This window comes from Mesorhizobium sp. M1143 (genome assembly GCF_040318435.1).
In the GTDB taxonomy this organism is placed as follows: Bacteria; Pseudomonadota; Alphaproteobacteria; order Rhizobiales; family Rhizobiaceae; genus Mesorhizobium.
In genome coordinates, this window is record NZ_JAMYMJ010000020.1 from 1 (window position 1) to 57136 (window position 57136).

At 62.1% G+C, this 57136-nt stretch carries 51 protein-coding genes and 1 pseudogene (1 of these 52 cut by a window edge); 34 read left to right on the top strand and 18 right to left on the bottom strand.

Annotated elements, in window-relative coordinates; all coding sequences use genetic code 11:
* Window positions 1-102, top strand: a 102-nt coding sequence (locus NKH35_RS15635; RefSeq protein WP_352915333.1) for a DUF1330 domain-containing protein, incomplete at its 5' end; no start/stop codon positions are given.
* Window positions 103-156: 54 nt separating this feature from the next.
* Here the strand turns inward: NKH35_RS15635 and NKH35_RS15640 are convergent.
* The 3 genes from NKH35_RS15640 to NKH35_RS15650 form a co-directional block, all read right to left on the bottom strand.
* Window positions 157-294, bottom strand: coding sequence for an SOS response-associated peptidase family protein (locus NKH35_RS15640; protein ID WP_023696775.1), 138 nt, complete (start codon window positions 292-294; stop codon window positions 157-159).
* Window positions 295-923: 629 nt separating this feature from the next.
* Window positions 924-1301: a hypothetical protein gene (locus NKH35_RS15645; protein ID WP_352915249.1), complete on the bottom strand. Its 378-nt coding sequence runs from the start codon at window positions 1299-1301 to the stop codon at window positions 924-926.
* Window positions 1302-1338: 37 nt separating this feature from the next.
* Window positions 1339-2457: a PDDEXK family nuclease gene (locus NKH35_RS15650; protein ID WP_352915252.1), complete on the bottom strand. Its 1119-nt coding sequence runs from the start codon at window positions 2455-2457 to the stop codon at window positions 1339-1341.
* 142 nt (window positions 2458-2599) lie between these two features.
* Here NKH35_RS15650 and NKH35_RS15655 point away from each other — a divergent pair, with 142 nt between their 5' ends.
* The 4 genes and pseudogenes from NKH35_RS15655 to NKH35_RS15670 all read left to right on the top strand — a co-directional run bounded on the left by NKH35_RS15655 (window position 2600) and on the right by NKH35_RS15670 (window position 6136).
* Window positions 2600-3010, top strand: coding sequence for a helix-turn-helix domain-containing protein (locus NKH35_RS15655; protein ID WP_352915254.1), 411 nt, complete (start codon window positions 2600-2602; stop codon window positions 3008-3010).
* A 93-nt stretch (window positions 3011-3103) separates the two neighbouring features.
* Window positions 3104-4282: a lysozyme inhibitor LprI family protein gene (locus tag NKH35_RS15660; protein WP_352915256.1), complete on the top strand. Its 1179-nt coding sequence runs from the start codon at window positions 3104-3106 to the stop codon at window positions 4280-4282.
* Window positions 4283-4649: 367 nt separating this feature from the next.
* Window positions 4650-5690, top strand: coding sequence for a LacI family DNA-binding transcriptional regulator (locus NKH35_RS15665; protein ID WP_352915259.1), 1041 nt, complete (start codon window positions 4650-4652; stop codon window positions 5688-5690).
* 38 nt (window positions 5691-5728) lie between these two features.
* Window positions 5729-6136 (top strand): annotated as a pseudogene (locus NKH35_RS15670) (GlcG/HbpS family heme-binding protein).
* A gap of 40 nt (window positions 6137-6176) precedes the next feature.
* On the opposite strand, the gene NKH35_RS15675 reads toward NKH35_RS15670, so the two are convergent.
* Both NKH35_RS15675 and NKH35_RS15680 read right to left on the bottom strand, forming a co-directional pair.
* A complete protein-coding gene (locus tag NKH35_RS15675; RefSeq protein WP_023716361.1) occupies window positions 6177-7208 on the bottom strand; it encodes an L-idonate 5-dehydrogenase in 1032 nt (343 codons plus the stop codon).
* A gap of 14 nt (window positions 7209-7222) precedes the next feature.
* Window positions 7223-8143, bottom strand: coding sequence for a 2-hydroxyacid dehydrogenase (locus NKH35_RS15680; RefSeq protein ID WP_031198705.1), 921 nt, complete (start codon window positions 8141-8143; stop codon window positions 7223-7225).
* Window positions 8144-8312: 169 nt separating this feature from the next.
* On the opposite strand from NKH35_RS15680, the gene NKH35_RS15685 reads away from it, so the two are divergent.
* From NKH35_RS15685 to NKH35_RS15760, 16 genes are all read left to right on the top strand, one after another.
* Window positions 8313-9050 (top strand): SDR family oxidoreductase, encoded by a 738-nt coding sequence (locus NKH35_RS15685; protein ID WP_031198706.1) that lies wholly within the window; start codon window positions 8313-8315, stop codon window positions 9048-9050.
* Window positions 9019-9597: a gluconokinase gene (locus NKH35_RS15690; protein ID WP_023716364.1), complete on the top strand. Its 579-nt coding sequence runs from the start codon at window positions 9019-9021 to the stop codon at window positions 9595-9597. The genes NKH35_RS15685 and NKH35_RS15690 overlap by 32 nt, the downstream gene beginning before the upstream one ends.
* The gene (locus NKH35_RS15695; RefSeq protein WP_023716365.1) at window positions 9594-10478 is read left to right on the top strand and encodes an NAD(P)-dependent oxidoreductase; all 885 of its coding nucleotides are present in this window, start codon (window positions 9594-9596) and stop codon (window positions 10476-10478) included. Before NKH35_RS15690 ends, NKH35_RS15695 begins: the two co-directional genes overlap by 4 nt.
* A 40-nt stretch (window positions 10479-10518) precedes the next feature.
* Window positions 10519-12060: a sugar ABC transporter ATP-binding protein gene (locus NKH35_RS15700; protein ID WP_050592974.1), complete on the top strand. Its 1542-nt coding sequence runs from the start codon at window positions 10519-10521 to the stop codon at window positions 12058-12060.
* Between the two features lie 20 nt (window positions 12061-12080).
* Window positions 12081-13136: an ABC transporter permease gene (locus NKH35_RS15705; protein ID WP_023716367.1), complete on the top strand. Its 1056-nt coding sequence runs from the start codon at window positions 12081-12083 to the stop codon at window positions 13134-13136.
* 28 nt (window positions 13137-13164) lie between these two features.
* Window positions 13165-14100 carry an SMP-30/gluconolactonase/LRE family protein gene (locus tag NKH35_RS15710; RefSeq protein WP_352915263.1) on the top strand — a complete coding sequence of 312 codons (936 nt, stop codon included), beginning with the start codon at window positions 13165-13167 and terminating at the stop codon, window positions 14098-14100.
* A 104-nt stretch (window positions 14101-14204) separates the two neighbouring features.
* The gene (locus NKH35_RS15715; RefSeq protein ID WP_373432856.1) at window positions 14205-15281 is read left to right on the top strand and encodes an ABC transporter substrate-binding protein; all 1077 of its coding nucleotides are present in this window, start codon (window positions 14205-14207) and stop codon (window positions 15279-15281) included.
* 62 nt (window positions 15282-15343) lie between these two features.
* Window positions 15344-15676, top strand: a complete 333-nt coding sequence (locus NKH35_RS15720) for a hypothetical protein (protein ID WP_023716370.1) — start codon at window positions 15344-15346, stop codon at window positions 15674-15676.
* Between the two features lie 1122 nt (window positions 15677-16798).
* Window positions 16799-18238 carry an NAD(P)-binding domain-containing protein gene (locus NKH35_RS15725; RefSeq protein WP_023733284.1) on the top strand — a complete coding sequence of 480 codons (1440 nt, stop codon included), beginning with the start codon at window positions 16799-16801 and terminating at the stop codon, window positions 18236-18238.
* A gap of 24 nt (window positions 18239-18262) precedes the next feature.
* Entirely contained in the window at window positions 18263-19438 is a 1176-nt protein-coding gene (locus NKH35_RS15730; protein WP_023733283.1) for an acyl-CoA dehydrogenase family protein, read from the top strand.
* A gap of 13 nt (window positions 19439-19451) precedes the next feature.
* Entirely contained in the window at window positions 19452-20807 is a 1356-nt protein-coding gene (locus NKH35_RS15735) for an LLM class flavin-dependent oxidoreductase (protein ID WP_352915267.1), read from the top strand.
* Between the two features lie 10 nt (window positions 20808-20817).
* Window positions 20818-21159 carry a DUF3088 domain-containing protein gene (locus NKH35_RS15740; protein WP_023733281.1) on the top strand — a complete coding sequence of 114 codons (342 nt, stop codon included), beginning with the start codon at window positions 20818-20820 and terminating at the stop codon, window positions 21157-21159.
* A gap of 4 nt (window positions 21160-21163) precedes the next feature.
* Window positions 21164-22345 (top strand): acyl-CoA dehydrogenase family protein, encoded by a 1182-nt coding sequence (locus NKH35_RS15745; protein WP_023733280.1) that lies wholly within the window; start codon window positions 21164-21166, stop codon window positions 22343-22345.
* The gene (locus NKH35_RS15750; protein ID WP_023733279.1) at window positions 22342-23697 is read left to right on the top strand and encodes an LLM class flavin-dependent oxidoreductase; all 1356 of its coding nucleotides are present in this window, start codon (window positions 22342-22344) and stop codon (window positions 23695-23697) included. The genes NKH35_RS15745 and NKH35_RS15750 overlap by 4 nt, the downstream gene beginning before the upstream one ends.
* 74 nt (window positions 23698-23771) lie before the next feature.
* A complete protein-coding gene (locus NKH35_RS15755) occupies window positions 23772-24866 on the top strand; it encodes an LLM class flavin-dependent oxidoreductase (RefSeq protein WP_023727407.1) in 1095 nt (364 codons plus the stop codon).
* Window positions 24867-24917: 51 nt separating this feature from the next.
* On the top strand, window positions 24918-25778 hold the full coding sequence (locus NKH35_RS15760; RefSeq protein WP_023733278.1) for an NADPH-dependent oxidoreductase: 861 nt from the start codon (window positions 24918-24920) through the stop codon (window positions 25776-25778).
* A gap of 6 nt (window positions 25779-25784) precedes the next feature.
* On the opposite strand, the gene gcvA is transcribed toward NKH35_RS15760, so the two are convergent.
* Complete coding sequence (gcvA, locus tag NKH35_RS15765; RefSeq protein ID WP_352757612.1) at window positions 25785-26795, bottom strand: transcriptional regulator GcvA; 1011 nt, start codon at window positions 26793-26795, stop codon at window positions 25785-25787.
* A 336-nt stretch (window positions 26796-27131) separates the two neighbouring features.
* Between gcvA and NKH35_RS15770 the strand changes: the two genes are divergently transcribed.
* Window positions 27132-28727: an ABC transporter substrate-binding protein gene (locus tag NKH35_RS15770; protein ID WP_023733277.1), complete on the top strand. Its 1596-nt coding sequence runs from the start codon at window positions 27132-27134 to the stop codon at window positions 28725-28727.
* A 94-nt stretch (window positions 28728-28821) separates the two neighbouring features.
* Window positions 28822-30417, top strand: coding sequence for an ABC transporter substrate-binding protein (locus NKH35_RS15775; protein ID WP_352915272.1), 1596 nt, complete (start codon window positions 28822-28824; stop codon window positions 30415-30417).
* A gap of 80 nt (window positions 30418-30497) precedes the next feature.
* Here NKH35_RS15775 and NKH35_RS15780 read toward each other — a convergent pair whose 3' ends face one another.
* A complete protein-coding gene (locus tag NKH35_RS15780) occupies window positions 30498-31952 on the bottom strand; it encodes an FAD/NAD(P)-binding protein (RefSeq protein ID WP_352915275.1) in 1455 nt (484 codons plus the stop codon).
* Window positions 31953-32149: 197 nt separating this feature from the next.
* Between NKH35_RS15780 and NKH35_RS15785 the strand changes: the two genes are divergently transcribed.
* Window positions 32150-33508, top strand: a complete 1359-nt coding sequence (locus NKH35_RS15785; protein ID WP_352915278.1) for an LLM class flavin-dependent oxidoreductase — start codon at window positions 32150-32152, stop codon at window positions 33506-33508.
* Window positions 33505-34596: a rhodanese-like domain-containing protein gene (locus tag NKH35_RS15790; RefSeq protein ID WP_352915281.1), complete on the top strand. Its 1092-nt coding sequence runs from the start codon at window positions 33505-33507 to the stop codon at window positions 34594-34596. The genes NKH35_RS15785 and NKH35_RS15790 overlap by 4 nt, the downstream gene beginning before the upstream one ends.
* 33 nt (window positions 34597-34629) lie before the next feature.
* On the opposite strand, the gene NKH35_RS15795 is transcribed toward NKH35_RS15790, so the two are convergent.
* The 5 genes from NKH35_RS15795 to NKH35_RS15815 form a co-directional block, all read right to left on the bottom strand.
* Window positions 34630-35892: an FAD-dependent oxidoreductase gene (locus tag NKH35_RS15795; RefSeq protein WP_352915284.1), complete on the bottom strand. Its 1263-nt coding sequence runs from the start codon at window positions 35890-35892 to the stop codon at window positions 34630-34632.
* Between the two features lie 8 nt (window positions 35893-35900).
* Window positions 35901-37118: an acyl-CoA dehydrogenase family protein gene (locus NKH35_RS15800; protein WP_023670868.1), complete on the bottom strand. Its 1218-nt coding sequence runs from the start codon at window positions 37116-37118 to the stop codon at window positions 35901-35903.
* 15 nt (window positions 37119-37133) lie between these two features.
* Window positions 37134-38171 carry an ABC transporter substrate-binding protein gene (locus tag NKH35_RS15805; RefSeq protein ID WP_023701127.1) on the bottom strand — a complete coding sequence of 346 codons (1038 nt, stop codon included), beginning with the start codon at window positions 38169-38171 and terminating at the stop codon, window positions 37134-37136.
* Between the two features lie 9 nt (window positions 38172-38180).
* Complete coding sequence (locus NKH35_RS15810) at window positions 38181-39365, bottom strand: LLM class flavin-dependent oxidoreductase (RefSeq protein WP_023670870.1); 1185 nt, start codon at window positions 39363-39365, stop codon at window positions 38181-38183.
* 63 nt (window positions 39366-39428) lie between these two features.
* Window positions 39429-41039, bottom strand: a complete 1611-nt coding sequence (locus NKH35_RS15815) for an ABC transporter substrate-binding protein (protein ID WP_352915286.1) — start codon at window positions 41037-41039, stop codon at window positions 39429-39431.
* A 313-nt stretch (window positions 41040-41352) separates the two neighbouring features.
* Here NKH35_RS15815 and NKH35_RS15820 point away from each other — a divergent pair, with 313 nt between their 5' ends.
* The 8 genes from NKH35_RS15820 (at window position 41353) to NKH35_RS15855 (ending at window position 48460) form a co-directional block, all read left to right on the top strand.
* Complete coding sequence (locus NKH35_RS15820; RefSeq protein ID WP_023733268.1) at window positions 41353-42339, top strand: ABC transporter permease; 987 nt, start codon at window positions 41353-41355, stop codon at window positions 42337-42339.
* Window positions 42340-43338, top strand: a complete 999-nt coding sequence (locus NKH35_RS15825; RefSeq protein WP_352915289.1) for an ABC transporter permease — start codon at window positions 42340-42342, stop codon at window positions 43336-43338.
* A gap of 2 nt (window positions 43339-43340) precedes the next feature.
* On the top strand, window positions 43341-44336 hold the full coding sequence (locus NKH35_RS15830) for an ABC transporter ATP-binding protein (RefSeq protein WP_352915292.1): 996 nt from the start codon (window positions 43341-43343) through the stop codon (window positions 44334-44336).
* Window positions 44314-45261, top strand: a complete 948-nt coding sequence (locus NKH35_RS15835; RefSeq protein ID WP_352915295.1) for an ABC transporter ATP-binding protein — start codon at window positions 44314-44316, stop codon at window positions 45259-45261. Before NKH35_RS15830 ends, NKH35_RS15835 begins: the two co-directional genes overlap by 23 nt.
* 20 nt (window positions 45262-45281) lie before the next feature.
* Window positions 45282-46337 (top strand): aldo/keto reductase, encoded by a 1056-nt coding sequence (locus NKH35_RS15840; RefSeq protein WP_023670876.1) that lies wholly within the window; start codon window positions 45282-45284, stop codon window positions 46335-46337.
* Between the two features lie 61 nt (window positions 46338-46398).
* Window positions 46399-47037, top strand: coding sequence for an NAD(P)H-dependent oxidoreductase (locus NKH35_RS15845; RefSeq protein ID WP_023670877.1), 639 nt, complete (start codon window positions 46399-46401; stop codon window positions 47035-47037).
* Between the two features lie 407 nt (window positions 47038-47444).
* On the top strand, window positions 47445-47636 hold the full coding sequence (locus NKH35_RS15850) for a hypothetical protein (protein WP_023670878.1): 192 nt from the start codon (window positions 47445-47447) through the stop codon (window positions 47634-47636).
* A 638-nt stretch (window positions 47637-48274) separates the two neighbouring features.
* Entirely contained in the window at window positions 48275-48460 is a 186-nt protein-coding gene (locus tag NKH35_RS15855) for a hypothetical protein (protein WP_023681021.1), read from the top strand.
* A 747-nt stretch (window positions 48461-49207) separates the two neighbouring features.
* On the opposite strand, the gene NKH35_RS15860 is transcribed toward NKH35_RS15855, so the two are convergent.
* The gene (locus NKH35_RS15860; protein WP_023670881.1) at window positions 49208-49579 is read right to left on the bottom strand and encodes a response regulator; all 372 of its coding nucleotides are present in this window, start codon (window positions 49577-49579) and stop codon (window positions 49208-49210) included.
* A gap of 486 nt (window positions 49580-50065) precedes the next feature.
* On the opposite strand from NKH35_RS15860, the gene NKH35_RS15865 reads away from it, so the two are divergent.
* Complete coding sequence (locus tag NKH35_RS15865) at window positions 50066-50758, top strand: N5-glutamine methyltransferase family protein (RefSeq protein WP_023689767.1); 693 nt, start codon at window positions 50066-50068, stop codon at window positions 50756-50758.
* Window positions 50759-50812: 54 nt separating this feature from the next.
* On the opposite strand, the gene NKH35_RS15870 is transcribed toward NKH35_RS15865, so the two are convergent.
* The 5 genes in view from NKH35_RS15870 to NKH35_RS15890 are tightly spaced (at most 55 nt apart) and all read right to left on the bottom strand, a layout consistent with a single transcriptional unit that may run on beyond the window.
* Entirely contained in the window at window positions 50813-51079 is a 267-nt protein-coding gene (locus tag NKH35_RS15870; protein ID WP_023670883.1) for an acyl carrier protein, read from the bottom strand.
* Between the two features lie 55 nt (window positions 51080-51134).
* Window positions 51135-52691, bottom strand: coding sequence for a class I adenylate-forming enzyme family protein (locus tag NKH35_RS15875; RefSeq protein ID WP_352915298.1), 1557 nt, complete (start codon window positions 52689-52691; stop codon window positions 51135-51137).
* Window positions 52681-54708, bottom strand: a complete 2028-nt coding sequence (gene asnB / locus NKH35_RS15880) for an asparagine synthase (glutamine-hydrolyzing) (RefSeq protein ID WP_023817746.1) — start codon at window positions 54706-54708, stop codon at window positions 52681-52683. The genes NKH35_RS15875 and asnB overlap by 11 nt, the downstream gene beginning before the upstream one ends.
* A 6-nt stretch (window positions 54709-54714) precedes the next feature.
* Window positions 54715-55695: an NAD(+) synthase gene (nadE, locus tag NKH35_RS15885; RefSeq protein WP_352915336.1), complete on the bottom strand. Its 981-nt coding sequence runs from the start codon at window positions 55693-55695 to the stop codon at window positions 54715-54717.
* Window positions 55692-57136 carry the 3' portion of an AMP-binding protein gene (locus NKH35_RS15890; protein ID WP_502906983.1) on the bottom strand. Its footprint extends 1306 nt past the window's final position, so only the last 1445 of its 2751 coding nucleotides appear in the window; its start codon lies off the right edge, out of view; it ends in the stop codon at window positions 55692-55694. The genes nadE and NKH35_RS15890 overlap by 4 nt, the downstream gene beginning before the upstream one ends.

Below are 57136 nucleotides of genomic sequence, written 5' to 3' on the forward strand. Positions count from 1 at the left end.
TGGTATAATTCGCCGGAATACGCCCGGCTGATCGAGATCCGCAAACGTTCCGCTAACACCAGGATCATCGCTTTAGAAGGGATTGCAACGCCTGCGGCGTGACCCATGCAGCCAGCGGACCCGACGACAGTTGGCGTCCTCAGCGTCATTTCTTCCTCACGGCGAGATGCCGTCGGCAGGGATCAGGCAGCGTTTGGACATGAAGGCGTCGCGGAACGCGGGTGCTGTATTGATGCCCTCCATCCTCGCGTTGTCTTCGCACAGGTCGTCAAGGACGCCCTCAGCCAGAGCCATAAAGTCCCGCGCGCTTCCGTACCACGGCGAACGGCCGTCCAGGACATCTCTGGCAATTCTGCGGTGCAGACGAGCGAATTGATCAAACCGCCCGCCTCCTTATAGCCATTCATGAAATGCGCAAAGCGCGCTGACTGACGCCAACGGAAGGGACGCGGCATTTGCGAGAAGTCGCCTTCCAGGGAGCGTCGCTCCCATTCCTTCAACTCGTCAGGTGTCTCGTGACCGCCGTCGATCGAAACGGTGTTGATGTTGGTGGGCATGAGATCCTCTGGTATTGGGCGCCGGACAGCGAGCGCGACATGCCCAAGAATCTCAAGTTGTGATTCACGAATAGAGTAAAAATGCGCCGTTCACCGAAATGTATTCGGAAAACGGCTTTGTGACAGCATTTCATGCACGGCGGCCTAGATCTAGGCCAACAAGATATTTTGCCGCAACCGTGAACTGCTTCCTACCATCGGCAAAATATTCTGGCAGTCTGTTCTGGTGCTATTTCACGCCAAACATGTTTTGGAGGTCAGTTTCCATGACTGGTCGGTCGCGTTTCGCACGAGCATGGAAAGGACCGGACTGCGAACGGCCCGATATTCAGGAGCACATCGATCAGGCCGATTCCGAGAACTGGTTTAGACAGCATTCTGGGCAAGGCGCGATGCCAGCCCCTTTGCTTCTTCAGGACTCAACTGGGTGAGCGCGGTCCGCAGGGCTTCGCAAAGTTCGTCGAGCATTGGGTCACTATACGGTGAGCCCATGTGACGATGTGCTCGGTGGTGGAAGAAGAGGCAAAGCCAGAGATCCAGCGCATCGCCTTCCCATCTGCCGGCCTTGCGGGCATGCGCCGACATCGCGTTCGAACGATTGGCAAGAAAGTCCAGTCCCCCGGCTACCTCACACCCGTTCAGAAAGTGAGCAAAGCGGTCCGTCTGATGGAAGGTGAAGGGAGTCGGGATGGCCGAGAAGTCTCCCCTCAAGGCCAGCCGCTCCCATTTGAGAAGCCGCGTCATTCGGCAGCCTCCGCGAGCACACTGAGCCGAGGCCGCATTAGCGAGACGAACCGATTTGCTGCATCGCAGAGCCAGTCGAGTTGCTGTTCATCGCCGAGGAAAGTCGACCGCAGCTTGAACACGCCGATTTCCGCATGATTGGTGCAGAGGATTTAAACCTCACGATCACGTCAAGACCGCTTTCAGCGCGCAATCCTGCGATGTCATTGTTGAATTCGTCAAATAGCGTCTGACCGTCTTCATCGCGAAAAGCTAGAAACAGGCCGACCTCGCCGTTGGCGCCGGTCGAGCGAAAACCGGTCAGCCAGCCGATTGGTTCGGGCAGAGGTATCCTCACCCAATTGTCTCCGCCATGGCGTGGTGGCAATTGATCGGGATGGTCGAACTGAGTCCGTTCGATAAACCGTTGCCAGAAGGCGCGGTTGGTTGCTCGACGTCTACCTCGTTCTGGATCGACAATACTCTCCATGGTTTCAGCGGGGAGGGTGATTGCGATTTCTTGGCTTTCCAGTTGAAGCGGCAAGCCACTAACGTCGACCAAAACTCTTTGCTGTAGAATCTCGGTCCGCAATGGCACCGTCGGCACAACCAGGATGTTCCCGGAAGCCGCTTGCCAAAGCTGAATTTCCAGGAGTGCCAATTGCGCTAGTCCCACGCTCTGGGAGTTCAGGTGATCGGTTATTGCATGCGTTTCGGAGCGAATACCGTCGCCTGCGACAATGAGTTGGAAATCGCCGAGCTTCAGGGACCTCGTCACCGCATCAACGAATGCCGCTTCCTCCAGGTCCGGCCATAGGTGTCCTGCCACGGCGTAGATCGGATTGGGCTCGGCACTGGCCAGCTTGCATTTGAGCGCTGAAGTCAGATCGCCGAAACTCCAGCGTCGCAACAGAGCAGGATATTCAAGAATTTGCGCCAGCACCTCGCGGCGCGATTGCGGATTGCGCCAAAGTTTGCATTCGACAACGACCAGCCGGCCGGTCCTGGTCACCCGTAAAAGGTCGGCAAAGACTGTTCCGCCCATGCGAGGTATGGCGAGTTCGCAACATAGCGGAACCACCTCGTGAAGCCCGCTGCTAAGGCGATCGGCGACCAACAGCTCAGGATGCCGAAACAAGAGGTCGCGAAGCCAGTGCTCATCGTAGCTGTGTGGCATGGGCGCCCCCGTGCTCCGAAGGAGTGAGTGGCGGGTCAGCGGCGTCGCGCTCCTGCGCGGGGGATAGAAGCAAGGCGCTCATTTCTGATTGGTGCCCCTTACGTCACTGTTCATGTTTTTCAAGAGATACGAAGTAGACTTCATGGCGACGACCAATGCTGAAGCTGACTTCGTTGTCAACTCGAAATACCGAAGTCACGCCTCGAGTATGAGCGACTCTTTAAAGCGGACTATAGTCGCCCGAGATCAAGCTGCGCGGCGCGGCGCCAACTTCAGTCAGGAGGTTCTGGCTGACCGCGTTGGCCGCACGCCAGAGAGCATCTCGAACATTGAGCGCGGCAAACAACTTCCCAACATCGAGACGCTTGCAGAGCTTGCTCGCGTGCTCAACGTACCGCTGACGGATTTCTTCGAAGGTTTGGAAAAGAGACGCACAATTTCGCGCGAGCGGGCGGAACTGGAGGCCGAACTCCTCGAAACCGCACGCCAATTGGCACCGCGGCTTGTCAAACTTGCGGTGGAGCAGGTGAAGGCGCTGAGGCAATTGGGCTAGCGATTGAGCGAACAGCTCGATCTGTTATGCCAGGCTTCAGATTTGATCGACAACGCCTTTAGTGGCGCTTGATCCGGCCGTTCGATTTGCTACATGGAATTTTGGGCAGCAGGGGGTTCTCCGTTTCTTATGCGATGGGCATTCTTCAGCGCGTGGTTGGCCTTTGCGCTGATCTCGGGGCGCGCAGCGGCGGCGGATATTCAACTTATCGACTCCAATGGCACAGTCGATATCATTGGCGTTTCGGGCGAGATCGTTCAGGGCGATGCTGATCGCTTTTACGATCTTACGCTGAACCGCGGGCGTGTCCTCGTTCTCCTCCAAAGCCCCGGAGGCTTGATAGAGGAAGCGCTCCAAATTGGGGCCAGAATCCGTCTCAGCAGCTATGTGACATCGGTGGGTGCATATGGAGAATGCTACTCGGCATGTGGTTTGATTTGGGTCGCTGGTGTTCGCCGCTATATGTCGCCCACCTCGAAGATCGGATTCCATGCGGCCTATACGGAAGAGAACGGCCAGTACAAAGAGAGCGGGGTCGCGAACGCCGAGGTCGGATCGTATCTGACCCATCTTGGACTTCGTATCGAAGCTATTCGCTTCTTCACGATTGCTGGGCCAACCGAGGTGCGGCTCCTTTCCTCGGAAAGTGCGAGAGCTCTCGGCATCGATGTTTTTGAACAGGACAGCGGGCAACTGAGCACCCCGAGTGACGCGCCGACTGCGGACGTCTTTGCCGATCGGTTCGTGTCCTACACGCTCTTGCAGTCACGCTGCGCGGAGTTTTTCCAACCAGACGAGGACGTTATCGATCGGGCTGTCAGGGAAGCCTTTGATGAAGGGAATCGCATTGCCGGTAAGGAGAACTGGATAGGCTTATGGACGCCGATGCTCGACGAGGTGAAGTCGGCACTAAAGAGCCGAGGAGCTCTCTTCGTCTGCTTGGAAACCGTTGCGTTCATGGCAGACCACCAGCAGCCAACCGGTATTGGCAGCCCAAGTTTCGATTGCTCGAAAGCGACGACGGCAACTGAGAACGCGCTGTGCTCTGACGACCACTTGTGGGCCAAGGACCGGGCAATGAATGCAATCTACCGATATATCCGGGGCTCGAACAATGTGAACGTTCGCAAATCCCTGCTAGCCAACCAACGCGAATGGCTACAGCACCGGAATGCGTGCGGTGGGAGCAGAGCCTGTCTCAATCGCTCCTACGACGACCGATTCCAGCTGATGAAGGATATCGACGTATCGGTGCCGGTGAATGGGCAGTGAGGTTCAAAGGCCCAAGTGGCGTTCGCCTGCCTCGGTCGCAAAACGCTCGTTCCTACACCTATCACAACTGGATGCTCGAATCTCTTCAATCTAAAGACAGAGATTCTTTGACCGCAGCTGGAAGGGCGATTTGGGATGGCCCGAAACGCTCATCGTGCCGACAGACACACCCAACAGCAGCCGAAAGCCAATATTGACACCGCCGCGCCTCACCCGGGTCTCCAGTTATTGCCAGTCCCTCATGATATCGATAACATGTTCTTGGTATCGGGTTCCGGAGGTGGTTCATGAAGGCGAATAGAGACCAGGTAAGCCGTTTCGCGAAGCGTGAAACGTTCGCGGCGCGAGCAACCGCCGGAGTGGCTTGATGGCCAAGGCAGTGTCCTCAACGTCTGGCAATAACCATGCGCCAACTATGGTTGACGTGGCCCTGCGGGCAGGTGTGTCCACCATGACCGTTTCACGCGCACTGAAAGAGGGCAGCCGGGTTTCCAAGGCGACACGGGAAAAAATCATGGTCGCGGTCAACGACCTTGGTTATGTGCTTGACCAGTCAGCCGGCAGCCTGTCCTCGCGCAAGACAGGGTTCGTTGCGGCTATCGTCCCGTCGATCAACAATTCCAACTTCGCTGACACCGCTCGCGGCATTACCGACGAGCTTGAAAGCACGGGGCTGCAACTTCTGCTCGGCTACACCGACTACACGGCTGAGAAGGAAGAACGGTTGATCGAAGCGATGCTCCGTCGGCGGCCGGAAGGCATTATCCTGACCGGCGGCGCTCACACGGATCGCGCCCGCCGCCTTTTGAAAAACGCCGGAATTCCAGTAGTCGAAACCTGGGAGTTGCCGGTAAAGCCGATCGATCAAGTGGTTGGGTTCTCCAACGAGGAGGCGATGGGGCTTCTCGTCAAGACGCTCGCCAGGAAGGGTTACCGAAAATTCGGTTACATCGGTGGCACCACCTCGCGCGACACGCGCGGCAGCCAGCGGCGCGAAGGCTTTGTCAGGGCCATTGAGGAGCTCGGCCTGCCGACCGGGCGCCTCGTTTCCTTTGGCGTGCCGCCGATATCCATCGAGCAGGGCGGTCAGGCCGTCGTCAGCATGCTGGAGCGTTGGCCGGACACGCAAGCCGTACTCTGCGTTTCGGACCTTTCGGCCTTCGGCGCACTGATGGAATGCAAGCGCCGGGGCATGCGGATCCCGCAGGATATCGCAATTGCCGGCTTCGGCGACTACGAGGTAGCCGCCTTTTGCCATCCCGGCATCACCACCGTGAATGTCGACTGCTACGGGATCGGGCAACAGGCCGCTCGCAGATTGATCCAGGTGATCCGAGGCGACGAGAAACGACACGGCCAAGAAATCGTGCTCACCGGCTATCGCGTCGTCGAGCGCGAAAGCACCTGAGTTCCTGCATCGATTCAAACGCAGCGAAGGGCAGCCCAATAGCGATGTTTCGCGAGACCATCACCCTCACGCATCACGGTGCTTTGAAGGCCGTTGCAGCCGGAGCAGCGCGCGCCGTCACGATGGGCGTGCCGCAATGTCTCGTGGTCGTCGATGCGAGCGGCGAAGTCCTCGCCAGCCTGCGCATGGATGGCGCGCGGTTCCTCAGCATGCGTACGGCGCAGGCGAAGGCGCGCACCGCAGCGTCAATAAACGCCGCTACCGGCGGCATGGCGTTCGAAGCGGCGCTCTCAGCCGGTATCACTTCGCAGGGCGGCGTGACCAATTTGCCCGGGGGCTTGCCGATCCGCTTCTGCGGGCGGCATCGGCGTCGGTTCGGGAACCGGCGATCAGGATTCGATGTGGCACGCGCCGCGCTGGCGGCGATTGGCGCCGACGTGATTTAAGGCGATGTGCCGATGCGCCTCCAGCGCAACCGAAGGATCTTCAGAACGCGATCTGAACCTTCATGGATTTGTTTCGGTCACCGGCGATGTCGAAAGCCGCGACAGCCTCGTCGAGAGGATAGATGCCGGTCAGCAGTGGTTTGACATCCACCCGGCGGTGATTGATCAGGTCGACCGCTAGGGCGAACTCGTCGTGGAAACGAAAAGTGCCGCGCATCTCGATCTCCTTGGCGACGATGAGGTTCTGCGGGATCGACAGATCGCCGCCGAGACCGAGCTGTATGAGCACGCCGCGCGGCTTGATCACATCGAGCCCTGCACGCACAGCGCGCTCGTTGCCGGAGGCCTCGAGCATCACATCGAAACTGCCCTTGTCGACATTGTAAGCGGCGAGCTTTTCGCCATTGGTCGCGACATTGATCGTACGGTCGGCGCCGATCTCCAGGGCCTTGGCCAGCACGGCGTCTATGACATCGGTGACGACGATCTCGCGCGCGCCGTGGACGCGTGCGGCAAGGATGCAAAGCGCGCCGATCGGCCCGCTGCCGGTGACCAGAACCCGCTTGCCGAGCAGCGAGCCGGCGCGGTTCATGGCATGCAGCGTAACCGCAAAAGGCTCGGCGAAAGCGGCCTCGTTGATGGAGATATGGTCGGCGATTTTGTGGCACTGCCACGCCTCGGCGACAAGGCGCTGGCGGAACGCGCCCTGTATATGCGGCATCGGCATGGCACTGCCATAGAAGCGCATGTTGAGGCACTGGTTCTGCATGCCTTGCAGACAGTAGCGGCAGGTATTGCAGGGACGGCTGGGCGAGATCGCGACGCGGTCACCAATGGCAAACGCGGAAACGCCGCTGCCCACGGCTTTCACCGTGCCAGCGACTTCGTGGCCGAGGATCATCGGTTCGCGCAGGCGGATCGCGCCGAAGCCGCCATGATTGTAGTAGTGCAGGTCCGAGCCGCAGATGCCGCCGGCTTCGACCGCGATCTCGACCTGTCCGTCGCCAGGGGAGCCCGGATCGGTCTCCTCGACCCGCAGGTCTTTTGCCGCATGGATGACGATCGACTTCATGATGGGATCCTTTCTCAGACGACCGGTGTCAGCAAGGCCTGTCCGCCGAAATGGGCCGCGAGATTGTCGCGAACGAGCTGACCCATGGCCTTGCGGGTCTCCACCGTGCCGCTGGCGTGGTGCGGTTGCAGCACGACGTTGGCAAGCTTCAGGAAGCGCTCGTCGATGGTTGGCTCGTTCCAGAACACGTCGAGCCCGGCACCCTTTATGGCACTGGATTCCAGGGCCGCGAGCAACGCAATCTCGTCGATCGTGCTGCCGCGCGAAATGTTTATGACAATACCGTCTGCTCCGAGCGCTGCCAGCATCGACGCATTAATCATGTGTTTCGTGCTTTCGCCGCCGGCGAGCGTTACGATCAGAAATTCGCTATCGCTCGCCAGTTCGAGCAGATCGCTGACGAACGTATAAGGAAGATCGTCGCGCTTGCGGTTGTCGAAATAAGAAATCGTGCAGTCGAATGCAGCGGCGCGCTTCGCCACCGCCGCACCGACGCGGCCCATGCCGACAATGCCCAGCCTTTTTCCACAGACACGCGTGACCAGCCCCATATTGCCCTTGCGCCAGCTTCCATCGCGCACGTAGGCGTCGGCCTGCGGGATTTTTCGCGCCACGGCGAGCAGCAGCCCGATGCCGATATCGGCTACGTCCTCGGTTAGAACATCAGGTGTATTGGTGACACGAATGCCATTCGCCTTGGCATAGGCAAGGTCGATGGCGTCGGTGCCTACGCCGTAGCAGGAAACGATTTCAAGCTGCGGCAGCTTCGCCATCAACGCAGCACTTGCGCCAAGCTCGCCGCGCGTAGCTATGGCGCGGATCGCGCCGGCGTGGCTTGAGAGCAGCGCGTCCTTGTCCTCGGACTGCCAAAGTTTATGGACGCGATATTTCGCTTCAAGATCTCCCATGTCCCAATCCGGATAGGGACCTGTCATCAAAATGTCGGTCACGGCGTCATCTCCTGTGCATTTTTCCAATTGACTATGTTATCGATAACATTCATGTCAATAGGGACTGGCGGCAGGTGCGTTGGAAATCGTGGCCGCTCCAGGAAACATTGCTCAGGAGGAGCGTTTGGGCAGTTCGTTGTTCGATTTGACCGGCATGCGGGCGCTGGTCACCGGCTCGGGGCAAGGGATCGGCCTGGCGCTGGCCGAGGGGTTGGCGCAGCACGGCGCCGAAATCGTGCTCAACGGACGCAGCGCCGAAAAAATGAAAACGGCTGCGGATGCACTGACAGCGAAGGGACATAAGGCCCATAGCGCCGTCTTCGACGTCACTGATCATGCAGCGGTGGCGAACGGCGTCGCGGAGATCGAGGCGACTATCGGCGCCATCGATATCCTTATCAACAATGCCGGCATGCAGTTCCGAATGCCGCTCGAGGATTTCCCCGCTGACAAATGGGAGGAACTCTTGCGCACCAACATCTCCAGCGTGTTCTTCGTGGGACAAGCGGTGGCGCGGCACATGATCCTGCGGCGGCGCGGCAAGATCATCAACATCGCCTCGGTGCAAAGCGAACTGGCACGGACGAACATCGCGCCCTATACGGCCACGAAAGGCGCTGTGCGCAACCTGACGCGCGGCATGTGTGCCGATTGGGCGAAGCATGGCTTGCAGATCAATTCCATCGCGCCGGGTTACTTCAAGACGCCGCTCAACCAGGCGCTGGTCGACAATCCCGAATTTTCGGCGTGGCTGACCAACCGCACACCGGCGGGTCGTTGGGGCGATGTCGGCGAATTGGTCGGCGCGGCGATCTTTCTGTCGGGACCGGCCTCATCCTTTGTCAATGGACACACGCTCTATGTCGACGGTGGCATCACGACCTGCCTTTGAACCCGCGCTCATCGTCGTGATGGGTGTCAGCGGCTGCGGCAAGACCAAAGTTGGCGTCGAGATCGCCGCGCGGCTTGGCCTTGCCTTCGTTGAAGGCGATACGCTGCATCCGCGCAGCAATGTCGAAAAGATGTCGGCGGGCATACCGCTTGCAGACTGCGATCGATTGCCTTGGCTGGATCTGGTCGGCGCAGCCTTGCGCCAGGCTCGTGAGGAGGGTCGCGGGCTAGTCGTCAGCTGTTCCGCGTTGAAGAAACCCTATCGCGATAGGCTTCGCGATGCGGCGGGCGAGTCGCTGGTTTTCGTATTCCTGGAGGGGTCGCATTCGCTGCTGCAAGCCAGGCTAGCCGCGCGCCGCGGCCACTTCTTTCCACCGGCGCTGCTCGACAGCCAGTTCGCCACCCTGGAGCATCCAGGCGACGAGCCGCTGGTGGTCACAGTGGACATCGACGCGCCTGTCGACACGATTGCCGATAGAGTGTTGCAGGGCCTGGGTGCACTTGGGGTCGACCCTGCCGGGATCAAGGAAAAAGGCACGTTGAAATGACGCAACCAACAAAAGTCGCCGTTGTCGGCGCCGGCATCATGGGGTCGGCGATCGCCACCCGCCTGATCGAGACTGGGCTAGCCGTGACGGTGTTCGATCTGGACAAGGTCAAGGTTGCAGCGCTGACTGCAAAGGGTGCGGCTGCGGCCGTGTCGGTTGCCGAAGCAACGCGGGAGAGCAGCTTCGTCATCCTCAGTCTCAACCATGCCAATATCGTGCGTTCGGTGGTGTTTGGCGATGGTGGTGTGGCGGCTGCGGCGTCGTCGGAAAAGCTGCTGATCGACATGTCTTCGATCGATCCCTTCGACACCGCGCAGATGGCCGGGAAGCTGTCTGCCGAGACCGGCATGAGATGGCTCGACTGCCCGCTTTCGGGCGGCGTTCCCGGCGCGCTGGCCGGCCGGCTGACCGTTATGGCGGGCGGTGAGGCGGCAGACTTCGAACACGCGCGCACGGTGATGCAGCATCTCTGCGCCAACTACACCTTGATGGGACCGAGCGGGGCAGGCCAGACGACCAAGCTGATCAACCAGCTCTTCTGCGCGGTGCTGTTTCAGGCCGTCGCCGAAGCGGTCAAGCTTGCTGAGGCCGGCGGCGTCGATGCGAAGGCAATCCCCGCGGCACTCAAGGGCGGGCGGGCCGACTCCAGCATTATGCAGGAGTTCATGGCAAAATTCGCTGCCCGCGATTTTTCGCCGACCGGCCGCATCGATAATATGCTGAAGGATCTGGATTCGCTGCAGGCCTTCGCGCTGAAAACCAAGACGCCGATGCCAATGACCGGGCAGGTGGTAGAGATCCACCGTCTGCTTTGCGCCGCAGGGCTGGGGCCAAGGGATTCGGCTGAGATGATGCTTCTGCTCGACGGCAAGACCAGTTGATTGGCTGGCCTGAATTTTCGTCGTCGCTTGACGCTTAGAAATGTTATCGATAACATCATTGGGGCGATCTTGGGAGGAACGCATTGTGACCGAGGAAAAACTGATCGAGTTCAAGTCGATTACCAAGGAGTTCGGCGGCACCCGCGCGATCTCCGACGTGTCGCTCGATCTGCACAAGGGCGAGATCCTGGCGCTGCTTGGCGAGAACGGCGCCGGCAAGTCGACACTGATCAAGACGCTCGCCGGCATCCACCGGCCGGACGGCGGCAGCATCCTGTTTCGCGGCGAGCCCTATCACCATCGTCCGCCGCAGCCGAACCACCGCCAGCCCGTCGCCTTCATCCATCAGGATCTCGGTCTCATCGAATGGATGACGGTCGGCGAGAATGTCGGCTTGGCCCAAGGCTTTTCGCTCCGCTCGGGGCTCATCGACTGGCGATCGACCGAGGCGAGAGCGCGTGAGGCGCTCAAGCTGGTCGGATGCGATTTCGATCCGACGACACGCGTTCAGGATCTGACGCGAACCGAAAAGTCGCTGGTTGCCATCGCCCGCGCCCTGGCCACCGAGGCCGATGTGCTGGTGCTCGACGAGCCGACAGCCAGTCTTCCCGCTGACGAAGTCGAGCGGCTGTTCGACGCCATCCGCCCGCTCAAGCAACGCGGTGTCGGTATGATCTACGTTTCGCATCGGCTCGACGAGATCTTCCGCATCGCCGACCGGGTCGCCGTGCTGCGCGACGGCAGGCTGGTCGGCCAGAAGAGAGTCGCCGATACCAGCCCGGACGAACTTGTCGAGATGATCGTTGGTCGCCCGGTGAACCAGGTTTTCAGCAAGGCTCAGACGCAGGCCGGCGAAACGGTGTGCACGGTCCGTGACCTGGTCTGCGCCGGTGCCGGCCCTGTCTCTTTCGACGTGCGCAAGGGTGAGCTGCTCGGTCTGGTCGGCCTTCGCGGCGCCGGGCAGGAACTGGTTGGTCGGACGCTGTTCGGGTGTCAGGTTTTCTCCGGCTCGGTGACGATCAATGGCGTTGTGCCCGACCTGTCGAGCCCGATCGCGGCAATGTCGGCCGGCGTCGGCCTCATCGCACGCGACCGGACCGAGGAATCGATAGCAGCCTCCTTGTCGATCCGCGAAAACAGTTTTCTCAATCCCGGCGCCGGTAAGCGTGGCCTGTTCTCGTTTTTGGCGCCCTACAAGGAGGCGGCGCTGGCGCGTGAGATCGGCGGGACGGTCGGGCTTCGCCCCAACGATCCTAACCTGCCGATCGAAGCACTGTCCGGCGGCAACCAGCAGAAGGTGATTGTCGGCCGCTGGCTGCACACCGACCGAAAGTTGCTGATCGCCGAAGACCCGACCGCCGGCGTCGACGTCGGCGCCAAGGCCGAGATCTACCGGCTGATCGGCCGCGCACTTGAAGCCGGCCTCGCCGTCGTCGTGGTGTCGACCGATTTCGAGGAGATCGCCCATATCTGCCACCGCGCCCTGGTGTTTTCACGCGGACAGATCGTGCGCGAACTCACCAGCAACGACCTGACCACATCCGCCGTGATCACCGCGGCATCGGCTTCGGAAGCCGCCTGATCTTTCTGGGAGCGAACCTCATGCAATCGATCGAATCCAGCGCACTCGAACCGACCCGTGGCGAAATGGCAGGCTTGTCGTTGGGGCAGAAAATCATCCGGCTGCTGCCGGTCTACGGGCTGGTGATCCTGACGGCGCTGCTGATCCTTTTGTTTTCGATCCTGCTGCCAAACACCTTTCCAACCCTGCTCAATTTGCGCTCGATCATCTCCGACAAAGCAATCATCGCGCTGCTGTCGCTGGCGGCGATGATCCCGATGGCTTCTGGCCGCATCGACCTCACCGTTGGGTACGGCATCGTGCTGTGGCACATTCTCGCCATCAGCCTGCAGACCATGTTCGGCGTTCCGTGGCCGCTGGCGGTGATCATCGTGCTGCTTCTCGGCGCTGCGACCGGCTTCCTCAACGGACTACTGGTCGAAGTTGCCCGCATCGACTCTTTCATCGCCACGCTCGGCACCGGCACCGTGCTCTATGCGCTGGCGCTCTGGCACACCGGCGGCCGGCAAGTGGTCGGCGTGCTGCCCAACGGCTTTTACGCCCTCAATGGCACGATGGTATTCGGGCTGCCTATCACCGGCCTTTATGTGCTGGCGATCGCCGCAGCACTCTGGATCATCCTCGAATATCTGCCGATCGGCCGCTACGTCTATGCCATCGGCGCCAACCCGAAGGCTGCGGCTCTGAACGGCATTCCGGTGCGCCGCTTCGTCATCGGTGCCTTCATCTCGTCGGGCTTCCTGACGGCGCTGACAGGCGTGCTGCTCGCCTCTAAGCTGCGCATCGGCCAGGCCAGCGTCGGGCTGGAATATCTGCTGCCGGCGCTCGTCGGCGCCTTTCTCGGTTCGACCACCATCAAGCCCGGACGCGTCAATGTCTGGGGCACGATGACCGGCGTTGTCATCCTGGCGGTCGGCATTTCCGGCATCCAGCAGTTCGGTGGCTCGTTCTTCGTCGAACCGCTGTTCAACGGCGTGACGCTGCTCGTCGCCATCGGCATTGCCGGTTACGCCCAACGCAAGCGCGGCGCGGCGAACAGGGCCAGGACCAAGACCGCAACGCAGCCCTCGAAGTGACCAGCCGAACCCATCCGGGAATAGTGGAATGAGCGACTACGAGATTCTGGACGACCGGTTCCGAAAGCTGACGATCGGGCATGCCAAGCTCGAACGGCTGTGGACCGGGAGCCGCTGGGCGGAAGGACCGGTCTATGTTCCGGCGGCAAGGCATTTGCTGTGGTCGGATATCCCGAACGACCGGTTGCTGCGCTACGACGAAAGCGACGGCTCGGTCAGTGTCTTCGAAACCCATTGCAACAATCAGAACGGCCATACGCTCGATCGTGAAGGCCGCGTCGTCGCTTGCGACCATCGCGGTCGACGCATCTCCCGGCTTGAGCATGATGGGCGATGGCAGTCGCTTGTCGAAGTCATCGACGGCAAGCGGTTCAATTCACCGAATGACGTGGTGGTCAAATCCGATGGGACGATCTGGTTCACCGACCCCGTGTACGGCATCGACAGCCACTATGAAGGCATGATTGCCCGACCAGAGATCGGCGGGTCCCATGTCTACCGGTTCAACGAAGCAACCTGCGAGGTGGGTGTCGTCATCACTGATCTGGTGCAGCCGAACGGGCTGGCCTTTTCGCCCGACGAGACCATCCTCTACGTGTCGGATACTGGCGCAAGCCATGTTCAGGGCCTGCCGCGGGCGATCAAGACCTATGATGTCGCCGCGGACGGACGCTCGCTGCGGTCGCACGGCACGCTCGCCGAATGCGAGGCAGGATTTTTCGACGGCTTCCGCGTCGATCGCGATGGCAACATCTGGGCCTCCAGTGCCGATGCGGTTCGCGTCTACGCGCCGGACGGGACGCTGATCGGGCGCATCCTGGTTCCCGAAATCGTCTCCAATTTGTGCTTCGGCGGTCCGAAGCGCAACCGGCTCTACATCACCGCCCAGACGTCGCTTTATTCCATCTATGTCAACGCGCATCCAGCCGGTTTGGGCCCGGTGGCTGGGCAATTCAGCCAGTGACTTGGCGCCCGAAATCGAGTTCCGGAAGACCAGACAATTTTTTTGAAACCAAGGGAGGTACCAACATGCAACGCAGAACATTTCTAAAATCATCCATCGCCTTGATGGCCATCACAATCGCTGCTCCGGTCCTGTTCGCCGGCCAGGCACGGGCGGACGCGATGGCCGACGCCATGGCGGTGGTCGAAAAATATGCCCAGAAGGTCACCGCCTGGGACGGCCCGGCCACCGGTCCGAAGGCCCAGCCGGGCAAGACGATCGTCGTGCTCGCCGGCGACCTCAAGAATGGCGGCATTCTGGGCGTCACCACCGGCGTCGAGGAAGCCGCCAAGGCGATTGGCTGGGAGGTCAAGGTGATCGACGGCGCCGGCTCGATCGGTGGCCGCACCGCCGCTTTCGGCCAGGCGATGGCTCTGAAGCCGAATGGCATCGTCATCAACGGTTTCGACGCCATTGAGCAGGCGCCGGCGCTGGAACAGGCGAAGGCCGCCGGAATCCCGCTGGTTTCCTGGCATGCCGGACCGGTGATCGGACCCGACGAAAAGAGCGGCGTGTTCGCCAACGTCTCGACCGACGCCATGCAGGTCTCGACGGCTGCGGCCGACTGGGCCTATGCCGACGCCAAGGGCAAACCCGGCGTCGTCATCTTCACCGATTCGACCTACGCCATAGCCATCGCCAAGGCCGACAAGATGAAGGCCGAAATCGAGCGGCTCGGCGGCAAGGTGCTCGAATATGTCGACACCCCGATCGCCGAGACCTCGCAGCGCATGCCGCAGCTGACCACCTCGCTCTTGCAGAAATACGGCGATGCCTGGACGCATTCGCTGGCGATTAACGACCTCTATTTCGACTTCATGGGACCATCGCTTGCCGCTGCCGGCAAGGCCGGCACCGACGCGCCGATCAATGTAGCCGCCGGCGACGGTTCGGAATCGGCCTATCAGCGCATCCGCGCCGGGCAGTTCCAGAAGGTCACGGTCGCCGAACCGCTCAACTTGCAGGGCTGGCAATTGGTTGACGAGCTGAACCGCGCCATCGCCGGTGAAAAATGGTCGGGCTATCTGTCGCCGCTGCATGTGGTGACGGCCGACAATGTCGAGTTCGACGGCGGCCCGAAGAACGCCTTCGACCCGGAGAATGGCTACCGCGATCAGTACAAGAAAATCTGGGGCAAATAGGCCACCGAGGAGGGCGCATCACCGATGCGCCCTCATCCATGCAGACAATCAGGAACTTCAACATGATCATCCGCTACGCCCTCTTCGAAGGTGAAATCCATGCCGGGCGTGAGAACGAATTCCGGCACTTTGTCAAGGAGAAGCTGGTGCCGCTGTGGACGCAATTTCCCGGGGCGCAAGAGGTTCGCGTCCTGGATGGTACCGCGCGTGACGAGGGTGCTCCCGTCTACGCAATGGCTCTCGCCATTCGCTATCCCGACATGGACACCTGCAACCGGGCGCTTCAGTCGGATGTGAGATTTCAAAGCCGCGACGTGACGGGGGAATTGCTGAAGATGTTCACTGGGCGCGTTCATCATCATGTCTTCGAGGCAAATGAGTATCCAACCGGCTAGATCGAGCACGGCGACGTCTCTGCCAGATCTCGCAAACGCCCCCGGCATCTACATCGCCAGAACGTTCAAGTTTGAAGCGCCGTTCTGTTTGGATTTCCCTGTTGGGCCACGATCATTTCGCTGTTAGCCCGCGCAGGGAATCCCTTACTAAGGCATTGAATCTGCGCCGAGATTCCGGCGCAAATTCGCCTTGAGCGCGCGGAAAATCGCCGAAATTCGCTGTTTTTCGGCGGCTAACAGGGAAAATCAGACAGAGACTGGTTCGCCAATGACTGCCAGCACCACCAGTTCATTATGTATCAATATCTTACGCCTAATTATTTGAGTTTGAATTGAGCGTTATCGCGTAAATCTATGGCTTCTGGGCAAAATGGTTTTGGGGCCCGTTCGTCAATTTTCTCCGTCTCGTTGATGGCACTGTCACACCTAGCTCAAGCCCCCTGGTTCGAAATACCCTGCAACGATGCGTGCGGCAATCCGGCGGCAACGACGTGCAATTAGGCGGGTTCTGAACTCGGCCGCAGTCTCAAAATGCGCTTGCCAGTTCGGTTGATCTGTGCGGATCTGGCAGCCAATTCCGACAGAATTCTCTTCCCCAGCCCGGACAGGTAAAGGCTGAGGCAACCAGGAGAATGGTAATCGTTAATGTCCCCAACCGCATCGTTTTCCATCGGTCGTGCTTTGAGATAGATCTCAATCGCGACCGCGACGGCGCCGTGTACTTGACGCCGGTGCAGGCTCAAGGCGTGGTGAGAGCCGCCACCAATCGAAGTCTTCGAGGTCTCCTTTCGGGTGCATGACGCGTTTTTCCACACGTGGACTCGACCCCTACTTGGGTGAGTGTCGGAAACGCAGCGTACTCCTTTCAACGGGCAAGAATTGCAGCGGAATCCGACGCGGGCAACCGAGCGTTCAGATTGTGTCAGTCCTGCGCGCCAATTGTTCGCTTGTCATCACGGATTGCAGGTGGTGCCGAATATCCGGCAGCAGCCCGGTGACGCTCCGATTGTGCCGTTGGATGCAAGTGAAAAAAACTACCGGGCAATCAAAGCAGACATTTCTGGACTGTTTGCCGACCGGGGCGGAGTTTGGTGTAACGCTTGAACTTCAGCCAGGACCGAAATGGCCTTACCGTCCGATCCAGATCACGACGCCCGCGAAACACTTCGACTGATCGGTCCCGATCCGCAAAATTGGGTGCCGGATCGGGAGGGCATCGACCACAATGTCTTTGTCGTTGGCGGCGGGCAGACGGGCGCGACCTTCGCCTTCGCGTTGAGGCGGGCCGGCATCGGCAAGGTCACGGTCATCGATGCGGCGCCGGATGAGGGCAAGGCCGGCATCTGGCTCACGCATGCGCGGATGAACCGGCTGCGAACACCAAAGGGCCTGCCGGGACCGGAACTCGGCCTGCCGGGCCTGAGCTTTCAGTCCTGGTACGAAGCGCGCCATGGTGCCGAAGCCTATGCCGGCTTCGACCGCATCGCGCGGACGGATTGGGCGAATTACCTGAAATGGTATCGCGACTTTCTCGGCATTGGCATTCGCTACGGCACGCGTCTCCTTCGCATCGAGCCGGCTGACGGGTATCTTCGCCTCCACCTCGATGCCGGCGGCACGCCATTGATCGAAACGGCGCGGAAGATCATTCTGGCCAATGGCTTTGGCGGCAGCGGCGGTCCAATGATACCGGCGGTGCTCGCTGCTCTGCCCCAGGGCTTTGTCGCACACAGTTCTGCGGCAATCGATTTTGCCTCGCTCAAGGGCAAAGCGGTCGCTGTCGTCGGGTCGGCGGCTTCGGCATTCGATGCGGCGGGGACAGCCCTTGAGGCCGGCGCGCAATCGGTGCGCCTGTTCGCGCGGCGCACCAGTATCGCCAGCGTGCCGATCAACCGCGTGCGGGGTTATCCCGGCGCCTATGACAACTATCCGCGCTTGCCCGATCCGGTGCGCTGGCGCCAGGCACTGCGCTTCCGCGAGGCCGGTTCGACGCCACCGCCCGATGCCGTGGAGCGGGTAGTGCGGCACAAGAATTTCCACCTGCATCTCGGTGCCCCCTGGACGAATGCGGATATCGACGGCGGCAAGGTCGTCACCGACATCGGCGCCGAGACGTTCGCTTTCGACTTCGTCATCGCCGGCACCGGCTATTTCGCCGACCCGACGCGCAAGCCGGAATTTAGCAATTTCGCCGCCTCGATCCGGCTGTGGCGTGACCAATACGCGCCGGCGGAAGGCGAACTGGATGAATTTTTCGGCGCCCATCCCTATCTCGGCCTCGGCCATGAATTCCCCGAGAAAGCGCTGGGGGAGGCGCCGTTCCTGAGGAACATCCACGTCTTCAATCCAGGCGGCTTCGTCAGTTTCGGCCTGCCGATCGGCGATGTTCCCTCGATCAGGCGCGACGTGCCGGCTGTCGTCGCCCGCATCAGCCGCGATCTCTTCCTTGCCGATCTCGACAGCCATGAGAGCCGCATAACCGGCAGCCATCCGGCCGAGTTCGGGGAGGAGGCCTACGCCTCTGCCGTCTGGCGGCCGGCACAGACCATTGCGGCGGAATAGACGCATTTCCATGTACAAACGCCGATGACCTTCAGCCCTGACCTTTCCGACCCGTTCGTCGCCACGGCGGTCGAGCTGCGCACCATCTTCGATCGCGATGCGGTGGCGCGCGACAAGGCCGGTGGACGACCGGTCGAGCAGATCCGCCTGCTCAAGGAAAGTGGACTGCCGTCGGCGCAGATTCCCAAAAACTATGGCGGCAAGGGCGCGCCCTGGCTGTCGGTGCTGCGCGTCGTGCGCGAATTTGCCCGCACGGATGGTTCGCTAGCCCATCTCTACGGCTACCATCATCTGCCGCTCAACGGCGTGTTGTTTCGCGGTACGGACGCGCAGAAGGACCAACTGCTGACACGCTCGGCCCGCGAGAACTGGGTCTGGGGCAATTCCGGCAACGCGATGTCGAAGACCTCTACGGCCAGGCGCAACGGCTCGGGCTGGATCCTGAACGGCTTCCGGCCGTTCTCTTCCGGCTCGCACATCGCCGACTATATCCAGGTGGCATGGGAAGACCGCCAGGACCGCCTGGCAGCTGCGATCCCGGCCGATCGTGAAGGTATCGTCATCGAGGATGACTGGGATGGCGTCGGCCAGCGGCAGACGGGTTCCGGTAAAGTCACGTTCAAGGATGTGCATATCGGTGATGACGAACTGATCGGCTCGCCCGCCGTGCCGCTGACGCCGTTCCAGACGCTGATTTCACTCTTCCAGCAGGCGGTCCTGCTCAACCTCTTCGTCGGCAGCGCGCAAGGAGCGCTGAGCGAAGGCCGCGACTATACGGTCTCGCAATCGCGACCCTGGGTCTATTCCGGCTATGAGAACCACACCGACGATCCGTTCGTTCAGCGCAAATATGGCGATCTCTATATCCGCACGTTGGCTGCCGCCGAACTCGCCGATGTGGCGGCGCGCAGCCTCGATGCCGCCTATGGCAAGGGCGAGGCCTTGACCCTGGAGCAGCGCGGACAGACGGCGATCGACCTTGCCACCGCCAATGTCTATGCCGGGCAAATCGGTCTCGACGCATCGAGCGAGGTTTTCGAGGTGATGGGCGCCCGCTCGGCCACCAAGGCCAATGGCTACGACAGGTTCTGGCGCAATGTGCGCACGCACACGCTGCACAACCCGGCCGAATACAAGAAGCGCACCATCGGCACCTGGTTGCTGACCGGGGAATTCCCGGTCGGCGGGTTGTATCGCTGAGGAGGCGCGGAAAATGGCCAGGCGCAAGGACAAGCTCAAGCTTGGAGCGTTTCTTCTCTTCACCGGCCACCATGTGGCGGCATGGCGCCATCCACAGGCGGCCGAGGGGACCAGCCTCGGCGACTATGTCGAACTGGCCAGGCTCGCGGAAGCGGCCAAATTCGATGCGATCTTCTTTGCCGATGGCGTCGCGGCGCGGCTGAGCAATCTCGAGGCTGCCAGCCGCAAGGCGCATAGCGGCGTCTATCCGTTCGAGCCCATTACGCTGCTGTCGGCGCTGTCGGCGGTGACCACCAACATCGGCCTGATCGCCACGGCTTCGACCAGCTATTCCGATCCCTACAATCTGGCCCGCCAGTTCGCGTCGCTCGACCATCTGAGCGGCGGGCGCGCCGGCTGGAACCTCGTCACCTCGTCCGATCCGGATGCGGCATTCAATTTCGGCCACGATACGCATATCCAGCACGGAGACCGCTACGATCGCGCCGAGGAATTCGCCGATGTCGTGCTTGGGCTGTGGGACAGCTGGGAGGATGATGCCTTCTCGCGCGACAAAGTGAGCGGGCGCTATTTCGACAAGGAGAAGCTGCATGTGCTGAACCACAAGGGCCAGCACTTCGAGGTGCGCGGTCCGCTGAACACGCCGCGCACGCCGCAAGGCCATCCGGTCGTCGTCCAGGCGGGCGCGTCCGGCCCCGGTAAGGAGCTGGCGGCGCGCACCGCGGAAGCGATTTTCGCCGCGCAGATCACGCTCGATGAAGCCACCGCCTTCTATGCCGACGTCAAGGGCAGGCTCGGTAAGTACGGCCGTTCAGAGGATGATCTGAAAATCCTGCCAGGCATCTTTCCGGTCGTCGGCCGCAGCGAAGCCGAGGCGCAGGAAAAGTTCGAACAGCTGCAGGATCTCATCCAGCCGGAAGTGGGCCTCGGTCTGGTCTCGGCGCTGGCCGGCGGCTTCGATCTCACCGCCTATCCGCTCGACGGGCCGGTGCCGGAACTGCCGGAGACCAATGCCGGCAAGAGCCGGCAGGCGCTGGTCATCGATCTGGCGCGGCGCGAGAAGCTGACGATCCGGCAGCTCTATTTGCGCATCGCCGGCGCTCGCGGCCACTGGCAGGTGGTCGGCACGCCACAACAGATCGCCGACACGATGGAAGAGCGCTTTGAGAATTACGGCGCCGACGGCTTCAACATCATGGCACCGATCATGCCCGGCGGCTTGAAGGATTTCATCGAGTTGGTGGTGCCGGAACTGCGCCACCGTGGCCTGTTCCGTCGGGAGTATGAGGGCAGCACCTTGCGCGACAATCTCGGCCTGAAGCGGCCGGCAAACCGTTTTTCGCGGCATGCCGCGGCGGCGGCGGAATAGGAATGAGCCGATGGCGCGCGACACGCTCTTTCTCATCCAGCCGGGTTTCGCCGACCCAAAGCATCCGGGCCAGACCTTCGTCTGCCCCTATTCCAACAAGGTCGAAGGGCTGCTCGCAGCCTTTCCCGATCTTGCTGCCAGGCTGGACGTCGAGCGCGTGCCGTTCGCAAGGCCGAGGGGTAAGGTGATCGATACGCTCGGCGAACGCCACCAGTCGCTGCCGGTGCTGGTCGTCGGCAGTGATCCGCCAGCCGACCTACCGACCGCCAAGGGCAAGGTCTTTGCCGACGACACAAGGCGCATTCTTGCGCTGCTTGCCGAGCGCCACGGCTTCCCGCATCTGCATGAGTGACCTGATGAGCTTCGATCCCGATACCTCCAATCCATGGATCGCCAAGGCGGTCGAGCTGCGCGACATCTTTGCCCGCGACGCGGTCGAGCGCGATCAGCTTGGCGGCAGGCCCGTCGAACAGATCCGCCTGCTCAAGGAGAGCGGCCTGCTCAGTATCGTCATTCCCAAGGAATTCGGCGGCGCCGGCGAACCCTATTCGACGGCGCTGAAGATCGGCCGCGAGTTCGCCAAGGTCGACGGCTCGATCGGCCACATCTACGGCTACCATTTCAGCGCGCTGATCGCCGCAAGGCTCAATTCGGACGAACCGCGCTCAGCCGATCTGCTGCGGCGTTCGGCTGCGGGCGACTGGTTCTGGGGCAACACCGGCAACAGCTTTTCCAAGACGCTGTTCGGCCGCAAGGATGGCGAGTGGACGATCGTCAGCGGCTTCAAGCCCTTCGCCTCCGGCTCGCATGTCGCCGACTATCTTTCGACCTCCTGGGAAGACGAGGTCAGCGGCGAGCGGAAGTTCGCGGCCATCCCCGCGGATCGTGAGGGCATCACCATTCTCGACGACTGGGATGGCATCGGCCAGACGCAGACCGGCAGTGGCAAGGTCGCCTACAAGGATGTTAGGGTCCATGACAACGAACTGGTGCGCGGCTGGGTGGACGCGTCGCTGCCGATCCGCACCATCGGCCCGCTGCAGCAGCAAAGCGTGCTGCTCAATGTCTTCATCGGCACCGCCCAGGGCGCACTGCTAGCGGCACGCGACTACACGCTCAACAGCTCGCGACCGTGGATGTATTCCGGCGTCGAGCGCCACATCGACGATCCATGGATCAAGCGGCAGTATGGCGAGCTTTTGGTCAAAACGCGCGCGGCAACAGTGCTGGCTGATCGCGCTGCGGCGGCAATCGATCATGCGATCGCGCGCGGCAAGGCATTGACCGAGCAAGAGCGCGGGGAAGCGGCGGTTGCAGTTGCCGCGGCCAACGTGCTGGCCGGCAATGTCGCGCTCGAAGTCACCACCGAGATCTTCGAGGTGATGGGCGCGCGCTCGGCGGTGCGCAAATACGGCTTCGACCGTTTCTGGCGCAATGCGCGCATCCACACCTTGCACAACCCCGCCGAATACAAGGCCCGCACCGTCGGCACCTGGTATCTGACCGGCGCCTATCCCGAGCCCGGCGTCTTTCGATGAGCGACCGGCAGCTCCACCTCAATGTCAACATCCTGCACGCCGGCTTCTCGCCGGCGGCATGGCGGATGGATGGGGTCGACCCCTATGCCGCCTTCACCGTCGACCACTATGTGCAGGTGGCGAAGATCGCCGAGCGCGCCAAGCTCGACGCTATATTCCTTGCCGATCAGGCGGCAATTTCGGATCGCATCGACTATCGGCCGATTACATCGCTGGAACCGACCATCGTGCTGGCGACGATAGCCGCCGCGACCGAGCGCATCGGCCTGATTGCGACGGCATCGACCAGCTTCAACGAGCCCTACAACATCGCCCGTCGTTTCGCGACGCTCGACCATGTCAGCGGCGGGCGCATCGGCTGGAACATCGTGACCACGGCCGATCCCGCCTCGGCCAGCAATTTCGGCCTGACCGGCGCGATAGATCATGGCCGGCGCTACGAGCGGGCCGCCGAATTCACCGAAATCGTCAAGGCGCTGTGGGACAGCTGGGAGGACGATGCCTTCATCGGCGACGTCGCCAGTGGGCGCTTCGTCGATGCCGCCAAGGTTCACGCCATCGAGCACGAGGGCGCGCATTTTTCGGTGCATGGGCCGCACAATGTGCCGCGCTCGCCGCAAGGGCATCCGGTGGTCATCCAGGCCGGCGGTTCCGATGACGGCAAGGAGCTCGCCGCGCGCCACGCCGAAGCGGTGTTTTCCGCGTCGCAATCGTTCGAGGAGGCGCTCGCCTACGCAAAGGAGCTGAAGGCCCGGGCTGTCGCCTATGGCAGAAGCGGCGGCGTGCCGCTCAACCTCGCCGGTCTGGCCACCATCATCGGCAGCACCGAGGCGGAAGCGGAGCGGCGGCAGGAAGAACTGTGGGACCGCATCCCGCTCGACTACAGCCTGACGCGGCTGTCGGGCGTGCTCGGCATCGACCGCGAGCGGCTGAGGCTCGACGAGAAGCTGCCTGACGTCATCCCGCTGCCGCCCAACGGCGGCCACACCTTCTTCAAGGCCACGCTGGCACTTGCCCGCAACAACGATTTCACCGTTCGCCAACTGATCCGGGCGCTCAACGGCAGTACCGGCCACCGCACCGTTGTCGGCACGCCGGAGCAGATCGCCGACGATATCGAAAGATGGTTTGTCGCCGGCGCCGCCGATGGCTTCAACCTGATGCCTGACGTGCTGCCGACCGGGCTGGAAGTCTTTGTCGATACGGTCGTGCCGATCCTGCGCCGGCGCGGCCTGTTTCGCAGCGACTATGAAGGGCGCACGCTGCGCGACCATCTCGGCCTTATCAGGCCTGAAAGCCGTTTCGCGCCGCAGCCGCACAAGGCGTCAGGGTTGCTCGGGGCCACCCATTGAACGATCATCAAACGATAACGGCGCGGAAGGTACCGCCATTGACCTCCACGCCCGACAAAAATACAGGCCCGACAATGAGCGCTGATCCCGAATTTCTCTGGTACATCCCGAACCAGGTCGATCCCGGTCACCGCGGCGAGCCGGCCGTCGAGGACCACAACAGCCTGGAGACGCTGACCAGCCACGCAAAGGCGCTTGAGGAACACGGCTGGAAGGGCGCGCTGATCGGTACCGGCTGGGGCCGGCCCGACACGTTTACCGTCGCCGCCGCGCTCGCCGCGCGGACCACCTCCTTCGAGCCGCTCATCGCGATCCGCCCGGGTTACTGGCGGCCAGCGCACTTCGCATCCGCGGTCGCCACGCTCGACCAGCTGACCCGCGGTCGCGTGCGTATCAACATAGTGTCGGGCAAGGACAACCTCGCTGCCTATGGCGACAGCGAAGGCGAGCAGAACCATCGCTATGCCCGCACCAGAGAGTTCATGCGGCTGGTTCGCAGACTTTGGACCGAAGAGAACGTCACCTTTGCCGGCGAGCACTTCAAGGTCACCGGGTCTACCGTCATGCCCCGCATCCCTGTCCGTGGAAACCGTCGCCATCCCAGGCTCTATTTCGGCGGCGCGTCGGAGGCGGCCGAGCGCGTCTCGGCCAGCGAGGCCGATGTCCAGCTGTTCTGGGGCGAGCCGCTCGATGGCGTCCGGGAGCGGATCGAGCGGCTCAAGGCCTTGAGCCGGGAACTTGACCGGGACCTCCCACCTCTACAATTCGGGTTGCGGGTCACCACGCTGGTCCGCGACACCACCGGGCAGGCCTGGGCGGACGCCGAGGCGAAGGTCGCCGAAATGGCAAAGGGCCAGGGCGCCGGCTGGAATGATCATGGTCGGGCGGTAGCGGTAGGCCAGCAGCGTCTGCTCGATCTGCACACGCGCGGCGAGGTGCTGGACGACAATCTCTACACTGCGCCGGGCAAATATGGCGGCGGCGGCGCCGGCACCACCTGGCTGGTCGGCTCGGCCGCCGACGTGGCCAGTTCGCTCGGCAAGTACCGGGATCTGGGCATCACGCATTTCGTGCTCTCGGACACGCCGTATCTTTCCGAGATCAAGCGGCAAGGCGACCAGTTGCTCCCGCTATTGCGCAATAGGGTCCAAGCCGCGTTTGTTGAATGACGTGGGGTTGTCAGAACACCGAACGAGCCAGATCGCCAAAGAGGGACGACAATGCCACAGCCGGCCGCTTTCAGCATCCGCCCTTCCGACGCCGACCTGCGCGGTGAAGCAGCACTAAGGCGGCGTTACCGGGCGCCGCAAGAGGCGAAGACTGCAAACTGGAACGAAGCCCTCAAGGCGATCCTTTCACATCGCTCGGTCCGCAACTATCTCGCCAGGCCTCTGCCCGAAGGGACGCTCGAACTGATCATCGCTGCCGCCCAGTCGGCGCCGACCTCGTCCAATCTGCAGGCGTGGAGCGTCATCGCCGTCGAGGATCCGGCGCGCAAGGCGCGGCTTGCCGGACTGGCGGCGGTCAATCGCCATATCGAGCACGCGCCGTTGCTGCTGGTTTGGCTGGCCGACCTGTCACGGCTGCGCGCCATTGCCGAGGCAAACAGCCGGGCGGGCGAGGGGCTCGATTATCAGGAGAGTTTTCTGCTGGCCGTGATCGACGCAGCACTTGCCGCGCAGAATGCAGTGGTGGCAATCGATGCGCTCGGGCTCGGCTCCTGCTACATCGGCGCCATCCGCAATCATCCTGAGGCCGTGGCGCAAGAGCTCGGCCTGCCGCCGGAAACCGTGGCGGTGTTCGGCCTGACCGTTGGCTATCCCGATCTCCTGGCTGCGACCGACATCAAGCCCAGACTGCCGCAGCGTGTTGTGCTGCATCGCGAGCGCTATCAGTCAGGCGTCGATCAGGACGATCTCGCAGCGTACAACCTGACGCTTCGCACCTTTCAGCAAGAGCAGTCGATGCCCGTTGTCGACTGGACCGAACTGATGTCGAACCGCATCGGCAGCACTGCGGCGCTGAAAGGCCGTGAACGCCTGGGTGATGCGCTCAAGGCGCTGGGCTTCAAGCTTAAATAGCCAAGGCTATTCGGCAGCAACGATGGCGATGCGCGCCGGCAGTGCTGCCGGCGGTGTGAAGTCGAGTGCGCCAACCCTTCGCGCCTCAGCCTTCAGCCAGCCATGGAAGCGCTCGACGGTCGCGAGCTTCGCCTTGTGTGGCGTCGTCGCGAAGTAATAGGAAAACTCGACCGGCTGCGGCGAGCCGAAAGGGCTGACCAGCCGCCCTGCGGCAAGGTCGGGCTCGGCCAGTCGGAATTTGCCGAGACCGATGCCCTTGCCGGCAACCGCGGCGTCGAGCACCAGCGAGGACTGGCTAAGCCGTATGCCGCCGTCGACAAGGCGGCCGGACAGGCTGTTGGATCGCAGCCAGCCCTTCCAGTCGGGGCAACTTGGATCGCGCTCCGGCCCGTCCTCATGCAGGATCGGCGCGTTACGCAGCCCTTCCGGTCCACGGAAGAGGCCGTGCGTGCGGGCAAATTCGGGGCTGCAGACAGGCAGCACCGCTTCCGAGAACAGCCGTTCCGTGATGAGGCCGCTATAGGCGCCCGAGCCGTAGCGGATGACACAGTCGATATCTTCGCTGGCAAAGTCGGCAAGCCTTGTCGATGCATCGACCAGTACTTCGAGTCCGGGCACCGCCTCACGCAGCGCGTCGAGGCGCGGGATCAGCCATTTGCTGGCGAAGGAGGGCGCGACCGACACCTTGATCGGCGCATCCTCCTCGTCGCCGGAAATACGCGCGACCGATTCGACAACGACGTCGAAAGCCTCGGTGAGCCCGGGCATCAGCGCCTGACCGGCCGAGGTCAGCAAAAGCTCGCCCCGGTTGCGCTGGAACAGCGGTTGCCCCAGGTGATCCTCCAGCAGGCGGATCTGCTGGCCGATGGCGGCGGGCGTGACATGGAGTTCTTCCGCCGCTCGCGTAAAGCTCAGATGGCGGGCGGTTGCGACAAAGGCGCGAAGCGAGGTCAGCGGCGGAAGTCTCGCCAGCGTCGGTCGTAGCTTCCTCGGTTTGGCGCGAATGAGATCAACCATGAGGCGCATTCAACACGTTCGGACCCGGCGCGACGAGGGCGGGCTTTGCGCCAAAGCGCGCGGCGGAAAATTTCGTTTGCCGCAGCGTCGCGCCAGCGGGAACGGAAATCTAAAAAATCGCAATGTCTACTATTCTTGTAGAAATAAGACGGGCAGCACCGATTTGGGTGTCGGTCGGCTTCGCAGGCCTGGAATGAACCAGTCGTGCAAAGCGGCGCTTTCGGCCGACGATAGAAAATCATTCTTCCGGTTTTGCGCGACGGCAGGGATCATTGCGTCGAGGCGCCGGAGTGCGTTCGGCCGCCGGATGCAATCCGTTTTCCGGAGCCCAAGACCATGTCTGTCAATCGTCGTCATTTCAACCAGCTCTTGCTGCTTGGCGGTGCGAGCTTCGCATTGCCCGGCTTTTCCTTTGCAGCCGAAGGCACGCCCGTTCAGGGCGGCACGCTCAACTGGGCCTACTATCCCGATCCGACGTCGCTGATCGCCATCAACACCTCGTCAGGCACCGGCCAGGCGATCGGCCCCAAGGTGAATGAAGGCCTGCTTGATTTCGCCTACGACCTCACCCCGAAACCGCTGCTGGCCACGGAGTGGTCGATCAGCGATGACGGCCTGCGCTACACCTTCAAGCTGCGCCAGGGTGTCAAGTGGCATGACAGCAAGGACTTCACCTCGGAAGATGTTGCCTTCACCATCTTCCGGCTGAAGGAGGCGCATCCGCGCGGCCGCATCACCTACCAGAACGTGACAGCGGTCGAGACGCCCGATCCGCACACCGCCATTGTCGTGCTTTCGAAGCCGGCGCCCTATCTGATCACGGCGCTGAGCAGTTCGGAATCACCGATCGTGCCGAAGCATGTCTACGAAACGTTCAAGCCGGCAGAACAGCCCAAGCTGGAACAGACGATCGGCACCGGCCCCTTCGTTCTCAAGGAATGGGTGCCCGGCAGCCATCTGATCTTCGATCGCAATCCGAACTATTGGGATGCGCCAAGGCCTTACCTCGACCGCGTCGTGCTGCATGTCATTCTCGACCCGGCGGCACGCTCGGCGGCTCTTGAAACCGGCGAGATCGATATCGGCGCCAATCCCGTGCCGCTGGCCGATATCGAGCGGCTGAAGGCCAACCCCGCTTTGGTCGTCGACACCAACACCTATGCCTATTCCGGCCCGCAGCAGCAATTGTTCTTCAACTACGAGAACGAAATCCTGACCAAGCGCGACGTGCGTCTGGCCATCGCCCACGCGATCGACCTGCAGAAGCTGGTCGACATTGCGCTCTATGGCTATGCGCAGGTATCGCCAAGTCCCATCAGCACGGCACTGCCCAAATGGTATGACCCCAGCATCAAGGCGCGCGAACCCGACCCCAAACTGGCGGAGAAACTGCTCGACGATGCCGGCCATCCGCGCGGCGCCGACGGCACGCGCTTTAAGCTCCGGCTCGCCTACAACGCGTTCCTGCCGGCGTCCTATGCCGATTTCATCAGGCAGTCGCTGGCAGTGGTCGGCATCGACGCCGAGATCCTGAAGCTCGATCTGTCGACGTTCCTGAAGACCGTCTACACCGACCGCGCCTGGGACCTGGTGGTTGAGTCGCTGTCGAACACCTTTGATCCGACGCTCGGCGTCCAGCGCGCCTACTGGTCGAAGAATTTCAAGATCGGCCTCGTCTTCTCCAACGCCAGCCACTATGCGAACCCCGAGGTCGACCAGATCCTCGAAGCCGCCGCAATCGAGCCCGACGAAACGAAACGGCGCGAGCTCTGGTACAAGTTCCAGCACATCATCCATGACGACGTGGTGTCGGTCGACCTCGTTGCGGCCGGTGCCCAGATTGTTGCCAACAAGAAGGTCAGGGATTTCGCACCCGGAGCGCAAGGCATCAACAACAGCTTCGCGCAGATCTGGCTCGCGCCAAACGCATAGGCGCTCGGATTGCCTTGCCTTGGATCGGTGCGTGAAACCACCGATCCCGACTTTTCCCCATAAAGACAAATCGCGCAAACGCGGAGTACCGACCATGACCATCAACCGACGCTTGTTCAATCAGTTCCTGCTGCTGGCCGGCGCGAGTACCGCCCTACCTGCCGGGGCCTTTGCCGAAGACGCCAAGCCGGTGGCGGGCGGCACGCTCAATTTCGTCTACTATCCCGAGCCCAACCAGATCGTTTCCATCAACACCAGCGCCGGTGGACCGGCCACCATCGGGCCGAAGATTTTCGACGGCCTGCTCGCCTACGACTACGACCTCAATCCAAGGCCGCAACTGGCCACCGAATGGTCGATCAGCGATGACGGGCTCGAATATGTCTTCAAGCTGCGGCCGGGGGTGAAATTCAGCGACGGCCATGATTTGACATCGCAAGACGTGGCCTTTTCGATCTCGCGACTGCGTGAAGCGCATCCGCGTGGACGCATCACCTTCCAGAATGTCACCGACGTCGACACGTCGGATCCGCATGTGGTGAAAATCAAACTGTCTAAACCGTCCGCCGCGCTGATCTCGGGGCTGGCCGCGACGGAATCGCCCGTCGTGCCCAAGCACATCTACGAGAAGCTGAAGCCGGCGGACGATCCGTCCTTCGAGCAGATCATCGGCAGTGGACCGTTCGTGCTCAAGGAATGGGTCAAGGGCAGCCACATCATCGTCGAGAAGAACCCGACCTATTGGGATGCGCCAAAACCCTATCTCGACCGGATCATCTTCCGCTTCATCACCGATCCCGGCGCGCGCGCCGCGGCACTCGAGACGGGTGAAGTCGACATCGGCCCGAACCCGGTGGCGTTTGCCGATCTGGAGCGGTTCAAGGCGTTGCCGCAGTTCGTCGTCGATAGCACCGTCTTTGCCTATAGCGGCCCGCTGCACCAGCTGATCATCAACCTGGAAAACCCGATCCTGAAGGAGAAGAAGGTCCGTCAGGCAATCGCGCATGCCATCGATCTCGATGCGATCAATGCCATCGTGTTCTACGGCTATGGCCAAGTGTCGCCGACACCGATCAGCGTCGTCAACAAGAAGTATTTCGATCCCGATGTGAAGGCGGCGACCGTCGATACGGCGCTATCGGAAAAACTGCTCGACGAGGCTGGCTTCCAGCGCGGAGCGGACGGCATCCGCTTCAAGCTCAGGCTCACCAACAACCCCTACAACCCATGGGGCTATGCTGACTTCCTCAAACAGGCGCTAGCCAAGATCGGCATCGACGCCGAGATCCAGAAGTTCGACTTCGGCACCTATGTCAAAACCATCTACACCGATCGCACCTGGGACCTGTCGACGGAATCCTGCGGCAACATCTTTGACCCCAGCGCCGGCGCGCAACGGCTCTACTGGTCGAAGAACATCAAGATCGGGCTGCCATTCTCCAACGGCGCGCACTACGAGAACCCTGAGGTCGACCGGCTGCTGGAGGCCGCATCGGTGGAGCTTGACGAGGCCAAGCGCAAGCAGCTGTTCTTCAGGTTCCAGGAGATCATCGCCGACGAGTTGCCGATCATCAATCTGATCGCACCGCCGACCATCATCATTGCCCGCAAGACCGTCAAGAATTACGCGCCGGGTGCTGAAGGCCTGTCGGCCAGTTTCGCAGACGCATATATCGATCCGAACGCCTGAACCCGGCGGACATCAGCAAGAAAAGGGGCCGCGTCTCGAGGCGGCCCTTTTCGTTTCTATGGTCTTGAGGTGCAGAACGGTCAGGCCAGAGCACGCAGCCTTGGGCTGGAGCCGACCAGAAGGCCGGCAAGGGCGATGGCTTGCGCCAGCTGTTCGCCGATGGAACTCGATTCCCAGGCGACGCCGCGCAGCGGATGGCCGATGGCAAACAGATTGCCGTGGGTCCTGCCGTCGCCGGAAATCACCTGGCCGTCATGCGTGGCGTCGATGCCGAACCCGGTCGCATGCGGCCTGACGATGCCGTTCTCCAGCAGGCTCTGGACAAACGGATCGGCGATCCGCCGCCAGTCATGCTCCTGATGGCCCCGGCAGTTGACGACACCGTCGAAACGCAGCCGTTCGACCGCGCCGCTATCGCGCCAGCGGATCTCGGCGACAATGCCGCCGGCTCGCGGATGCAGTGCCAGCACCCGTCCGGCGCCGCCCGCCCAACGGCCTTGGCTTTGCGCCAGTGCGACGCGCTCAAAGCTCGGCGGCGCCGCTCGATGCGCGGTGACGTCCCAGAAAGCGCGCAGATGGCGTGCGAACTTCAGGCGCTCCTTGTCGGTGGCGCCTTGCCACAGAGCCAGGATCCACGGCCGGATCGTCAAAGGCAGCCCTTGCCAGTCCAGCCCGGCGGCCTCGATGGCCCGGCGTTCGGCCTTTACCAAGGCAAGAAGCGCCCTCGTGGTTTTCGGCAGCGGCCGCCCGGCAAGAAAATCGCGCCACGCTTCGGTATTGCGCCGAGGCTCGACGATCTGTCCGCGCCGCGACACGACGCGATAGCTGCCCTTGAAGCCGCGCGCCTCCATGCTGGCGACGAAGTCGACCATGCTGAGACTCGAGCCGATCAGCAGCAATTGCCTGCTGCCAGCGAGCCGATCCAGTGCTGCCGAATCCCAGGGATTTGCGACATAGCGGTGATCGTTGATGATTGGTGCTTCGGTGGCCGACGGCTCGCTCTGAAAAACACCTGTCGCCAGCACGGCCTCATCGGCCAGCAATTGCTGGCCGTCGCTGGTGCCGACGCAGACTCCGGACGGACCGGTCAGCATGTCGACGGCGGATGCCTTGATGTGGCGCAGCAAGGAACGCGGATCTGCTTCCCTGACAGCCCTGGTCAGTTCCGACTGGACATAACTGCCGAACAGCCAACGCGGCGGGCTGGAGTCATGGACATCCTCGGGCGGCGTCCAGCCGTGCTCCGGCCCATTCGCCTCGAGCCAGCGAACGAGATGATCGGGGTCATCAGGATGCAGCGAGAAGATGCGCGCCGCGCCATTGACCAAATGTTGCGGGTCGATGGTGCTGTAGGCGACGCCGCGGCCGAGCTCGGCCCGGCGCTCGATGATGGTGATTGCCAGCGGCTCGGTCGAACGGTCGAGCAGCTTGATCGCGGTAACCGCGCCGGCAAAGCCGCCGCCAATGATGATGATTGAACGAGGGATCGAACGCGGAGGGATGATCGAAGGCTGGGAGGACGGGGTATGAAGCATCAAGGACCTTTGTGACGCCGACGGTGCGTGGCTCTAGCCGATCACTGCGGCGGCGACCATCGTGCTGTGCCCCAACCCGATGTCAAAAAACAATAATTGCCAGTCGGCGAAAGGCATTCTTTCGCGCAGTGGGGTTGGCAGGCGCTAGAGATGAAAACCATAGCGCGACCAGCCTGAGAACGCCACGAGAGCCGACCATGACTGAAGATCGAAAGATGAGGCTTGGCGCCTTTGTCCGAGGGCCTGGCCATCATGTCGCCGCTTGGCGCCATCCCGATGTGCCGGCCAATCCTGGCCTGAGCTTCCAGCACTATGCAGACGCCGCGCGCTCCGCCGAGCGCGGCCTGTTCGACATGGTGTTTCTTGCCGACAGCCTCAGCGCGCGCAATGGCGAGCAGCCGATCGAGACTTTCGAACGCACCGGCCATGTCGTGCATTTCGAGCCGCTGACGCTGTTGTCGGCGCTCTCGACCATCACGCGGAGGATTGGGCTGGTGGCAACCGCCTCGACCACCTATTGGGAGCCGTTCCACCTGGCGCGGCTGTTTGCCTCGATCGACCATCTGAGCGGCGGCAGGACAGGCTGGAACGTCGTCACCTCGGCCGACGCTCCGGCGGCGGCGAATTTCAGCCGCGACCAGCATCCCGTTCATGCCGACCGCTACGACCGCGCCCAGGAGTTCGTCGCCGTGGCGCAGAAGCTGTGGGACAGCTGGGACGACGATGCCTTCGTCGCCGACAAGGTTTCGGGGATCGCCATCGACCGGCATGGCATCCATGCGCCTGACCATGTCGGCCGGCATTTCCGCGTCAAAGGCCCGCTCAACGTCGCCCGCCCGCCGCAGGGCCACCCCGTCATCGTCCAGGCCGGTTCGTCCGATGCTGGCCAGCATTTTGCGGCGCGCACGGCGGAGGTGGTCTTCACCGCTCATCCGACCATCGACTCGGCGCGGGGTTTCTACAGCGAGCTGAAGGGCCGGCTGGGGTCGTTCGGCCGCTCCGCCGACAGCTTGAAGATCATGCCCGGCGTCTTCCCGGTCGTTGCGCCGACGCGCGCGGAAGCCGAAGACAAGTTCGACGCCATCCAACGGCTGGTCGATCCGGTGGTCGGCGTGGCGCTGGTTTCCGGACTGCTCGGTGGCGTCGATCTTTCCGGCCATCCGCTCGACGGGCCGTTGCCGGAACTCGGCAGTTCCGATGCGGTGAAGAGCCGCCTGAAAGTCGTTTCCGAATTGGCCGCGAGCCGGAACCTGACGATCCGGCAATTATATCTCGCCGTTGCCGGCGCGCGCGGCCATTTCCAGATCGTCGGCACGCCAAAAGATGTCGCCGACATGATGGAAGAGTGGTTCACCGGCGGTGCGGCGGACGGCTTCAACGTCATGCCGCCGATCCTGCCAACGGGCCTCACCGATTTCGTCGATCTCGTCATCCCGGAGCTGCAGCGGCGCGGCCTGTTCCGCACCGCTTACGAAGGCAGCACGCTGCGCGAGAATCTCGGCCTTGCGCGTCCGGTCCGTGGCGTTGCCGAACATCAGCAGAGGAAGGCCTCATGAGCGCGAGCACGATCGATTGGAAAATTTTTCGCCAATGGCTGGCCGATGGCGAGGAACTGGCGGTGCTGGATATCCGGGACAGAGCGGCAGTCGGATACGCGTCGCCGCTGTTTGCCACCAATCTGCCGGCGGATCACGTCGAAGCGGAGATCGACCGCTTCATCCCGCGCAAATCGGTGCGCACCGTGCTGGCCGATGACGGCAGCTGCGTTGCCGAGCAACTTGTCGAACGGTTGTCCGGGCATGGTCGCAGCCAGCTTTTCGCACTGGCCGGTGGAATTCCTGAATGGACGAAAGGCGGCGTGGACGGCTTGCCGACCTTCGACACGCCGGGCGTCGATTTTTCGCTGGCGATCCGCGACGAGAAGGGAACGCCGGTCATCACCGTAGACGAACTTGAAGCGCTCAAAGGCCAGGGCGCCGACGTGGTGATCCTCGACAGTCGAACGGTGGCGGAGTTCGACAAGGACCATGTGCCGGGCGCCATCAGCGTGCCGGGCGCCGAACTGGTGCTGCGCTTCGCCGACCTGGTGCCGTCGCCGGAGACGCAGGTGGTCGTCTCCTGCGCCGGCCTGCCGCGCGCCATCATCGGCGCGCAGCCGCGGATCGAGGCCGGCGTGCCCAACACGGGCGCCTATCTGCACGACGGCACCAAGGCGTGGCGCGAGGCCGGCCTCGAGCTGGAAACCGGCAGGACCGCTGCCTATGGTCCGGCCAGCGAGGACGCCAAGCGTTTCGCCGGGGAGCACATCGCAAAGCTTGCCGAGGGCGACGGTTTTCCGCGCATCGATGCGGCGACGGCCGCAGCCTGGGCGAGGGACGACAAGCGGACAACCTACCTGCTTGACGTGCGTACGCCGGAAGAGTTCGCCGAAGCGCATATTCCGGGGTCGATCACGTCGGAGGGTGGGCAGTTGCTCGGGGTCGCCTATCGCACCATCGCCGTGCGCGGCGCCCCCCGCGGGGGGATGGGCGGTGTGGTTGGCGTCCGCGCGGCGACGACGGCGCACTGGCTGCAGCGGCGCGGCTTCGAGATCGCCATCCTCTTGCACGACTTCCAGTCGGCGAGCCTGGTGGAAGCGGCGTAAGGTAGGAGCACTGTCAGGCGATTTTTCGGGCTGCTATTCGGCGGCTTCCTGTTGACGGCGGCGGCCTGAGAGCACGTTCTTCTGCATCGCCGTCAGCGAAGAACGCACGGCTTTGGCGCCGTGCTCCAGCAATCTGGCCTCGTAGTGCGACAGTGCCTGGAGAAGCGGCTTGTCGCCGCGTTTGGCGGCCACGAGTTCGGGCACCAGCAAGCCGGCGTCGTAGATCGCGGTGTTGCCGCCGAGCGCGCGGAAATAGGTCATGGCGTGGATGGCGTCGCCAAGCAGCGTGACCCGTTTCGTCGGCCATGGATCGACAGGCTCGGAGCTGTGGACATGCAGCAGCGCCACTGTCGACGGATCGGTGTGGCGGATGAGGTTGAGGATCTCCGGATGCCAGTGGCCGATCTTCGAAACCAGCAGGTCGAGCAGGTCGGCACCGGAGAGCTTTGCCAGCATTTCATCCGTGGCCAGCTCGCCCTTTTCGTATGCGGTGTTCCACCAGACATAGCTGGTGGTGTTGTTGAAATGGAAACCGGCAATGTCCTTGTGGGTGTCGTCGTCCAGCCCGATCAGCCCATATCTACGATAGGCCTCGACATTGACGCGATGGCTGGTGACCATCAGCCCGTGACCTTCCGACGGCCGGATGCCGGCATTGTAGTCGAGCAGCAGCGGCGAGATCTGGTGAAGGGCTGCGGCATGCAGCGTCATCTTGCCGGCCAAGCGCCTGACGCCGGTGTCGAAGCTTCGCGCATGCGGCACCAACTGCTGGCGCACGCGCGAGCGGGCGCCGTCGGCGCCGACCAGCACATCGGCATGGATTGTCGAGCCGTCCTCGAAATGCGCTGTTACCGAACCGTCCGGCTGCTCCTCGTAGCGTGAAAAGACCTTGCCATGGCGCACGACACCGTCGAGGCCGGACAGCAGCACCTGGCGCAGCGTGATGCGGCTCACCGACTTTTCGATATGCGTGTCGTCAACCTCGCCCTGCGCATTGCCGCCACCCCAGGCATCCTCGCCCAAGGTTTCGAAATTCTCGTCGAGCAGGATGTTGCGGTCCGGCGCCTGGCCGAGCGTGGCGACAAAGGCTTCGTAGAGTTCCGGCGGCAGATTGGCGATCAGCGAATCGATGCCGCGCTGGCGGATGCGCAGGCGGAAACCCTGGACATAGTCGGTGCGGGCGCGATCCTTCTCGAAGACGGCGACGCCGATGCCGTTCTTCTTCAGGCCCTGCGCCAGTGTCAGGCCGCCAGGGCCTCCACCGACGATGGCGACGTCGACATGTTCGGATGCCATGACGCCGCTCACCCGACCGCCTTGAGCCTGGGTTTGACAGCAACAGCCGGCGGCTCGGCTACCTGAGGGGCAGCGTGGCGGCTGAGCGCCGCTTTGGCGGCGATCGTGCGGATCATGTGGTTCTGTGGTGCATGCGAGCGCGCGGTCAGCGTATCGCGATGGTGGCGCTCGAGCTGGAAGTCTCTGTTGAGGCCGGGATTGCCGGCAAGCTCCAGCGCCAGCGAGGTGACGGCAACGGCATTGTCGATGACGACATGCCTGACCGTCATGCCGTCGGTGCCGACCGGTCGGCCGGCATCGACATCTTCGGCGAGCGAACGCAGCAGCCGCGTGCTGGTCGCAAGCCGAACCTCGATGTCGCCCAGCCCCGCCTGGATGTGCGGCACCGTCGATAGCGGCGCGCCGAGGCTCGCCGGCGCGTGCGTGGTGACGAAGGAGGCCAGCCGGTCACGGGCCGCGCGGGCCGCACCATGGTAGACAGCGCCGATCAGCGAAAAGAAGAACGCTGTCGGCCCTTCTTCACGCCTCAGCGGTTCAGACGCCGGCTGTGCCTCGGTAATGTCTTCGGCAGGCACCACGACATTGTCGAGGATGACATCGTCGCTGGCGGTGGCCCGCATGCCGGCGGCATTCCATGTCTTTTCGACGCGCAATCCCGGCGCATTGGTCGGCACCAGGAACGAGGCGAGGCGCGGTTGCGGCTCGTCGGTCAGCGCCAGCAAGTTCACCCATTTCAGAATGGGAATGCCGGTGACGTAATTCTTGTGGCCGGATATCCGCCAGACATTGCCGTCGCGCCGGGCAATGGTTTCGGGCGGCTTGCCATGAGCGGGCGAGCCGATCCCCGGCTCGGCCTGCGCGGCGTTGATCAAAGCAGGGCCGAGGCGGCCGGCCTCGACAATCCGCTGCACCAGATGGCGCGGCCATTTGCCGGATTTCCGCAGCGCGTACTGGCTGTTGTAATGCATGGCCAGCACCAGCGCCGTCGACGGCTCGCCACGGCCGATCTCGGCGATCACTGCCTGGGCTTCCACCAGCCCGCCACCGAGGCCCCCATGCTCGCGCGCCGTCACCAGGCCAAGCAGCCCGGCCTGGTGAAGCCGGTCGAAATTGGCGAACGGAAAATCCCCGGTCGCGTCGTGATGCGCGGCGGTCATCGCGAAGTCGTTGGCAAGGCCGGCTGCCGTGTCGAGGAGTTGTGGAAACTCGGGAATGGTCGAGGTCATGAAGCTGGCTTCCTCTCAGGCGGCGGCGCGAATGGTCACCAGATCGAGTGGCCGGCGATCGACCCATTTCTCGACGTCGAAATCGCTGGCGAGAAAACCCCAGTCGCACAGGAAATCCTTGTAGTGGGAAACCGCCGCGATGAGCTCGGGCTGCAGCCCGAGGCCGAGATGTTTGTGGACATCCGGACCGTTGGCCGCCAGCACCTGCTCTTCGGTGGCGCCGGATTCGCGGGCAACGAAGCGCCGCGTCTCGTCGGGATGCGCCTCGGCCCAGGCGCTGGCGCGCAGGATCGTCTCGATCAGCCGAGCGATCAGTTCGGGGCGTTCTTTTGCCAGCAAATCGTCGACGGTCAGCACGCGCGGCGAACCGGAATTGATGCGGATATTGGGCTCCGGGTGGAAGCCGAATTCGGCGACCTGGATGGCGCCGATCAGATTGGCGACATTGATGCCGGCCGTGCCCTTGACATAGATGGCGTCGACGTCGCCACGGATCAGGGCTGCTGCCTCCTCGCCATAGGCCTGCTTGCGCTTGAGGCCGAACAACGATGGCCCTTCCTGGCTGTCGAGCACACTGTCGGTCAGCGCGATGTCGACGATCTCGACGTCGGCATGGCTGAGGCCCTCGAGCGACAGCGCCGATACCAGGCCCTTCAGCGCCGTCGCCCGCATGAAGTCGACGATGCCTTCGGGACGCCGGGCGATGCCGAAGCGGCGGCCTTTCAGGTCTCTGGTCGTTTTGATGCCGGAGCCGGGCAAGGCGATGATGGCCTGGAACTCGTCGGTCCAGGTGATGCCGACGAGACGCGTCTTGCGCCCTTCGGAACGGGCACGGATCGGCGGCACGTTGCCGCCGTGGCGGAACGACCAGTCGAGCGTGTGGTTGAAATGGCTTTGGCGGATATCGCGGTTGGGCGAGTCGATGATCGACTTCAATTCGATCCCTTCCTTGCGGAAGGTTTCGTCGAGAAGCCCGAGTTGTGCCGCAAGTCCGACAGGCGTCGGCACCGGGCAGCGTGTGTACCAGATTTCGGAGATCGCAGTCGTGGTCATGATTGCTCCTCAGACGTTGCGCAGGCCGGCCTGCTTCATCAGCGGCAGGATGTTCTCGCCGAAGAATTCGAGATCCGGCTTGAAGTCGAAGAAGGACAGTTGCAGTCCGTCGATGCCGGCGTCCTTGAGCTTGACGAACTGGTCGACGATCTGCTCGGGCGTGCCGATGAGATAGATGTTGCCGCCGACCTTGGCGTAGGGATCGTCACGGCCTTCTCGACCTTTCCAGGCCTGGGCGTCGCTGTTGAAGGTCTGGAAGCCTTTCGGCGTGCGGCTGTCGGCATGGGCGACGATCTGGTCGGCGACCGCCCAGGCTTCCTTCTCGGTCGGACGGCTGATGACCAGCGGGTTGAGCAGCGTGCGCACGGTGCGGCCGACACCGAGGGCCGCGTCCTTTACCTTCTTGGTATGCGCCGGCAGCGCCTCCAGCGCGCTGGCTATGTCTGAGCCGGCCGGGCTGGTGACGAAGACGATGTCGGAGTAACGGCCGGCAAAGGAAATGCCGGCGTCGGAGCCGGTGGCGTTGACCAGGATCGGCCGGCCGTAATTCGGCTTCGGCGTGACAAAGCCGCCGTTGAGCTTCCAGCTCGATTCTCCGGAGAAGGAGAAATTCTCGTCGTCCTGCCACAGCCGCTGCAGCACTTCGACAAACTCGGCGGCGAGTTCGTAGCGGCGGTCATGCTCGATGCGGTTCCAGCCGAACATCTCGTGTTCGACGGCGCGATGGCCGGTGACCACATTGATGCCCCAGCGGCCGCCGGAGATGTGGTCGAGAGTAGCGCCGAATTTCGCCAGATGCAGCGGATGCCACGGGCCGTAGAGAACATGCATGGTCGAGATCAGCATGATCCTCTTGGTGATCGCGGCCATGGCTGCGATGGACACGAAACTGTCAAGCGCCTGGCCGTTGAAGACACCGCCATAACCACCCTTGGGCAGCCATTGGCTGAGGGCAAAGACAAGGTCGAAGCCAAGCTCTTCCGCCCTGAGCGTCAGGTCGCGATTGTAGTCGAAGCGCCAGTCGGTCGAACGCTCCAGGGTCGAGTTGGTCCAACCACCGGCCTGGATCGGCAGGAACAGCCCGAGCAGCACCGGCTGCTGAAGCGCTTTCGACAGCGGGCTGTCGGGATAATCGGTGGGCGCCCTGAAGAAGGGCGTGCCGACGATGGAACCAGGCTTATGGGCGAGCGTCATGGCGAACTTTCTCGGATGGAGGCAGGGAACCCGTGCGTGAAGACCGCGCACGGGTTTGGCGGATCAGGCGACGATGTGGGCTGTTGCGAGGGAGCCGGCATTGCCCTCGGCGCCCACCGTGTGGTCGGCGATGCGCTTGTTGTAGAGGGTGATTTCCGGCTGGCTGACGATGCCGATGTCGGGCAGGTCCTCGACCAGGATCTGCTGGATCGCGGCCCATTGCTCGAAGCGCTTTTCGTGGTCGACCTCGACAGCGGCCGCTTCAAGAAGTTCATCGACCTTGGGGTTGCTGTATTTCGAGCCATTCGAGAACGGCACGCCCGGCTTGAAATTCTTCGACCAGTAGAGGCGCTGCACGCCGACCGTCGGGTCGAACAGATTGCTCATGCCGTTAAAGGTGAAGTCGAAATCGCGGTCGGTGTAGATGCGCTTGGTGTAGGTGGCGAAATCCTGGCTGCGCACGGTGACCGCGATCCCGACCGCGGACAGCGCCTGCTTGATGTATTCAGCGCCACGCTTGTAGGTCTCACCGCTCGGAACATAATCGTGGACAAGCTTGAGCCGGACGCCGTCGGCACCGCGCGGCAAGCCTGCCTGGTCGAGCAGTTTCTCAGCGGCAGCAATGTCGACCGGATAGGTCTTCAGGTCGGCGACGAACCACTTCTTCAGATTGGGATTGATCGGGCCCGGAATGGTCGCGCCATAGCCGTAGTTGATGGTGTCGCGGATGATGTCGCGGTCGATGACATGGGCGAAGGCGCGGCGGACGCGAACATCCTGGAAATAGGGTTTCTCCAGGTTGAACTCGACCCGGCTGATGCCGTTGGAATACTGGTAACCCTGCTTCTCGAAGCCGATATGCGGCAGCGTTTCGAAGCGCTGCAAATCGCTGTACGGGATCGGCGTTGCCGGCGCCAGGTCGATCTCGCCGGTCTCGAGCGCCAGTGCGCGTCCCGAGGCGTCCGGAATGAAACGCACGATCAGCCGGTCGAGATAGGGGCGCGGTGCATCCCAATAGCCGGGGTTGCGTTCGTAGACGATGTGGCTGCCACGGACCCATTCCTTGAAGACGAATGGGCCGGTGCCGATCGGAGCCGTGTTGACCGGATTCTCGGCGGCCTTGCTGCCGTCATAAAGATGCTTCGGCACGATCGGCGTTTCGGCCGCGGCCAGCGCCGTGATCAGGTAAGGTGCCGGCTTCGACAGAACCAGCGTCACGGTCAGCGGATCCGGCGTCTGGATATCGACAAGGTTGAGGAAGGTGTTGCGGCCGCGCGGATGAACCTCCTTGATCGTGGCGATCGAATAGGCGACGTCGGCAGCGGTGAATGGCTGGCCGTCATGCCACTTCACGCCTTCGCGCAGCTTGAATGTGTATTGCAGGCCATCGTCGCTGACCGACCACTGCCTGGCCAGCGATGGCCGCGGCGTGAGATCGAAATCATAGGTCAGCAGGCCCTCGGTGGTCTTTGCCGAGACGTAGACCGAATTGAATGCGGTGTGGGCGATCGTCGTCAGCACCGGCGGGTCGGCCGAGAGCAGCAGCGTCGCCGTCCCACCCTGTTTCGGCTCGGCTGCGTAGGCACTGCGCGATGCGGGCAACAGGGTGGCTCCGAGCACTGTCGCCGAAAGGCCGAGGAACCTGCGGCGGTTCGGAATGAGGAAATGAGACATCGCGCCCTGGTCCTTTTTTGCTGCCGACCCCGATCGACCGGTTGTCGGCCGCCGGGTGAAAAATCCGTCGTTCCAAGAGCGGGGCCGTTTGTGAAAAGATTTGGCCGATCCGCTCCCGCACGTAAGATTTCATACTTCAAATGGCTATTTTTGTAGCATGAAATGAAATTCTATTCTGCAATGCTGCCATTTGCAGAACAAAATTTCTTAAATCAGGTTTGACAATGTCTATAAATCTTGTCAACTAAAAAGCACGGAACTTCCGGGAAACAGCAAACCCGCATCGTCAGCCACAGCCGGGATAGCGAAAACGATGTCGACCCTGACGCGCATTGGCAGAACCTTCCGGCGCACGGCCATCCAGGCGGTGCCAACCGTTCTGGGCATCGTCATCCTGAACTTCTTCCTGCTGCAGCTTGCGCCCGGCGACGCCGCCGACGTCATGGCCGGCGAGGCCGGTTCGGCCACGGTGGAAACCATGGCTGCGCTGCGCGAGCGCTTCGGGCTCGACAATCCGCTGCTCGTCCAGCTGTTCAACTATCTCTACAACCTGGCGCATTTCAGCCTCGGCTTTTCGCCGCGCTACGGCATGCCGGTCGCCGACCTGATCGGCCAGCGGCTGCCGGGCACACTGTTGCTGATGGCGGTGGCGCTGACCATCGCCATCGCACTTGGTCTCGTCCTCGGATCGTTGATGGCGGTGTTTTCGGGACACCTGCCGGATCGTCTGCTTTCGGTCGTTTCGCTGCTGTTCTATTCGATCCCGGGCTTCTGGATCGGGTTGATGCTGATCGTGCTGTTCTCGGTCAAGCTCGGCTGGCTGCCGAGCGGCGGTTCGGGAACCATAGGCAGCAACCTGACCGGCCTTGCCGGCGTGTGGGACAAGGTGCGCTACATGATCTTGCCGGCGCTGTCGCTGGCGCTGTTCTACGTGGCGATCTATGCGCGGCTGACGCGGGCGGCGATGCTGGAAGTCCAGTCGCAGGACTACGTGCGAACCGCCGCCGCCAAGGGCCTGTCGCCGACCATCATCACCATCCGCCATGTCCTGCGCAACGCGCTGATCCCCATCACCACCATGGCCGGCATGCATGTCGGCGGCATGCTCGGCGGCGCCGTGGTTGTCGAGACCGTCTATTCCTGGCCCGGCCTCGGGCGCCTCGCCTTCGAGGCGGTCATGGGCCGCGATTTCACGGTGCTGCTCGGCATCCTGCTGCTGTCGTCGCTGCTGGTCATCGTCGCCAATGCGACGGTCGATCTGCTGCACGCCTGGCTCGATCCCCGCATCGGAGTGCGCTGAATGGCTTCCACCGATTTCGTCGCGGGCGACGCCCGCACCCGCCGCGCCTATGCCGAGGCTCGCGAGCCTGCGGCACCGGCTGAACCCGAGGCGAAGAGCTGGAGCAATCTTCACGCGCCCGACGCGCGCCCCGCCTCTGCGGCGTCGGTACCGATTGCAGCCGGCGGCCGGGCGCTGAGGATTTTCCTGCGCAATCCCAACGCCATGTTCGGCGTGGTGTTCCTGTCGCTGGTCGTGCTCGCAGCATTGCTGGCGCCCGTCCTTTATCCGGCCGATCCGCTGTCGATGGTGGCGCGGCCCTTCCTTTGGCCGGGGCAGAATCCTGGCTTTCCGCTGGGCACCGATTCCATGGGCCGCGACGTGCTTTCCGGCATTCTGCACGGTGCGCGGATTTCGCTGTTCGTCGGCCTGGTGGCGACAGCACTTGGCCTGAGCTTCGGCATCCTTGTCGGCGCCACCGCCGGCTATTTCGGCGGCTGGATCGATGACGTGCTGGTGCGTCTGATCGAGATCTTTCAGACCATACCGAGCTTCGTGCTTCTGGTCGTCATGGTGGCGATCGCGCAACCGACGGCGCTTGTCGTGACGGTGGCGATCGCCGTCATCACCTGGCCGACGGTGGCGCGGCTGACCCGCGCCGAATTCCGCGCCATTCGCGAAAAGGATTTCGTCATGGCCGCGCGCAGCCTCGGCTATGGCCATGCCCGCATCATCTTTCGGGAGATATTGCCAAACGCGCTGCCGCCTTTGATCGTGACCTCGTCGGTGATGGTGGCAACCGCAATCCTGATGGAATCGGCGCTGTCCTTCATGGGCCTCGGCGATCCCAATGTCGTCAGTTGGGGTTCGATGATAGGAGCGGGCAGGGAGTTGATCCGCACCGCCTGGTATCTGACAGCACTGCCGGGGCTTGCGATCGTCTTCACCGTGCTGGCGCTGAACCTGATCGGCGATGGCCTCAACGACGCGCTCAATCCGCGCTTCTCGCAGGAGCGCTAGAGATGGCTGCCTTGCTCAGGGTCGACAATCTTACGGTTCGTTTCCCGACCACCGAGCCGGTCAGCCGGCTGAGCTTCGAGGTTGGCGAAGGCGAGACGCTGGCGATCGTCGGTGAATCGGGCTCCGGCAAGTCGCTGACCGCACTTGCCCTGATGCAGCTTCTGCCGCGCTCGGCGAAAATCCCCAATGGCAGGATCGAATTCGCCGGCAGGGACCTGCTCGACCTCGACCAGAAGGCGATGCGCAATTTGCGCGGGCGCGAGATCGCCATGATCTTCCAGGAGCCGATGACTTCGCTCAATCCGGTGCTGACCATCGGCCGGCAGATCACCGAGGTGCTGACGCTGCACGAAGGCATACGCGGACAGGCCGCGCGGAACCGTGCCATCGAGCTTCTCAACCTGGTGCGGATTCCCGATCCGCAGCGGCGCATCGACGACTATCCCCACCAGCTTTCCGGCGGCATGCGCCAGCGCGTCATGATTGCCATTGCCGTTGCCTGCAGGCCGCGCCTGCTGATTGCCGACGAACCGACGACGGCGCTCGACGTGACCATCCAGGCGCAGGTGCTCGACCTCCTCGATACGCTGCGCCGCGAACTGTCGATGGCCGTCGTGCTCATCACCCATGATCTCGGCGTCGTCGCGCAATGGGCCGACAAGGTCGTCGTCATGTATGCCGGCCGCCAGGTCGAGCAGGCGCTGCCCGGCGCGCTGTTCAAAACACCGCTTCACCCCTATACGCGCGGCCTGCTGGCGGCGTCGCCGCGGCTGAAGACCAATCTCCACTACCGTGACGCCAGGCTGACGGAGATTCCCGGCAGCATCGTCTCTGCCGCCGGCGAGAAGGGCTGCCCTTTCCGGCCGCGCTGCGCGGTGGCGCGCGACAGCTGTGCCCATTTCGTGCCCGATCTCGTCGAGGTGAGCGAGGATCGTCTCGTTGCCTGCCCCTACAGCTTCATTCCGGAGGTTGCGCATGGCGTTGCTCTCGGTCTCTGACCTCTCCACGCATTTCCACGCCCAGGGCGGCGCGCTGCGCGCTGTCGACGGCGTTTCCATCGAGGTCGGGCGCGGCGAGACGGTTGGTCTCGTCGGCGAAAGCGGCTGCGGAAAATCGACGCTCGGCAAGACCATCATGCGGCTGGTCGACCCGACCAGCGGCAAGATCGAGTTCAACGGCACCGACATCACCGTTCTCGACGCGCGCCGGCTGAAGGCGGCGCGCCGCAACATCCAGATGATTTTTCAGGACCCGTTCGCGTCGCTCAATCCGCGTCACACGATCGGCGACATTTTGACGGCGCCGCTGAAAGTCCATGGCATCGGCAACAAGGCCGAGCGGCGCAAGATCGTCGAAGACATTATCGAGCGTGTCGGCCTGCCCAGGGATTCGCTCGGTCGCTACCCGCATGAATTTTCCGGCGGTCAGCGCCAGCGCATCGGCATCGCCCGGGCACTGATCCTCAATCCGGAACTGGTCGTCTGCGACGAGCCGGTGTCGGCACTCGACCTTTCGATCCAGGCCCAGATCCTCAACCTGCTGGTCGACATGAAACGGCAGCTCGGCCTGTCCTACCTGTTCATCTCGCATGATCTGTCGGTGGTCCGCTATTTCGCTGACCGGGTGCTGGTCATGTATCTCGGACGCATCGTCGAAAGCGCCGACAATGCGACGCTGTGGACCTCGCCAAAACATCCCTACACGCGCGCACTGATGGACGCCGTGCCGGACCCGGTGCGCCGGCGTCAGGCAGCGCCGATCCATGGCGATCTGCCGAGCCCGCAGAACATCCCCAGCGGTTGCCGTTTCCACACGCGCTGCCCGCTGGCGACGGATCTCTGCCGTTCGCAGGAGCCTGCATTCCGGGCGATCGCGGCGGGGCATCACGTCGCTTGCCACTACGCCGAACCAACCCTCAACTGAAAGTTCAACGGAGCAAAACAATGTCCGATTACCGCTATCTCGGCCGCAGCGCCCTGAAGGTTTCCCCGCTCAGCCTTGGCACCATGATGTTCGGCGGGCCGACCGAGGAGACGGTCGCGCACCGCATCATCGACAAGGCGCGCGAGCAAGGCGTCAATTTCATTGACACCGCCGACGTCTACCACAATGGCAAGTCCGAGGAAGTTGTTGGCCGCGGCATCAAGGCGACGCGCGATCATTGGGTGGTGGCGACCAAATTCGTCAACTCGCATGACAAGGGTCCCAATCTCGGCGGCCATTCACGCAAATGGGTGATCCAGACCGTCGAGAACAGTCTGAGGCGCCTGGGAACAGACTACATCGACCTGTTCTATTTCCACCGCGCCGTCTTCGATGCGCCGCTGGAGGAGCCGGTGCGGGCCATCGCCGACCTGATCCGCCAGGGCAAGCTGCGCTATTTCGGCGTGTCGAACTTCCGTGGCTGGCGCATCGCCGAAGTCGCGCATCTCGCCGATGAACTCGGCATCGACCGGCCGGTGGCCAGCCAGCCGCTCTACAACATCGTCAACCGCACCGCCGAGGCCGAGCAACTGCCGGCGGCAGCCTATTTTGGTCTTGGTGTCGTCTCCTACAGCCCGCTGGCGCGCGGCGTGCTGACCGGCAAATACGAGCCCAACCAGGCGCCAGCCGCCGACACTAGGGCCGGGCGTGGCGACAAGCGTATCGCCGAGACCGAGTGGCGCCCGGAATCGATCGAGATCGCCAGGCAGATCGCGGCGCACGCAAAGTCGCGCGGTGTCTCGGCCGCCGATTTCGCGCTGGCCTGGGTGCTCAACAACCGGCTGATCACGGCGGCGATCGCCGGTCCGCGCACTGAGGAACAGTGGGACAGCTACGCCAAGGCGCTGGACTTCAGGCTGACCGCCGAGGACGAGGCCTTTGTCGACCGCCTCGTCACCGCCGGCCATGCCTCGACGCATGGGTTCAACGATCCGAGCCATCCGGTCGAAGGCCGTGTGCCGCGTTCCGAGCCGGCCGCACCGATCCCGCTGACGCGGCCTCTGCGCGCCGCCTGACGGTCAGCTGTGGACTGGCGGGGCCGGCGGCCCCGTCAGAGTCTCCAATCATTTCGCACAGATGAGAGAGACCACGAATTTCCATGTCGAACGGCTGCGCCAGAACATCGTCGTGTTGTCAGGCAACACCCATAGGCCGTCGAAATCACGGAGGCTGGCGCATCATCTGGGTGAGGCACTGCGCGAAAAACTGTCGGTCACAGTGAATTTCCTCGATCTCGTCGATGCCGGCCGCGGTCTGGGTGCTGCGTTCACGCGTAAGGAATCGACGCCGGAGGCGCTGGATGTGGTGGCCGCGGTCGAACAAGCCGACGCGCTGATCGTGACGACGCCGGTCTATAATGGTTCCTATGCTGGCCTGTTCGACCTCATCGATCCGCTGGCACTCGTCGATCGCCCAGTCCTGATCGGCGCGACGGGAGGCGGCCAGCGCCACGCGCTGGTGGTCGAACACCAGCTTCGCCCGCCGTTCGGCTTCTATTCGGCGCTGAGGGTGCCGAGCGTCGTCTATGGCAGCGACAGCGATTTTGCCGACGGCAAGCTTTTGGATCCAACGGGCCTGGGCTGGCCGCACAGGCCGTGGACCAGTTCGCGACGTTGCTTTCAGCGCGGCAGCCGAAGAGCCAACCGGTCAGGCTGGCTTCAGGCTGACGGGTATCGGGCTCGGCCAGGTGCCGGCTGCCTCGGCAAACGGAACTAAGGGGTTCGGGAAGGTCGTGAACATCTTTTAGTGTAGTAGGGTGATGGCTGCCTGGAAGTTTCGCTATTCGTGCTCCATCTGAAGGCCAAACACCGAGCGTTCGGTGCTTTGGCCGTCCTTGGAACCATACGGAACGATGCGGGAAGATTTCTGATTTTTGCCCGCGAAAAACCCAACAAAATCGACGATTTTCGTTCGCCCTCCGGGCCTACCAGTCGCCTTGATGAACAAGGCTTTGCGTCGAGGGTAGACAACCTGGTTAGACAGTCGGTCAGACAAACCGCTTCAGAAGCTTCGCCATGCCCTCCACGGCGAGCCGCTCCTGCTCCGTATCGACTTTTTTATTGAAATCCCGAATTCGGTGGCCTTACAAGACCGATGTTGCCATTGCTCGTAGGTCGGCTGTGATGGATAACGTGGTTCCATTCCGCAAGGCCGTGCCTTGCGTCGAAGTGACAGAAACCTGCGGCGAATGGTTCGTCCGCGTGGTTGAGAAAGATCAGGAAATTGCCAGGTCATTCAATCAGGAATCGTTCGCGTTGTCCTTTGCAGAAGGCCAGCGGATACGCCTAGGGCTAGCGAAGGTCGTGCGCCTGTAGGGCGCTGTGGGGCGGCATTGTAGGCATTCAAGCATGAGCGGAACCTAATTTGCAGCCGCAAATTAATGTCCAATGAATGAACTCCCAAACCGGAAAAAACTCGTGCCTGACCCTCAACCTCGGCGCGGCTCCAACAAAGGTGTGTTGCTAGCGGCTGCAGCGCTGCTGTTTGCCTTTCTCGCTCTTATTCTGTTTGGGTTTTTTCAGTAAGTGCGCGCGGCGCCGGCTTCCTAGAGAGGGCAGAGCACCTGCCGACGTGATCTTCGATCGCTCGCGTCCTTGCGGCGGGGCGACTATCCAAGCCGGCTCGGTTCGTCGCTCCTGACGGGTTCGGCGGTCCCACCACAGCAGGATGATCATTCGGCAATTTTTGGCAGCGCCGGTATTCAACTCACGCCCAAAGCGATTGAACTGAAGCTGGCCGTCGATGTCGTGACTGACGCAGCATGAGCCGAACAGGCGAGGCAAGCGCAAGCCTTGGGGCCCAACCTCAGACAGACGAAGCACGCTCGTGCAGTCTGGAGACAGCGCAACGAGTTATTCATTCGGGCGCCTTCGCATCACCAGCGGAACGAAAGAGTTAACTGGCGGTTTACTAGGGAAGGATTGCAGGACGAAAAACATTGAGGATTTCTGCCATGACAATGTTGTTCGAACCACTCGACTCTGAAGGTTACAAGCGCAGCGTGGTCTACCATGCGGCACGCTTGTCCATGCTCCACAATCGAATGCTGAAGCGTTTCGACAAGGTCGATAAAGCGGCTGAAAAGGTTGAAGCCGAGGTGGAGTTGTTTGATGAAGCTGTTCGCACTCTCTACGAATGAGCGGCATGTTGACCGCCGACGTTCCTGCTAGCGCGTATACGGGCGCGGGGTTCACCGTTGCGTTACCAGGCGATGTCGCGCCGCGTATTTGGGCTTGATAAGCACGATCTAATGTATACGATTCACCCAGCCGGCCTGGCTCCCCCGCCATCGGGCCGGTCAGGCCCGACGGTTCAACGCACCACCCCAAACGACTGTCGGGCCGCTAGGACTCTCACTGCGCAGCCGGGTTCATGCTTTGCCTTTTTTTCTCGAAAAGCGCGAGCTTGGTCATATAACCAATTCTGATTTTTGCATGGCATTGGGTGCAGTTGAAGTTGGATATCACCTTCAACCACGATCCCTTTTTTATGATGACATGAGAACAGTTTGGACATTCCAGTTCCAGGTACTCGTCCCCCATATCGTTTGAAATCGGCACTACGACACTCCCCAACAGTTGCCCGTGAAACTTGCGCTTCGAGATCGGCCGGCACCTCCGTGCTCAAACCCCGAACGTGGGTCCTTGGCAGATGTTCCGCAATCCGACCTCTGGCGACCGGGATCGGACCTAAGTCCAAATCGCCGCCAACAGGCCGAGAAGTGGAACCCCGGCGGATGCTTTTTGAACGCTGAATTTCCGTCCTCGCCGGTCGTAGTCCGCCGTCCTCATGGCCAAGCGCCAATGTTGCCCTTTGTGAGACTGACCTCGTCCGGCCTACCAGGTCGCCAGGGCGCAACTCCGGTAATAATGCGGCGGAGCGAATGTCAGCGCGAAGCTGTGCGCAGGGACGCCAACTCGCTGACAGCAGCAAGGATGACAGCATCGGTTGCCGGCTTCGGCAGGAATCTGCAGTCGCGGAAAGCCGCGGGAACGTCGGCGGGGCCAAATCCCGACAAGAAGGCAAAGGGGATGCCTCGCGCCTGCAATATCCTCGCCACCGGCAGACCCGTTTCACCGTTCAGCTGGATGTCTAGCAACGCCACGTCAATCTTGTCCGATTCGACAAGACGCAGAGCGGCGGATACCGACGGCACAGGTCCGACCACCTGATAACCGGCGCGACGCAGCCGCGCGGCAGTGTCCTGCGCGACTAGCCATTGATCCTCAACAATCAGAACACTCACGCTTTCGCTCACGGCCCCTCTCTGCGATTGACCGGAAATGAGATGTCGATCCGAGACCTTCGGACAGTTGTTTCGACATGTCCGCAAACCTATAGGTAACCTCTCCATGCAGCAAGGTGAGGCTGATGCTGGAGCGGAGGCGCTTCCACCGACCACTTGCTGAATTACCGGAGCCGAAGATTAGCGCGTCAATGGAGCTGCGGTCCGCGCCTCCGCTCCATCAGAGTTGGATAGGCGTTTACCCCTCTCCACGATCCACAAAATCTAAAAGCCGCCGTACCGCGCCATTGGCTCTTCAAAGCATGAGCAGCACCTCTCTCTCCATCTTTGGCGACCTGAGATTGCAATCGGTCAATGAGCGTCAGAAGTGCGATGCACCGAGTTTGTGCCTGCAGTTTTTCGAAGGAAAGGCTTGAGAATTCATGATTTCGGAGCAGGTTTGGCTGGCGCATGAGCGCCGCAGATCTATACTGGGGAGATCAAGCGATGGGGTCGGCCATGAGCAAAGAGTTCAGTGTAGCTGATGCCTATGGCGCCGGCCGCGCCATGTTCATGGGACTTGAACTGCTGGTTTCGCCCGGTGCGCTCGTCCCCAGACCTGAGACCGAGTTGCTCGGCAAGACCGCGCTTGGTGTGTTGCATCAGATGAACCTGCCGGCTCCGCGCATAGTTGATATGTGCTGCGGCACTGGGAATCTGGCGTGCGCGATCGCCTACCATGTGCCCAGCGCCCTTGTCTGGGCAAGCGATCTCACCGATGAATGCGTCGAAACGGCACGCCGCAACACCTCACATCACGGCATGGCTGAGCGTCTTTCGGTGCTTCAGGGCGACTTGTTCGACTCTCTCATCGGCCTTGGGTTAGACGGAACTATCGACGTAATCGTCTGCAATCCGCCTTACATTTCTGAAAAGCGGCTCGAGGGCGACCGCGCCCATCTGATCGAGCTTGAGCCGCGCGAGGCGTTTGCAGCCGGCCCTTACGGCCTGAGCATTCATATGCGCGTACTGAAAGACGCACCGCGATACCTGCGGCGTGGCGGCATCCTGCTCTTCGAGGTCGGGCTTGGCCAAGACCGACAGGTAGCGGGTCTGCTGGAACGCAGCAAGGCATTCGAGAACATCCGTTCGGTCTCGAACGAAGCGGGCGAGGGCCGGGTGGTTCTGGGGCAAGTCAAGACGCAGGCATGAATCCTGCGACAATCAGACCAAATACGGGGCTGCTCTGGGCGTTACGCTTACCCATCAGTTCATTTTGCGGATGATGTATTGCTCGATCCCCTGGATGGAATCGAGGTTTTCAGGCAGAAGTTCGCTATCCTCGACGGTAATGCCAAAGGTCTCCTCGATGAAGCCGATAATCTCAAGCACACCCGTCGAGTCGACAATGCCTTGATCGAGCAAGGATGCGTCATCCAGCAATGCCTTGACGTCGCTGACGTAGAAATTCGAAACCAAGAAACTACGAATCTGCTCGCTGTAGATTCCGGTGCGTTCCTTGATGGTCAACATGAATTCGTCCTCCGTGGCGTCACCATTAAATCAGCGACTTGGTTCTGGCCCCGTATCATGACAGCGCCGTTTTCTTGAGTTTTCCCGTGTCCGTCATCGGCAGGTTCGCCACAACGACGATGGATTTCGGGACCATGAAGTTTTCCAGACGCTTCTGGCACTCCTTCTGCAGTTCCCTTTCGCCAATGGCTCTTCCATGCTCCATCACCACAAAAGCTTTCACCGCTTGCCCGAGGAGCTCGTCGGGAACACCTATGACAGCCGCTTCTCGGACTCCTGGAATGTCCATCAGTACATTTTCCACTTCCCTTGGCGCCACCTTCTCGCCTCGCGACTTTATGATCTCATCCCCACGGCCAACGAAGTAGAGGTAACCCTCCGTATCCATCCGGCAGTAGTCGCCGGTGTATAGGACCTGCTCGCCGGGCAGCGGGCCGGGTTTGAGTTTCCTGGCCGTTGCCTCGGGCTTGCCCCAATACCCGTTCATCACCGTTGCGCCGCGAATGACGAGTTGGCCGACAACGCCTGGGCCTATCCGCCTGTCATGCTCGTCAACGATCCACATCTCCGTATTCGGGATTGCGATCCCTACGCTCAATGGCTTTCGCTCGAGGTCCTCTGGCGGCAAATAGGTGCAACGTTTGCATTCGGTGAGACCGTACATCGAATAGATGCGTGCACCCGAAAACAGCTCGCGAAGCATGAAAATATGCTTGAGGGGTAGGGCTGCCGCAGTGTTTGTGACGTAGCGGATGCTCGAGAAATCCTGGTCTTTGAGGGACCTGAGTTCGGAGAGTGCGGCAAAGATTGTGGGCACGCCGGGAAAGCCCGTAACTCCCTCCTGCCTGATCAACCCGAGGATCTGTGCCGGGAAAGCGAACGAGCGTTCGAGCACCAGCCGGGCGCCGGTACGAAAAGCCATGATCATCTGGTACAGTCCATAATCGAAGGCGAGGGGTAGGACATTGAGGATCACCTCGTCCTCGGCAATCGCCAGGTAGGAAGCGACAGACGCGCACGCGGCCATCATGTTTCTGTGCGTCAGCATCACGCCCTTGGGTTCGCCCGTCGACCCGGACGTGTAGATGATGGCTGCCAGATCAACATCGATGCACTGCCGTGCCGGCGGCGTATCCGCGCCATTGGCGAGGGCGGCGTCCCAGCGCACGGCAAACGGCAGCTGGGCGAGTTCGACGTCGTCGATAGGTCCCGATACGATCACCCGCAGAAGTGACGGGCAGCCGCGCGCCGGCTCGCGGAAGATCGCTTGCAGATGGCCGTCCGTGATGAGCGCCGTCGGCCGGCAGTCGTTGAGCAGATAATCGAGCTTGTCGCTCTTGGTGAGCGGGTTGACGATGCACACCACCGCATTCGCCTTTAGCACCGCCCAGAAGCTAACCACCGTCTCGACGGTGTTGTCGGCGAAGATCATCACGCGATCACCGCGAACGACTCCGGATGCGGACAGGTCCCAGGCGATCGCGTTGGCTCGCGTTTCGAGTTCGAGGTAGGTGACACGCTGCCTGTTGCACACCAGCGCCACCTTACTTCCGTGTCGGCCGGCGGAATGGGCGAGGTAGTCATGCAGCAATGGTACGGCATCATGCAACATACAGGCGCTCTTCCCGATGTTCGCAGTCGACGTCGACGCTGAGCGTGCATTCGAGCGTTGCACTGGGACAACCCGCGACGAACTGCTGATGAAGAAGTTGGGTCGACAACACGCCGACCAGCGCCATGTTGTCGGCATTGGACAGGTCGCCATCGCCAGTTCTGGCCTGGCATTTGGCAAGCAGGTGCGTGACCGCCTTTGGATCGAAGACATTCGCCTCGCGCAGGGCCGTCTGCGAAACCGCCTCGCGAGCGTAATCCGGAGCGTCTGCGCCGACGAAGCAAAGCGCGTTGGGCGCACGGAAGGGCTGCTTCTTGCGGGCTATGATCTCGGAGGGCAGGATGGGTGCCGCCATGCGCTTCAGCACGTGCTTCTCATCGAGGCCGCGGAGTTTGAAGGAGGGCGGCAGCGAATTCGCGAGCCTCACAAGTTCATCGTCCAGGAACGGGAAGCGACCCTCGACGGAGTGAGCCATCAGCATCCTGTCGCCTTGCGAGGAGAGCAGATAGCCCGACATCAGTGTTTGGACCTCGAGATACTGGTCCTGCGCAAGAGGGCCCCAACGGGCAAACTGCGCGGGCAGACGGGCGAGCAACTCGGACACGGCGTCGCGGCCCTGCGTTTGAGCGCGCATGTCGGTCGTAAACAAGCGCTTGATGGCCCTGGTGGTTTGCCAGCGCGTTTCATGAGCAAAGCCCGGCGCGTCGTAAGCCTGAATATTTCGCCCGAAGAACTGACGCGCCATCGCCTGCTGTTGCACCGGCGAGCGGGTGAGATAAGGGTAAAGGCGTTCCAGGAGCCGAGAGCGGCGTGTCGATGTCGGGTGGCGCCCCCAGAAGCGGCGGACCTTGCCTTCGCGGAACAGGTCGTAGCCGGCGAACATTTCGTCAGCGCCTTCGCCGGTCAGCACGACCTTGATGCCACGCTCGCGCACCAGGCGCGAGAGCAGGAAGAGCGGCGCCGGGGCAGTCCTCAGTATCGGGCGCTCGGTGTGTTGGATTACCTCCGGAAAGATTCCGGCGATATCTCTGCGCGAAACGACCACTTCATGGTGCTCACTGCCGATCGTCTCGGCAACCATTCGCTGGAAGCGGGTCTCGTCATATTCGGCGTCGGCAAAACGCAAGGAGAAGGTTTGGAAGCGATCGCCCGCGAAGCGCCTCGCGAGCGCGGCCACAAGCGAACTGTCCAGCCCTCCGGAGAGGTAGCACCCGACAGGCACGTCGGCGCGCACCATTCTGAGCGCCGTCGCGGCCTCAAGAGCGCTAGACACGCGGTCCACCGCGTCGTTGGAGGACCCGGGGAACTCGCCCTGCCGCGATCCGAAATTGTCGGGATAGGAAGGCTGCCAAAAAATCCGCTCACGAACGGTGCCATCCTGATAGATGCGGACACGACCCGGCTCGAGTTCGTTGATTCCGTGGAAAACTCCTTGCGGCGGAACGACCGTCCAGAGCGTGAACGTCTGATCGATGCCGGCGGGATCAAAGGCGCGAGGGATGGTTCGATCGGCCGCGAAAATGGCTTTCACTTCGCTGGCGAAATAAAGCCGGTGCGCATGCTCGCTGAAATACAGCGGGCAAATGCCGAAGCGGTCGCGCGACAATACGAGACGATTGGCCACTGAATCCCAGATCGCAATTGCCCATTGGCCGTTCATCCGCTCGAAGGCCGTTTCTCCCCACTCACGATAGGCGTGCAGCGCGACCTCCGTGTCGCTGCGGGTTCGGAAGCGGTGGCCGAGTGCCGTGAGTTTTTCACGCAATTCGACGTAGTTGAATATCTCGCCGTTGAACACGATCCACGTCGTATCGCCTGTATCCGCCATCGGCTGCTGGCCACTGGAAAGATCGACGATGGACAGGCGCACATGCGCCAGCCCCGCGCGTCTGTCCCGGTAGAGACCGCGCCCGTCGGGACCGCGATGCGCCAGCGCGCCCATCATCTGCATCAGCGCCTGCCGCGAAGGAGAAGCCGCTGTGGCATTCAGCGCCACGATTCCAGCGATGCCGCACATGCTCGGTCAATCTCCGCCTTCGGCGGACAGCAAAGGCCGCGCGTGAAGATAGTGGGCCGCCCTTCGTTTCGCTTCGATGTCCTTGAACACTTTCTGAAGCTGGGGCTCGGTGAGGCCAGCAACCGCCGCGAGCTCATTGCTGGCGACCCCGTGGTTCAGGCCGTAGAGGCATAGATCCATCAGGTGATAGGGCAGCGCGAAATAGAATTCTTCCTGGCTTTGGGTCATGGAAAAGGTGTCGGTGGTCGGTGGCCGCTGCCGGATTTCATCATCCACCTCGAGATATTCCGCGAGTTGATAAACCTGGGTTTTGTAAAGGTGAACGATCGGCATCACGTCGGCGGCTCCGTCGCCCTGCTTGACGAAAAAGCCCTGGTCGTACTCGAGGCGATTTGGAGTGCCGACAACCGCGTATTTGAGGCGGTCGGCGTGATAGTATTCCGTCATCTTGCGCAGGCGCTGCTTGTAGTTTGTCGCAGCAACGATCTGCAGATAGGCAGCTGGCGGCAGACGCACGTTATCTACTTTACCCTGCGGATCCTGGACCGTGAGGCGAGTTATATTGAGCCCGCTGCTCTCCAGAACCGACGCGATCACCAGCTTGCATTTCCACCCTTCCCCATAGTCGGGAACGACGGTCTGGATCGCATCGATCTGCCGGCGGTAGGCCCCAATGGCCTCCAGTGCCGGTGCTATGTCCTCAAGGACGCTTTCAATGCCAAGCTGTGCCGCGACGCGGCGGCCAAGTCTCAGGGAGTCGCCGGAAGAATCCCGCTCCGGCATGAACAGTCCCAGGACCTTGTCTTTCCCGAACGCGCGCATGCACAAGGTCGCGACGACGGAGCTGTCGATACCGCCGGAAAGACCGACAACCACGCCGCGACGATGCAGGGTGCCGAGAACCTGAGTGCGCAAGGTGTCAACGATGCGATCGACCTCCGCGCGGGCATCGAGCGTCAGCATGTCCTTGCTGAATTCCGGAATTATGTCGATGACAAGTCCTCCCTTTTGCGAGATTCGGCGGGGGAATAGGTCTGCACGATGGCCGTCTCGATAAGCGGACGGTTGGTGGCAAGGTTTGGTTCGACGACAAGGTCGATGTGGCTGCCCGTGATCGAAATGACGTCCAGGTGTGCCAAGACGCTGTCCCAGCCCAAGGCCCGCGGCATTCCCTCCCTGCGACATCGGAACAAGGTACCGGAGAGGGGCAGAGCCGGTTTCGGTGCCTCAAGCCACTGGAAGAATGACTTCGCCCTTAAAACCTCCTGCAGTTCCAGTTTGGTCCTGAAGATCGTCGGGTTGAACTCTCCATTGGCAAATCTGTCCAGAATCCTGGCCAGACGCGCTTCGCCGCCCACGGCGACGGTGATCTTCGCAAGGGCTCTGCAAGCCATCCGGTGCGCGGATATGCGGTTGGTGCGAATACGATAGAACGTACGGGTAACTGTCTCCCAATGGTTGCTCGGCTCGTCCAGAAGGCTCGTGTCGAGGATGCCCAGGAACCGCACCGTTCGCCCGGCCTTCATGAGCCGTGCGGCAACCTCGAATGCAACCGCGCCACCCAGAGAATGGCCGAGAAGTCGCACGGGGCCCGCAGGTTGGATGCGGCTTATCTGCTCGAGTGCGGCGCCAGCCATGGCGCTGAGGGTGTTGTGTCCGTCCAGTATCGCCGCAAGGCTCGGATATCGGATGGGGTTTACACGGGCGACTTTCCCCATGGCGGCTGCGAACGCAGCCAGGCTCGGACCATAGCCAACGGACCCTGGAAACAGGAAAAGAATCGGGGGGTGGTGCTTCTTTTCGCGCCCTTCGCCTAACCGTGCAGAGACGACCGCCTCAACCATCTCGTCCAAGCTCATGCCGACGGTGAATGCCTCGAGGCCCAGCTCTTGCCCGATGGCGTTTTCGATTGCCATGACGCAGTGCAGCAGCTGCAGCGAATCTCCTCCAGCATCATCCCAGTTTCCCGTGGCAGTGCCTGTGTTGAGAACCTGCGTCCACGCGTGCTGCACTATTTGACGCGTGTCCTTTGCTCCTCCGGCGGGCGGAGCATCGAGAGTGGACGACCGGGCGGCTCGCGCCCTCCTTCCGTGCGAACGATCTATCTCGGCCAGTGTTGCCAAATCGACCTTACCTCCCGACAGGCGTGGGATTGCGTCAACGGTGTGCAATCGCAAGGGACGCAATGGTGCCGGCAAGGTCATCCTGAGGAGCTGGCGAAGGTCGTCCGCAAAAGCGCCGCCTGTGAAGCGCTGGGGAACCACGAAGGCGATGAGTTCCTGCGCGGCCGTTACCATCACCACGGCATCCGCCACTGAAGGCGCGCAACGCAAGACCCGTTCGAGTTCGGCGGGCTCGATGCGTCGACCATTGATCTTGATCTGGCGCCCTTTGCGGCCGACGATCCTCAAGATGCCATCATCGTCGA

Excerpts from the sequence above, each read along its gene's own strand:
- NKH35_RS15640 (WP_023696775.1), bottom strand. The coding sequence starts at position 294 with ATGGCTCTGGCTGAGGGCGTCCTTGACGACCTGTGCGAAGACAACGCG.
- NKH35_RS15645 (WP_352915249.1), bottom strand. The coding sequence starts at position 1,301 with ATGACGCGGCTTCTCAAATGGGAGCGGCTGGCCTTGAGGGGAGACTTC.
- NKH35_RS15650 (WP_352915252.1), bottom strand. The coding sequence starts at position 2,457 with ATGCCACACAGCTACGATGAGCACTGGCTTCGCGACCTCTTGTTTCGG.
- NKH35_RS15655 (WP_352915254.1), top strand. The coding sequence starts at position 2,600 with ATGGCGACGACCAATGCTGAAGCTGACTTCGTTGTCAACTCGAAATAC.
- NKH35_RS15660 (WP_352915256.1), top strand. The coding sequence starts at position 3,104 with ATGGAATTTTGGGCAGCAGGGGGTTCTCCGTTTCTTATGCGATGGGCA.
- NKH35_RS15665 (WP_352915259.1), top strand. The coding sequence starts at position 4,650 with ATGGCCAAGGCAGTGTCCTCAACGTCTGGCAATAACCATGCGCCAACT.
- NKH35_RS15675 (WP_023716361.1), bottom strand. The coding sequence starts at position 7,208 with ATGAAGTCGATCGTCATCCATGCGGCAAAAGACCTGCGGGTCGAGGAG.
- NKH35_RS15680 (WP_031198705.1), bottom strand. The coding sequence starts at position 8,143 with ATGACAGGTCCCTATCCGGATTGGGACATGGGAGATCTTGAAGCGAAA.
- NKH35_RS15685 (WP_031198706.1), top strand. The coding sequence starts at position 8,313 with ATGCGGGCGCTGGTCACCGGCTCGGGGCAAGGGATCGGCCTGGCGCTG.
- NKH35_RS15690 (WP_023716364.1), top strand. The coding sequence starts at position 9,019 with ATGTCGACGGTGGCATCACGACCTGCCTTTGAACCCGCGCTCATCGTC.
- NKH35_RS15695 (WP_023716365.1), top strand. The coding sequence starts at position 9,594 with ATGACGCAACCAACAAAAGTCGCCGTTGTCGGCGCCGGCATCATGGGG.
- NKH35_RS15700 (WP_050592974.1), top strand. The coding sequence starts at position 10,519 with ATGTTATCGATAACATCATTGGGGCGATCTTGGGAGGAACGCATTGTG.
- NKH35_RS15705 (WP_023716367.1), top strand. The coding sequence starts at position 12,081 with ATGCAATCGATCGAATCCAGCGCACTCGAACCGACCCGTGGCGAAATG.
- NKH35_RS15710 (WP_352915263.1), top strand. The coding sequence starts at position 13,165 with ATGAGCGACTACGAGATTCTGGACGACCGGTTCCGAAAGCTGACGATC.
- NKH35_RS15715 (WP_373432856.1), top strand. The coding sequence starts at position 14,205 with ATGGCCATCACAATCGCTGCTCCGGTCCTGTTCGCCGGCCAGGCACGG.
- NKH35_RS15720 (WP_023716370.1), top strand. The coding sequence starts at position 15,344 with ATGATCATCCGCTACGCCCTCTTCGAAGGTGAAATCCATGCCGGGCGT.
- NKH35_RS15725 (WP_023733284.1), top strand. The coding sequence starts at position 16,799 with ATGGCCTTACCGTCCGATCCAGATCACGACGCCCGCGAAACACTTCGA.
- NKH35_RS15730 (WP_023733283.1), top strand. The coding sequence starts at position 18,263 with ATGACCTTCAGCCCTGACCTTTCCGACCCGTTCGTCGCCACGGCGGTC.
- NKH35_RS15735 (WP_352915267.1), top strand. The coding sequence starts at position 19,452 with ATGGCCAGGCGCAAGGACAAGCTCAAGCTTGGAGCGTTTCTTCTCTTC.
- NKH35_RS15740 (WP_023733281.1), top strand. The coding sequence starts at position 20,818 with ATGGCGCGCGACACGCTCTTTCTCATCCAGCCGGGTTTCGCCGACCCA.
- NKH35_RS15745 (WP_023733280.1), top strand. The coding sequence starts at position 21,164 with ATGAGCTTCGATCCCGATACCTCCAATCCATGGATCGCCAAGGCGGTC.
- NKH35_RS15750 (WP_023733279.1), top strand. The coding sequence starts at position 22,342 with ATGAGCGACCGGCAGCTCCACCTCAATGTCAACATCCTGCACGCCGGC.
- NKH35_RS15755 (WP_023727407.1), top strand. The coding sequence starts at position 23,772 with ATGAGCGCTGATCCCGAATTTCTCTGGTACATCCCGAACCAGGTCGAT.
- NKH35_RS15760 (WP_023733278.1), top strand. The coding sequence starts at position 24,918 with ATGCCACAGCCGGCCGCTTTCAGCATCCGCCCTTCCGACGCCGACCTG.
- gcvA (WP_352757612.1), bottom strand. The coding sequence starts at position 26,795 with ATGGTTGATCTCATTCGCGCCAAACCGAGGAAGCTACGACCGACGCTG.
- NKH35_RS15770 (WP_023733277.1), top strand. The coding sequence starts at position 27,132 with ATGTCTGTCAATCGTCGTCATTTCAACCAGCTCTTGCTGCTTGGCGGT.
- NKH35_RS15775 (WP_352915272.1), top strand. The coding sequence starts at position 28,822 with ATGACCATCAACCGACGCTTGTTCAATCAGTTCCTGCTGCTGGCCGGC.
- NKH35_RS15780 (WP_352915275.1), bottom strand. The coding sequence starts at position 31,952 with ATGCTTCATACCCCGTCCTCCCAGCCTTCGATCATCCCTCCGCGTTCG.
- NKH35_RS15785 (WP_352915278.1), top strand. The coding sequence starts at position 32,150 with ATGACTGAAGATCGAAAGATGAGGCTTGGCGCCTTTGTCCGAGGGCCT.
- NKH35_RS15790 (WP_352915281.1), top strand. The coding sequence starts at position 33,505 with ATGAGCGCGAGCACGATCGATTGGAAAATTTTTCGCCAATGGCTGGCC.
- NKH35_RS15795 (WP_352915284.1), bottom strand. The coding sequence starts at position 35,892 with ATGGCATCCGAACATGTCGACGTCGCCATCGTCGGTGGAGGCCCTGGC.
- NKH35_RS15800 (WP_023670868.1), bottom strand. The coding sequence starts at position 37,118 with ATGACCTCGACCATTCCCGAGTTTCCACAACTCCTCGACACGGCAGCC.
- NKH35_RS15805 (WP_023701127.1), bottom strand. The coding sequence starts at position 38,171 with ATGACCACGACTGCGATCTCCGAAATCTGGTACACACGCTGCCCGGTG.
- NKH35_RS15810 (WP_023670870.1), bottom strand. The coding sequence starts at position 39,365 with ATGACGCTCGCCCATAAGCCTGGTTCCATCGTCGGCACGCCCTTCTTC.
- NKH35_RS15815 (WP_352915286.1), bottom strand. The coding sequence starts at position 41,039 with ATGTCTCATTTCCTCATTCCGAACCGCCGCAGGTTCCTCGGCCTTTCG.
- NKH35_RS15820 (WP_023733268.1), top strand. The coding sequence starts at position 41,353 with ATGTCGACCCTGACGCGCATTGGCAGAACCTTCCGGCGCACGGCCATC.
- NKH35_RS15825 (WP_352915289.1), top strand. The coding sequence starts at position 42,340 with ATGGCTTCCACCGATTTCGTCGCGGGCGACGCCCGCACCCGCCGCGCC.
- NKH35_RS15830 (WP_352915292.1), top strand. The coding sequence starts at position 43,341 with ATGGCTGCCTTGCTCAGGGTCGACAATCTTACGGTTCGTTTCCCGACC.
- NKH35_RS15835 (WP_352915295.1), top strand. The coding sequence starts at position 44,314 with ATGGCGTTGCTCTCGGTCTCTGACCTCTCCACGCATTTCCACGCCCAG.
- NKH35_RS15840 (WP_023670876.1), top strand. The coding sequence starts at position 45,282 with ATGTCCGATTACCGCTATCTCGGCCGCAGCGCCCTGAAGGTTTCCCCG.
- NKH35_RS15845 (WP_023670877.1), top strand. The coding sequence starts at position 46,399 with ATGAGAGAGACCACGAATTTCCATGTCGAACGGCTGCGCCAGAACATC.
- NKH35_RS15850 (WP_023670878.1), top strand. The coding sequence starts at position 47,445 with ATGGATAACGTGGTTCCATTCCGCAAGGCCGTGCCTTGCGTCGAAGTG.
- NKH35_RS15855 (WP_023681021.1), top strand. The coding sequence starts at position 48,275 with ATGACAATGTTGTTCGAACCACTCGACTCTGAAGGTTACAAGCGCAGC.
- NKH35_RS15865 (WP_023689767.1), top strand. The coding sequence starts at position 50,066 with ATGAGCAAAGAGTTCAGTGTAGCTGATGCCTATGGCGCCGGCCGCGCC.
- NKH35_RS15870 (WP_023670883.1), bottom strand. The coding sequence starts at position 51,079 with ATGTTGACCATCAAGGAACGCACCGGAATCTACAGCGAGCAGATTCGT.
- NKH35_RS15875 (WP_352915298.1), bottom strand. The coding sequence starts at position 52,691 with ATGTTGCATGATGCCGTACCATTGCTGCATGACTACCTCGCCCATTCC.
- asnB (WP_023817746.1), bottom strand. The coding sequence starts at position 54,708 with ATGTGCGGCATCGCTGGAATCGTGGCGCTGAATGCCACAGCGGCTTCT.